Annotated in this window: 56 protein-coding genes and 1 pseudogene (2 of these 57 running past the window's edge); 29 read left to right on the forward strand and 28 right to left on the reverse strand. The window is 56.1% G+C overall.

The genetic code is table 11. The features are described 5' to 3' along the window. From RA27_RS19170 to RA27_RS19225, 13 genes are all read left to right on the forward strand, one after another. A protein-coding gene (locus tag RA27_RS19170) for an AsnC family transcriptional regulator (protein WP_039542888.1) crosses the window boundary here: on the forward strand, window positions 1-436 show its 3' portion. It extends 47 nt beyond the left edge of the window; only the last 436 of its 483 coding nucleotides appear in the window; its start codon lies off the left edge, out of view; the stop codon is at window positions 434-436. Between the two features lie 3 nt (window positions 437-439). Then, the gene (nirJ, locus tag RA27_RS19175) at window positions 440-1,654 is read left to right on the forward strand and encodes a heme d1 biosynthesis radical SAM protein NirJ (RefSeq protein ID WP_039542889.1); all 1,215 of its coding nucleotides are present in this window, start codon (window positions 440-442) and stop codon (window positions 1,652-1,654) included. After that, window positions 1,629-3,182, forward strand: a complete 1,554-nt coding sequence (locus tag RA27_RS19180) for a nitrite reductase (RefSeq protein WP_039542891.1) — start codon at window positions 1,629-1,631, stop codon at window positions 3,180-3,182. The genes nirJ and RA27_RS19180 overlap by 26 nt, the downstream gene beginning before the upstream one ends. Continuing rightward, window positions 3,139-3,402, forward strand: coding sequence for a hypothetical protein (locus tag RA27_RS19185; protein WP_039542892.1), 264 nt, complete (start codon window positions 3,139-3,141; stop codon window positions 3,400-3,402). Before RA27_RS19180 ends, RA27_RS19185 begins: the two co-directional genes overlap by 44 nt. 104 nt (window positions 3,403-3,506) lie before the next feature. Continuing rightward, on the forward strand, window positions 3,507-3,971 hold the full coding sequence (locus RA27_RS19190) for a hypothetical protein (protein WP_039542894.1): 465 nt from the start codon (window positions 3,507-3,509) through the stop codon (window positions 3,969-3,971). Beyond that, on the forward strand, window positions 3,962-6,139 hold the full coding sequence (locus RA27_RS19195; RefSeq protein WP_039542896.1) for a NosR/NirI family protein: 2,178 nt from the start codon (window positions 3,962-3,964) through the stop codon (window positions 6,137-6,139). Before RA27_RS19190 ends, RA27_RS19195 begins: the two co-directional genes overlap by 10 nt. Before the next feature lie 14 nt (window positions 6,140-6,153). Next, on the forward strand, window positions 6,154-8,061 hold the full coding sequence (nosZ, locus tag RA27_RS19200) for a TAT-dependent nitrous-oxide reductase (RefSeq protein WP_039542898.1): 1,908 nt from the start codon (window positions 6,154-6,156) through the stop codon (window positions 8,059-8,061). A 1-nt stretch (window position 8,062) separates the two neighbouring features. Beyond that, complete coding sequence (locus tag RA27_RS19205) at window positions 8,063-9,319, forward strand: nitrous oxide reductase family maturation protein NosD (RefSeq protein WP_039542899.1); 1,257 nt, start codon at window positions 8,063-8,065, stop codon at window positions 9,317-9,319. Further along, window positions 9,309-10,202, forward strand: a complete 894-nt coding sequence (locus RA27_RS19210) for an ABC transporter ATP-binding protein (protein WP_039542901.1) — start codon at window positions 9,309-9,311, stop codon at window positions 10,200-10,202. Before RA27_RS19205 ends, RA27_RS19210 begins: the two co-directional genes overlap by 11 nt. Next, the gene (locus RA27_RS19215; RefSeq protein ID WP_039542903.1) at window positions 10,199-11,020 is read left to right on the forward strand and encodes an ABC transporter permease subunit; all 822 of its coding nucleotides are present in this window, start codon (window positions 10,199-10,201) and stop codon (window positions 11,018-11,020) included. The genes RA27_RS19210 and RA27_RS19215 overlap by 4 nt, the downstream gene beginning before the upstream one ends. Then, window positions 11,017-11,532 (forward strand): nitrous oxide reductase accessory protein NosL, encoded by a 516-nt coding sequence (locus RA27_RS19220; protein ID WP_039542905.1) that lies wholly within the window; start codon window positions 11,017-11,019, stop codon window positions 11,530-11,532. Before RA27_RS19215 ends, RA27_RS19220 begins: the two co-directional genes overlap by 4 nt. After that, complete coding sequence (locus RA27_RS24760) at window positions 11,529-11,777, forward strand: FAD:protein FMN transferase (protein ID WP_241484112.1); 249 nt, start codon at window positions 11,529-11,531, stop codon at window positions 11,775-11,777. Before RA27_RS19220 ends, RA27_RS24760 begins: the two co-directional genes overlap by 4 nt. A 30-nt stretch (window positions 11,778-11,807) precedes the next feature. Next, window positions 11,808-12,443 (forward strand): FAD:protein FMN transferase, encoded by a 636-nt coding sequence (locus tag RA27_RS19225; protein ID WP_255353539.1) that lies wholly within the window; start codon window positions 11,808-11,810, stop codon window positions 12,441-12,443. 644 nt (window positions 12,444-13,087) lie between these two features. On the opposite strand, the gene RA27_RS24460 is transcribed toward RA27_RS19225, so the two are convergent. Further along, window positions 13,088-13,264, reverse strand: coding sequence for a hypothetical protein (locus RA27_RS24460; protein WP_193746547.1), 177 nt, complete (start codon window positions 13,262-13,264; stop codon window positions 13,088-13,090). A 160-nt stretch (window positions 13,265-13,424) separates the two neighbouring features. On the opposite strand from RA27_RS24460, the pseudogene RA27_RS24765 reads away from it, so the two are divergent. The 3 genes and pseudogenes from RA27_RS24765 to RA27_RS19240 all read left to right on the forward strand — a co-directional run. Continuing rightward, a pseudogene (locus RA27_RS24765) lies at window positions 13,425-13,684 on the forward strand (integrase); the annotation flags it as partial. A 321-nt stretch (window positions 13,685-14,005) separates the two neighbouring features. Beyond that, on the forward strand, window positions 14,006-14,845 hold the full coding sequence (locus RA27_RS19235) for a DMT family transporter (RefSeq protein ID WP_206540010.1): 840 nt from the start codon (window positions 14,006-14,008) through the stop codon (window positions 14,843-14,845). 50 nt (window positions 14,846-14,895) lie between these two features. Further along, window positions 14,896-15,195: a glutathione S-transferase N-terminal domain-containing protein gene (locus tag RA27_RS19240; protein WP_052265389.1), complete on the forward strand. Its 300-nt coding sequence runs from the start codon at window positions 14,896-14,898 to the stop codon at window positions 15,193-15,195. 382 nt (window positions 15,196-15,577) lie between these two features. Here the strand turns inward: RA27_RS19240 and RA27_RS19245 are convergent, their stop codons facing one another. The 6 genes from RA27_RS19245 to RA27_RS19265 form a co-directional block, all read right to left on the reverse strand. Then, entirely contained in the window at window positions 15,578-16,168 is a 591-nt protein-coding gene (locus RA27_RS19245; RefSeq protein ID WP_039542909.1) for a TetR/AcrR family transcriptional regulator, read from the reverse strand. Window positions 16,169-16,677: 509 nt separating this feature from the next. After that, window positions 16,678-17,793, reverse strand: a complete 1,116-nt coding sequence (locus tag RA27_RS19250) for a mechanosensitive ion channel family protein (protein WP_082025198.1) — start codon at window positions 17,791-17,793, stop codon at window positions 16,678-16,680. A gap of 298 nt (window positions 17,794-18,091) precedes the next feature. Further along, on the reverse strand, window positions 18,092-18,250 hold the full coding sequence (locus RA27_RS24465; RefSeq protein WP_193746548.1) for a hypothetical protein: 159 nt from the start codon (window positions 18,248-18,250) through the stop codon (window positions 18,092-18,094). A 148-nt stretch (window positions 18,251-18,398) separates the two neighbouring features. Beyond that, window positions 18,399-18,527, reverse strand: a complete 129-nt coding sequence (locus tag RA27_RS24910; RefSeq protein WP_255353540.1) for a hypothetical protein — start codon at window positions 18,525-18,527, stop codon at window positions 18,399-18,401. Window positions 18,528-18,615: 88 nt separating this feature from the next. Next, window positions 18,616-19,011, reverse strand: coding sequence for a VOC family protein (locus RA27_RS19260; RefSeq protein ID WP_039542911.1), 396 nt, complete (start codon window positions 19,009-19,011; stop codon window positions 18,616-18,618). 47 nt (window positions 19,012-19,058) lie between these two features. Then, window positions 19,059-19,547, reverse strand: coding sequence for a MarR family transcriptional regulator (locus RA27_RS19265; protein WP_039542913.1), 489 nt, complete (start codon window positions 19,545-19,547; stop codon window positions 19,059-19,061). 80 nt (window positions 19,548-19,627) lie between these two features. Between RA27_RS19265 and RA27_RS19270 the strand changes: the two genes are divergently transcribed. From RA27_RS19270 to RA27_RS19285, 3 genes are read left to right on the forward strand one after another with little or no spacing between them, the layout of a single operon-like run. After that, on the forward strand, window positions 19,628-19,996 hold the full coding sequence (locus RA27_RS19270; RefSeq protein ID WP_039543209.1) for an antibiotic biosynthesis monooxygenase family protein: 369 nt from the start codon (window positions 19,628-19,630) through the stop codon (window positions 19,994-19,996). A gap of 38 nt (window positions 19,997-20,034) precedes the next feature. Further along, the gene (locus RA27_RS23810) at window positions 20,035-21,120 is read left to right on the forward strand and encodes a CDGSH iron-sulfur domain-containing protein (protein WP_082025199.1); all 1,086 of its coding nucleotides are present in this window, start codon (window positions 20,035-20,037) and stop codon (window positions 21,118-21,120) included. After that, on the forward strand, window positions 21,120-21,566 hold the full coding sequence (locus tag RA27_RS19285; protein WP_039542915.1) for a DUF1772 domain-containing protein: 447 nt from the start codon (window positions 21,120-21,122) through the stop codon (window positions 21,564-21,566). The genes RA27_RS23810 and RA27_RS19285 overlap by 1 nt, the downstream gene beginning before the upstream one ends. A gap of 145 nt (window positions 21,567-21,711) precedes the next feature. Here the strand turns inward: RA27_RS19285 and RA27_RS19290 are convergent, their stop codons facing one another. The 5 genes from RA27_RS19290 to RA27_RS19305 form a co-directional block, all read right to left on the reverse strand. After that, window positions 21,712-22,731 (reverse strand): hypothetical protein, encoded by a 1,020-nt coding sequence (locus RA27_RS19290; protein WP_052265393.1) that lies wholly within the window; start codon window positions 22,729-22,731, stop codon window positions 21,712-21,714. Further along, window positions 22,728-22,904, reverse strand: coding sequence for a hypothetical protein (locus RA27_RS24470; RefSeq protein WP_193746549.1), 177 nt, complete (start codon window positions 22,902-22,904; stop codon window positions 22,728-22,730). The genes RA27_RS19290 and RA27_RS24470 overlap by 4 nt, the downstream gene beginning before the upstream one ends. Before the next feature lie 99 nt (window positions 22,905-23,003). Further along, the gene (locus RA27_RS19295; RefSeq protein WP_206540008.1) at window positions 23,004-24,068 is read right to left on the reverse strand and encodes an ArsO family NAD(P)H-dependent flavin-containing monooxygenase; all 1,065 of its coding nucleotides are present in this window, start codon (window positions 24,066-24,068) and stop codon (window positions 23,004-23,006) included. Window positions 24,069-24,082: 14 nt separating this feature from the next. Next, window positions 24,083-25,123: a PLP-dependent cysteine synthase family protein gene (locus RA27_RS19300; RefSeq protein ID WP_039542917.1), complete on the reverse strand. Its 1,041-nt coding sequence runs from the start codon at window positions 25,121-25,123 to the stop codon at window positions 24,083-24,085. A gap of 122 nt (window positions 25,124-25,245) precedes the next feature. Beyond that, window positions 25,246-26,175, reverse strand: a complete 930-nt coding sequence (locus tag RA27_RS19305) for a permease (RefSeq protein ID WP_039542918.1) — start codon at window positions 26,173-26,175, stop codon at window positions 25,246-25,248. A gap of 106 nt (window positions 26,176-26,281) precedes the next feature. On the opposite strand from RA27_RS19305, the gene RA27_RS19310 reads away from it, so the two are divergent. Continuing rightward, window positions 26,282-26,599: a helix-turn-helix domain-containing protein gene (locus RA27_RS19310; protein ID WP_039542919.1), complete on the forward strand. Its 318-nt coding sequence runs from the start codon at window positions 26,282-26,284 to the stop codon at window positions 26,597-26,599. Between the two features lie 129 nt (window positions 26,600-26,728). On the opposite strand, the gene RA27_RS19315 is transcribed toward RA27_RS19310, so the two are convergent. After that, the gene (locus RA27_RS19315; RefSeq protein WP_052265394.1) at window positions 26,729-27,229 is read right to left on the reverse strand and encodes a LuxR C-terminal-related transcriptional regulator; all 501 of its coding nucleotides are present in this window, start codon (window positions 27,227-27,229) and stop codon (window positions 26,729-26,731) included. A gap of 280 nt (window positions 27,230-27,509) precedes the next feature. Between RA27_RS19315 and RA27_RS19320 the strand changes: the two genes are divergently transcribed. Continuing rightward, on the forward strand, window positions 27,510-29,363 hold the full coding sequence (locus tag RA27_RS19320; RefSeq protein WP_052265395.1) for an NAD(P)/FAD-dependent oxidoreductase: 1,854 nt from the start codon (window positions 27,510-27,512) through the stop codon (window positions 29,361-29,363). A gap of 302 nt (window positions 29,364-29,665) precedes the next feature. Here RA27_RS19320 and RA27_RS23295 read toward each other — a convergent pair whose 3' ends face one another. After that, complete coding sequence (locus RA27_RS23295; RefSeq protein WP_052265396.1) at window positions 29,666-33,292, reverse strand: Calx-beta domain-containing protein; 3,627 nt, start codon at window positions 33,290-33,292, stop codon at window positions 29,666-29,668. Beyond that, on the reverse strand, window positions 33,289-35,346 hold the full coding sequence (locus RA27_RS19330; protein ID WP_039542921.1) for a calcium-binding protein: 2,058 nt from the start codon (window positions 35,344-35,346) through the stop codon (window positions 33,289-33,291). The genes RA27_RS23295 and RA27_RS19330 overlap by 4 nt, the downstream gene beginning before the upstream one ends. Between RA27_RS19330 and RA27_RS19335 the strand changes: the two genes are divergently transcribed. Continuing rightward, a complete protein-coding gene (locus RA27_RS19335) occupies window positions 35,311-36,645 on the forward strand; it encodes a hypothetical protein (protein ID WP_152610749.1) in 1,335 nt (444 codons plus the stop codon). The two genes, RA27_RS19330 and RA27_RS19335, sit on opposite strands and share 36 nt — an antisense overlap. A gap of 129 nt (window positions 36,646-36,774) precedes the next feature. Here the strand turns inward: RA27_RS19335 and RA27_RS24475 are convergent, their stop codons facing one another. Next, window positions 36,775-37,212, reverse strand: a complete 438-nt coding sequence (locus RA27_RS24475) for a hypothetical protein (RefSeq protein ID WP_193746550.1) — start codon at window positions 37,210-37,212, stop codon at window positions 36,775-36,777. 360 nt (window positions 37,213-37,572) lie between these two features. Between RA27_RS24475 and RA27_RS19340 the strand changes: the two genes are divergently transcribed. Then, window positions 37,573-38,496, forward strand: a complete 924-nt coding sequence (locus tag RA27_RS19340) for a site-specific DNA-methyltransferase (protein ID WP_206540009.1) — start codon at window positions 37,573-37,575, stop codon at window positions 38,494-38,496. On the opposite strand, the gene RA27_RS19345 is transcribed toward RA27_RS19340, so the two are convergent. The 4 genes from RA27_RS19345 to RA27_RS19360 all read right to left on the reverse strand — a co-directional run bounded on the left by RA27_RS19345 (window position 38,493) and on the right by RA27_RS19360 (window position 41,233). Further along, window positions 38,493-39,164 carry a hypothetical protein gene (locus RA27_RS19345; protein WP_039542923.1) on the reverse strand — a complete coding sequence of 224 codons (672 nt, stop codon included), beginning with the start codon at window positions 39,162-39,164 and terminating at the stop codon, window positions 38,493-38,495. The two genes, RA27_RS19340 and RA27_RS19345, sit on opposite strands and share 4 nt — an antisense overlap. Window positions 39,165-39,420: 256 nt before the next feature. After that, a complete protein-coding gene (locus tag RA27_RS19350) occupies window positions 39,421-39,858 on the reverse strand; it encodes a nuclear transport factor 2 family protein (RefSeq protein WP_082025202.1) in 438 nt (145 codons plus the stop codon). A gap of 12 nt (window positions 39,859-39,870) precedes the next feature. After that, entirely contained in the window at window positions 39,871-40,290 is a 420-nt protein-coding gene (locus RA27_RS19355) for a nuclear transport factor 2 family protein (protein ID WP_039542924.1), read from the reverse strand. A 49-nt stretch (window positions 40,291-40,339) separates the two neighbouring features. Beyond that, window positions 40,340-41,233, reverse strand: coding sequence for an alpha/beta hydrolase (locus RA27_RS19360; RefSeq protein ID WP_052265397.1), 894 nt, complete (start codon window positions 41,231-41,233; stop codon window positions 40,340-40,342). Between the two features lie 109 nt (window positions 41,234-41,342). Here RA27_RS19360 and RA27_RS19365 point away from each other — a divergent pair, with 109 nt between their 5' ends. Then, the gene (locus tag RA27_RS19365; RefSeq protein ID WP_039542928.1) at window positions 41,343-42,236 is read left to right on the forward strand and encodes a LysR family transcriptional regulator; all 894 of its coding nucleotides are present in this window, start codon (window positions 41,343-41,345) and stop codon (window positions 42,234-42,236) included. Window positions 42,237-42,298: 62 nt separating this feature from the next. Here the strand turns inward: RA27_RS19365 and RA27_RS19370 are convergent, their stop codons facing one another. Further along, window positions 42,299-42,706: a DUF2000 family protein gene (locus RA27_RS19370; protein WP_039542929.1), complete on the reverse strand. Its 408-nt coding sequence runs from the start codon at window positions 42,704-42,706 to the stop codon at window positions 42,299-42,301. Between the two features lie 14 nt (window positions 42,707-42,720). Then, window positions 42,721-43,308, reverse strand: a complete 588-nt coding sequence (locus tag RA27_RS19375) for a LysE family translocator (protein WP_082025203.1) — start codon at window positions 43,306-43,308, stop codon at window positions 42,721-42,723. 131 nt (window positions 43,309-43,439) lie between these two features. Here RA27_RS19375 and RA27_RS19380 point away from each other — a divergent pair, with 131 nt between their 5' ends. From RA27_RS19380 to RA27_RS19395, 4 genes are all read left to right on the forward strand, one after another. Beyond that, the gene (locus RA27_RS19380; protein WP_052265398.1) at window positions 43,440-43,922 is read left to right on the forward strand and encodes an Lrp/AsnC family transcriptional regulator; all 483 of its coding nucleotides are present in this window, start codon (window positions 43,440-43,442) and stop codon (window positions 43,920-43,922) included. A gap of 381 nt (window positions 43,923-44,303) precedes the next feature. Then, window positions 44,304-44,645 carry a Rid family hydrolase gene (locus tag RA27_RS19385; protein ID WP_039542934.1) on the forward strand — a complete coding sequence of 114 codons (342 nt, stop codon included), beginning with the start codon at window positions 44,304-44,306 and terminating at the stop codon, window positions 44,643-44,645. A gap of 407 nt (window positions 44,646-45,052) precedes the next feature. Next, window positions 45,053-48,199 (forward strand): adenylate/guanylate cyclase domain-containing protein, encoded by a 3,147-nt coding sequence (locus RA27_RS19390; protein WP_039542936.1) that lies wholly within the window; start codon window positions 45,053-45,055, stop codon window positions 48,197-48,199. Between the two features lie 38 nt (window positions 48,200-48,237). Beyond that, window positions 48,238-49,296, forward strand: a complete 1,059-nt coding sequence (locus tag RA27_RS19395; protein ID WP_152610750.1) for a hypothetical protein — start codon at window positions 48,238-48,240, stop codon at window positions 49,294-49,296. A gap of 580 nt (window positions 49,297-49,876) precedes the next feature. Here the strand turns inward: RA27_RS19395 and iolG are convergent. Genes iolG through iolD form a run of 6 tightly spaced genes read right to left on the reverse strand, consistent with a single transcriptional unit; the run spans window position 49,877 to window position 56,246 of the window. Beyond that, window positions 49,877-50,866, reverse strand: coding sequence for an inositol 2-dehydrogenase (gene iolG / locus RA27_RS19400; protein ID WP_039542939.1), 990 nt, complete (start codon window positions 50,864-50,866; stop codon window positions 49,877-49,879). 1 nt (window position 50,867) lies between these two features. Next, window positions 50,868-51,698, reverse strand: coding sequence for a class II fructose-bisphosphate aldolase (locus RA27_RS19405; RefSeq protein ID WP_039542941.1), 831 nt, complete (start codon window positions 51,696-51,698; stop codon window positions 50,868-50,870). Then, window positions 51,695-52,552 (reverse strand): 5-deoxy-glucuronate isomerase, encoded by an 858-nt coding sequence (locus RA27_RS19410; protein ID WP_039542944.1) that lies wholly within the window; start codon window positions 52,550-52,552, stop codon window positions 51,695-51,697. The genes RA27_RS19405 and RA27_RS19410 overlap by 4 nt, the downstream gene beginning before the upstream one ends. 12 nt (window positions 52,553-52,564) lie before the next feature. Next, the gene (iolC, locus tag RA27_RS19415; RefSeq protein WP_039542946.1) at window positions 52,565-53,542 is read right to left on the reverse strand and encodes a 5-dehydro-2-deoxygluconokinase; all 978 of its coding nucleotides are present in this window, start codon (window positions 53,540-53,542) and stop codon (window positions 52,565-52,567) included. Then, window positions 53,539-54,378, reverse strand: a complete 840-nt coding sequence (locus tag RA27_RS19420; protein ID WP_039542948.1) for a phytanoyl-CoA dioxygenase family protein — start codon at window positions 54,376-54,378, stop codon at window positions 53,539-53,541. The genes iolC and RA27_RS19420 overlap by 4 nt, the downstream gene beginning before the upstream one ends. Further along, complete coding sequence (gene iolD, locus RA27_RS19425) at window positions 54,378-56,246, reverse strand: 3D-(3,5/4)-trihydroxycyclohexane-1,2-dione acylhydrolase (decyclizing) (RefSeq protein WP_039542950.1); 1,869 nt, start codon at window positions 56,244-56,246, stop codon at window positions 54,378-54,380. Before iolD ends, RA27_RS19420 begins: the two co-directional genes overlap by 1 nt. A 129-nt stretch (window positions 56,247-56,375) precedes the next feature. Here iolD and RA27_RS19430 point away from each other — a divergent pair, with 129 nt between their 5' ends. After that, window positions 56,376-57,167: the 5' portion of a Gfo/Idh/MocA family oxidoreductase gene (locus tag RA27_RS19430; RefSeq protein ID WP_039543222.1), read on the forward strand. 312 nt of this gene lie beyond the right edge of the window; 792 of the gene's 1,104 nt are visible here — the first part of the coding sequence; it begins with the start codon at window positions 56,376-56,378; the stop codon falls past the right edge of the window.

The following is a 57,167-nucleotide window of genomic DNA, read 5'->3' on the forward strand; positions in this document are numbered from 1 at the left end:
TCTGCCGCTTGTGCCTGCACCTTATGCCGCCGTTGCGGAAACGCTTGGGCTGGACGAGGATGCCCTGCTGTTTCGGCTGGCCGAGCTGAAATCGCGCGGCGTAATTCGCCGCATCGCCGCCGCTCCGAACCACTACAAGCTGGGGATGACGGCAAACGGGATGACCGTTTGGGACGTGGAGGACAGCCAGATCGCGGAATTGGGCACACGGATCGGGGCGCTGCCCTTTGTCACCCACTGCTACGAACGTCCCCGCGCCCTGCCAGATTGGCCCTATAACCTGTTCGCCATGGTCCACGGCTCTGACCGGGACGAAGTCGAGGAAAAACGCGCCGAGATCACCGCAATTCTGGGCGAGACCTGCCGGGCCAAGGACATCCTCTATTCCACGCGCATCCTGAAGAAAACCGGGTTGCGCCTGAAAACGAAAGGCTGAGACATGTTCCGCCTGACCGAATACATGCACCAACTCGTCAAACCGACGCCGGTGCGCAAACGCCGGCCCGGCCCGGTAAAGCCGGTGGTGATCTGGAACCTGACGCGGCGCTGCAATCTGAAATGCCGCCATTGCTACACCGTTTCGGCGGATGTCGCGTTCCCCGGTGAGCTCAGTCACGAGCAAGCCATGGTAACCCTTGAGGATCTGGGCCAATTTCGCGTCCCGGCCCTGATCCTCTCGGGTGGGGAACCACTGGATCGGTTCGATTTCTTCGACATCGCCAAACGCGCCCGCGAGTTGGTGCCGATGCTGGCACTGTCGACCAACGGCACGCGGATTTACGACGAAACCGCCGACATGATTGCCGACGTGGGCTTCAACTATGTTGGCATCTCGCTGGACGGGATCGGGGCCACAAATGACTGGTTCCGCGGCGTCGAAGGCGCTTTTGCCGACGCCCTGCGCGGTGTTCGCGAATGTAAGAAACGCGGCATCAAAGTGGGTCTGCGGTTCTGTCTGACCGAGGGCACACAACACCACCTGCCTGACCTGCTGCAGCTGTGTGATGATGAGGGGGTCGACAAGTTCTACCTGTCCCATCTCGTCTATGCCGGGCGCGGCGACAAGAATCGGGGTGAAGATGCCGAGCATCTGCGTACCCGTAAGGGTTTGGATTTGTTGCTGGAACGCGCGTGGGAGGCTGCGTCTGGCGGTCGTTCTCTGGATATCGTGACCGGTAACAACGACGCCGATGCCGGATATTTCCTGAACTGGGTGCGGGCGCATTTTAATGATGCCAAAGCCGCGCATGTGCGGGAGCATCTGGCCGCGTGGGGTGGGAATTCCAGCGGGTTGGGTGTGGCCAATATCGACAACCTGGGGCGGGTGCATCCCGACACTTATTGGTCCGATTACACCGTGGGCAACGTAAAGACCCAATCGTTCTCGGACCTCTGGACCAGCGATGACCCGATGCTTGCCATGCTACGCACCCGTCCGCGTCCTTTGAAAGGGCGTTGCGGAGCGTGCCAGCTGAAAGACGTCTGCGGTGGCAACACCCGCATCCGCGCTCTGCAACTGACCGGAGACCCTTGGGCCGAAGATCCTGCCTGTTATCTGTCAAACCAAGAAATCGGCGTTACGGACGCAGGCGAGCGTCTGCAGGTCACGCCGTTCCGGGGGAAAAGCCATGATCCGGCGCATCAGTTCTTTTGACACTCTGAAAATCGGAACATTCTGTTCGTTGATGCTGGCTGGCACGGCATGGGCCGATGCCCCGTCGGACTACGCCGAGCATTGTGCGTCGTGTCACGGCGAGAACCGCCTCGGTGGAGTCGGCCCGGCACTGATCCCCGAAACGCTGAAACGGATGCGCGGCCCCCGCGTGGCTGCCGTTATTGCTGAGGGGCGCACAGCCACGCAGATGCCTGCGTTTTCGCACGAACTCGACGCCCTGCAGATCGAGGAACTGGCGGGCTGGCTGAAATCTCCGCTGGAGACCAACCCCGAATGGGATGAGGCTGATATCATGGCCAGCCGCACGCTGGACGAGGATTATGCGCCGGTCGACGCGCCTGTCTGGGACAGCGATCCGATGAACATCACATTGGTGGTTGAGACCGGCGATCACCATGTCAGCGTTCTGGATGGCGATACGTTCGAGGTTCTGGACCGGTTCGAAACGCCGTTCGCGGTTCATGGCGGCCCGAAATTCAGCCCGGATGGACGGTACGTCTTCATCATGTCCCGCGATGGTTGGGTGCAGAAATACGACATTTGGGCGTTGCAGCAGGTGGGTCGGGTGCGCGCTGGTCTCAACAGCCGCAACATTGCCATGTCGGGCGACGGGAAATGGGTGGCTGTCGCAAACTATCTGCCGAACTCTCTGACGCTGCTGTCGACCGAGGATCTGTCGGTGGCAAAGGTCATTGAGATCAAAAGCAAAAAGGGCAACCCCAGCCGGGTCTCAGCAGTCTACCAGGCACCACCGCGCGAAAGCTTCGTTCTGGCGCTGAAGGATGTGCCTGAGATTTGGGAGGTCTTTTACGGAGCCAACCCACCGCAGTCCGGGCTGGGGCATGATTTCCGCATCGAGGGTCAGTTCAAGAACCCCGACCCCTTCCCCGTGCGAAAGATCACGACGCCCGACTATCTGGACGATTTCTTTTTCGACCAGAGCTATGAATACGTGATGGGCGCGTCTCGTGATGGCAAGGGCGGGCAGGTGATCGATCTGGTGATCGGTCAGAAAGTAGCCGACCTGGATCTTCCGGGGATGCCTCACTTAGGTTCGGGGATTACCTGGAAACATGGCGACAGCACCGTGATGGCCACACCGCATCTGACCGATGGCGCGGTGTCGGTGATCGACATGGACAGCTGGGAAACGGTCAAACGGATCGAGACCGAAGGCCCCGGGTTCTTCATGCGCAGCCATGAGAATTCACCTTATGTCTGGGCCGATGTGTTCTTTGGGCCAAACAAGGATGCCATGCACGTGATCGACAAGCAAAGCCTTGAAATTGTTAAAACTTTGCGCCCGGCACCGGGCAAGACCGTGGCACATGTTGAGTTCACCAAGGATGGTAGCTACGCATTGGTTTCGATCTGGGAAGATGACGGCGCGGTAATCGTCTATGACGCGCAAACGCTGGAAGAGGTCCGCCGCCTGCCGATGCGCAAACCATCTGGGAAGTATAATGTCTGGAACAAAATCACCTTCTCGGAAGGCACCAGCCACTGAGGGCAGATGGCCGGTCTGGAAACTGGCCATTCTGCTTTATCCGGCCACGGCGCTGACCGTAGCCATCAACCTGTTTCTGGCCGGGCTGATCCTGCACAGCGCCGGGTTTGGCGCCATTGGCCCGATCCCCGCAATCCTGTGGTCGATCCCCTTGGGCGTACCTGCGGCGTGGCTGGCCGGGCGCTGGGTGCGTGGGTTGATGGACGAGGCAGATAGCTGATTTTAAACACAAAAATCAGAATTTCACGGCACCTGACCTAAGTCAAGTATAGCCCAACCCGAATCCCCTAAAACGCAGGCATAGCTTCCCGAGTCGGAGTCTCCATGCCTGCCCTCGTCCCTTTGCACAATCTCTCTGCCCGCGCATTCCGCGCGGCGGCTGGGTTGGCGGGCATCTTCCTTTTGGTGTTGCAGACCGTCGCACCGGCGCTGGCGAGTCCCGGTGAAAGTGTCTGGGTGGAGATCTGTTCGGAAGGCGGCGCGGTCTGGGTCGAAGTTGACCTTGAAGAAGGCGGTGAAGACCCGACCGCGGCCTGTCCGAAATGCGCCGATTGCGCACTGTGCGCCGTCACCAGCGCGGCACCTGTGCCCGAGCTGACGCAAGTGCCGCAAATCGGAATCTTCCATGTTGTACAGGTTCTAAACAGCAAATCTTCCGTGTTGTACAACTCGGATCGACTGTGGCCTGAAACCCGGGGACCCCCGTGCCCGACCCAAGAAACAACTGAACGCGCCCTGCGCGCGTCCATGGCGTCCACCCTAACTATCGGAGGTGCGCCGTGGTCGTAAGTCGCGCAATCCATTTTCTGCTGGCCCTTGTTCTGTCCTGCCTGATGGCGATCAGCGCCCATGCCGACAGCCTTGCCAGCTTCCTGCCCGAGATTGATCCCGCCGATCTGGCCCCCGGTGCCGATGCCTTTGGGCCGGTCCGCGATGACGTTCCGGTCGCCCCCGTCCTGAAGGGCGGTGAGACCGTGGCCTGGGCCTTCCTGACTTCCGATTTCGTGGGCACCACCGGATATTCCGGCAAACCCATCCATGTGGTTGCGGCCATCGATGGCGACGCGGTGTTGACCGGGGTGCAGCTGGTCAAACACTCGGAACCCATCGTTCTGATCGGCATCCCCAATTCGCGCATGGTTGAACTGACCGAAGGCTATGCCGGGCTTGATCTGAAGATCGAAGCCGAGACCGGTGGTGAGGGGCATGACCTCGACATCATCTCGGGCGCGACGGTCACGATCATGGTGATCGACGACAGCCTTGTGCGCGGTGGTATCAAAGTGGCGCGCGCGCTGGGGCTGGGCGGATTGTCTCCGCTACAGGCAGACGGGCCGAAACGCGAAGTCGATATGGCACAGGATGCCGTTTACGACTGGACAACGCTTTCGGGTGACGGCTCGGTACGGCGGCTGACACTGGATATCGGTCAGGTCAACGCGGCGTTTGAGGCCACTGGCGATCAGCGCGCCATCAAGCGGCCCGAGCCGGGCGAACCCGATGACACCTTCATCGACATGCACATGGCGCTGGTCTCGGTGCCGTCGATCGGCAAGTCGCTGCTGGGCGAGGCCGAGTATCAGAACATGGTGAACTGGCTGGATGAAGGCGAGCAGGCCATTCTGGTTCTGGGGCGCGGCGCTTACAGCTTCAAGGGATCGGGATATGTCCGGGGCGGTATTTTCGACCGGATTCAACTGATACAGGGCGACAGCTCGGTTCGGTTTTTCGACAAACAGCAGCGCCGTTTGGGTACGGTTGCCGCGCCGGATGCACCCAGTTTCACAGAGCTGGATATCTTCAAGATTCCCGCCGATGCCGAGTTCGACCCGGCCGAGCCGTTCCGCCTGCAACTTCTGGTGCAGCGCGCCGTGGGTGCAGTCGAGAAAACCTTTCTGACCTTCGATCTGGGCTACAAACTGCCCGAACAATATCTGCTGCCGGTCGCGGCCCCTGTCGTGGTGGATGACGCAACCGGTGAAGCCGCCGCCAAAGCCGCGCTGTGGAAACGTATCTGGAAGGATCGCACGGTCGAGATTGCTGGTCTGGGCGTCATGCTATTGGTGCTGACTGCGACCTTCTTCTTTCAGTTCCACGCCACGATGAACGCCCGGGTCTTCTACTGGTTCCGCATCGGATATCTGACCCTGACCCTGTTCTTCATAGGCTGGTACGCCAATGCGCAGCTGAGCGTCGTGAACCTGATGGCGCTGGCGGGCAGCCTGCGGACCGGATTCAGCTGGGATGCCTTCCTGCTGGACCCGCTGGTCTTCATCCAATGGTTCGCCGTCGCTGCCGCGCTGCTGTTCTGGGGGCGCGGGGCCTATTGCGGCTGGCTGTGCCCGTTTGGCGCGCTGCAGGAGCTGACCAACAAGATTGCGCGGGCCTTACGAGTCCCGCAATGGACATTGCCCTGGGGTCTGAATGAGCGCCTCTGGCCCGCGAAATACATGGTTTTCCTAGGCCTTTTCGGGCTCAGCTTTGTCTCGATCCCGCTGGCCGAGAAATATGCCGAGGTTGAACCGTTCAAGACCGCGATCATCCTGAAATTCATGCGCGACTGGCCCTTCGTGGTCTTTGCGCTGGCCCTGCTGGGGATTGGGCTGTTCGTGGAACGGTTCTATTGCCGCTACCTCTGCCCTCTGGGCGGCGCGCTGGCGATCCCTGCCCGTATCCGCATGTTCGACTGGCTGCGCCGCTACAAGGAATGCGGCAGCCCCTGTCAGACCTGCGCCAATGAATGCCCCGTTCAGGCCATCCACCCAACCGGTGAGATCAATCCGAACGAGTGCGTCACCTGCCTGCATTGTCAGGTGCTTTACCAGTCCGAGGACAAATGTCCCGTCGTTATCCGCCAGCTCAAGCGGCGGGCCAAGACAGGGTCGGTCAACCTCAAGACCCCCCTCGGGCAACCACCGGCGAACCATCCGAACGCCAAACCGCAAACCGTTTCCTAAAAGGAGGAACGATCATGTCGGAACATGACAAGAAACTGAACATCACCCGCCGCGGGATGCTGGGTGCAACCGCCACCGGCGCGGTGATCGCCGGGACGGGTCTGGGCTCGACCCTGATGACCGCGCGCGAAGCCAGCGCTGCCGCGAAAATACATCTGGAGCCCGGCGAGCTGGACGAATATTACGGCTTCTGGTCCTCGGGCCAGACCGGCGAGCTGCGCATTCTGGGTGTGCCCTCGATGCGTGAGCTGATGCGGGTGCCGGTGTTCAACCGCTGCTCAGCCACAGGCTGGGGTCAGACCAATGAATCTCTGAAGATCATGACCGAGGGTCTGCTGCCGGAAACCAAGGAATATCTGGCCGCGAACGGTCAGGTCACCTATCTGAACGGCGACCTGCACCACCCGCATATGTCCTTTACCGATGGCACCTATGATGGCCGCTATCTGTTCATGAACGACAAGGCCAACACCCGCGTGGCCCGCGTGCGCTGTGACGTGATGAAATGCGACAAGATCATCGAGATTCCGAACGCGATGGACATCCACGGGCTGCGTCCGCAGAAATATCCGCGCACCGGCTATATCTTTGCCAATGGCGAACACGAGGCCCCGCTGGTCAATGACGGCCAGATCCTCGACGATCCGTCGCAATACGTGAACATCTTTACCGCGATCGACGGTGACACCATGGAGGTGGCGTGGCAGGTGATCGTCTCGGGCAACCTCGACAACACCGATTGCGACTATCAGGGCAAATACGCGTTCTCGACCTCGTACAACTCGGAAATGGGCATGAATCTGGCCGAGATGACCGAGAACGAGCTGGACCATGTGGTCGTGTTCAACATCAAGGCCATCGAAGAGGCCGTTGCCGCCGGGAACTATCAGGAGCTGAACGGCGTCAAGGTCGTGGACGGCCGCAAGGGGGTCGAGGGCGACCTGACGCGCTATATCCCGATCCCGAACTCGCCGCATGGTGTGAACGCCGCGCCTGACAAGAAACACATCATGATCAACGGCAAGCTGTCGCCGACCGTTTCGGTGATCGATGTGGAAAAGGTCGACGCGCTGTTCTCGGACAACGCCGATCCGCGCTCGGCGGTGGTTGCCGAGCCGCAGCTGGGTCTTGGCCCGCTTCACACCGCGTTCGACAACCGGGGCAATGCCTATACCACCCTGTTCCTGGACAGCCAGGTGGTGAAATGGGACATCGCCAAAGCCATTGAGGCTTATGCCGGTTCCGATGTTGACCCGATCCTTGACAAGGTGGATGTGCAATATCAGCCGGGCCACAACTCGACCTCTATGGGGGAAACCGCCGAGGCCGATGGCAAGTGGTTGATTTCGATGAACAAGTTCTCGAAAGACCGCTTCCTGAATGTGGGTCCGCTGAAGCCTGAAAACGAGCAGTTGATCGACATCTCGGGCGACAAGATGAAGGTGGTGCATGACGGGCCGACCTTTGCCGAACCGCACGACTCGATCATCGTGCATCGGTCCAAGGTGAACCCGGTCAATGTCTGGGACCGCAACGACCCGATGTGGGAGGATGCCCGCAAACAGGCCGAGGCCGATGGCGTCGATCTGGAATACGGTGCGGATGAACCGATCCGGGATGGCAACAAGGTACGGGTCTACATGACCTCCATCGCGCCGGTGTTCAGCATGGAGAAGTTCACCGTCAAGCAAGGCGATGAAGTCACCGTATATGTCACCAATCTGGACGATGTGGACGACGTGACCCACGGATTCTGTCTGGCCAACTTTGGTCTGGCGATGGAGGTTGCACCGCAGGCGACCGCCTCGATCACTTTCATTGCCGACCGTCCGGGCGTACACTGGTATTACTGCCAGTGGTTCTGCCACGCGCTGCACATGGAGATGCGCGGCCGGATGTTCGTTGAGCCTCGGAGCGCGTAAAATGCGTTGGCCCCTGCTCATACCGCTCCTGCTCGGCTCGCCCCTTTGGGCGGCGGATTGGGATGTGCCCAACCGGGCAGGGGCCATTAACGAGATACTGGCGCAGGCGGCGGATGGGGACACCCTCCGCCTGAGCCCCGGCGTTTACACCGAAACGCTGGTTCTGGACCGGCCCGTTACCCTCGACGGGCTGGGACAGGCCACTATCGACGGACAAGGAAACGGTAGCGTCATCACCGTGACTGGGCCGGGCGTGACGGTGCGCGGGCTGACGGTGATTGGCTCGGGCTCAAGCCATGACGGGATCGACAGCGGCATCCAACTGACCAAAACGGCATACGCGCCGGTGGTCGAGGATAACGTGCTGCTGGGCAACCTCTATGGCGTCGACATTCACGGGGCCAAGGACAGCATCGTGCGAGGCAACCGGATCGAAGGGCGGCAGGACCGGCGGATGAACGACCGCGGCAATGGCGTTTATGTCTGGAACGCGCCGGGTGCAGTGGTTGATGGCAATGACATCCAGTACGGGCGCGACGGGATCTTTGTGAACTCGTCCAAGAAGAACACCTTCACCAACAACCTGTTCCGCGATCTGCGTTTTGCTGTGCATTACATGTACGCTGATAATTCTATTGTCAGCGACAACGTCTCGATCGGCAACGATCTGGGCTATGCGGTGATGTTCACGACCAATGTGACCGTGGCCAACAACGTCTCGATTGATGACCGCGAACACGGCGTGATGCTGAACTACGCCAACAAAAGCACCATCACCGGCAATGTGGTGATCGGGGCCGAGGAAAAATGCACCTTCCTCTATAACTCGAACAAGAACGAATTCACCGACAACTGGTTCCAGGGATGCGGCATCGGCATCCACTTTACCGCCGGGTCTGAGCGCAACCGCATCGTTGGCAATTCATTCATCGGGAACCGGACGCAAGTGAAATATGTCTCGACCAAGTGGGTCGAGTGGTCCGAAGACGGGCGCGGCAACTACTGGTCCGATTTTGCCGCCTATGATGTGGATGGCAACGGCATTGCCGATGCCCCTTATCGCCCCAATGACAGTATGGACCATGTGCTGTGGACCCAACCCGCAGCCAAATTGTTGCTCGGCTCCCCCGCCGTGCAGCTGGTGCGCTGGTCGCAATCCGCCTTCCCGGCGCTGTTGCCGGGCGGCGTGATGGACAGCAACCCATTAATGCAAGCCCCTGAACCCCCAGCTATGAAAAAGGTGCCTCATGACGGATAAGGCCCTGTCAATCGACCATGTTCTCAAGGACCGTGGAAAAACCCGCGTTCTTGACGATATCACACTGTTTCTTGACCCCGGCCAGCGCGTCGCTCTGCTGGGCCATAACGGCGCGGGCAAGTCGACCCTGATCAAATCCATCCTCGGCTTGACGCCGATCCATGGCGGAGCCATTCGGATCGGGGATGCCACTCCCGGCAGCGCGCAGGCGCGGCGCGAGACGGCCTACCTGCCCGAAGCGGTGTCATTCCACCCGGCACTGACAGGCCGCGAGCAACTGACCCTGTTTGCCCAGCTTTCAGGCGCGAAGGCGGATGTACCCGGTCTGTTAGAGCGGGTCGGCCTGAGCGACGCTTTGGACCGCCGGATCGGAGCCTATTCCAAGGGGATGCGGCAACGTCTGGGTCTGGCGCAGGTGCTGCTCGGCCAGCCGAAAGTGGCGTTGCTGGATGAACCCACATCGGGCTTGGACCCAATCTCGCGGCAGGATTTGTATGCCATCATCGATGAGCTGGCCGGGCAAGGCACCGCCGTTCTGATCGCCAGTCACGCGCTGACCGAGGTTGAGGCCCGCACCGACCGCATCGCCATCATGCGCAAAGGTCGTATGGTGGCCGACGACACGCTGACCAACCTGTCGGCGCTGGCCGGTCTGCCGATCCGCCTGAAGGTACGCGCTAGCGCCAATCCTGATGTGCTGGCTGCTGAACTGGGCGGTAGCCGGATCAACGGGGCATCCGTTGAATTGCTCTGCACGCCCGAAGACAAGATGGAGGCGCTGCGCCAGATCGCCGGGTTGGGCGACGCGGTAGCGGATGTGGAAATGACACCGCCCAAGCTGGAAGACCTTTATCGCCACTACGCACAGGAGGATTTGCAATGACCCGCTTCCTCGCCATCACCCGCACCGAAATGCTGATCCTGCGCCGCAACCGCTGGCTGCTGGTCGCCACGCTGATCATGGTGCTGTTCGCCTTGGCGCTGACCTTTGCGGGCAGCGCGCCAACCGGCACGCTGGGGGTCGACATGCTGACCGTTTCGGTGGCCTCGATGACCACGCTGTCGGTCTATCTTGCGCCGCTGCTGGCGCTGATGATCGCCTTTGACGCCATCGCTGGCGACGTGGATCGCGGCAGCCTGTCCCTGCTGCTGTCTTACCCGGCAGGACGCGGAGAAATCCTGTTGGGCAAGTTCACCGCCCATCTGGCCGCGCTGGCCTTTGCCATGACCATCGGGTTCGGCACCGCCGGCGCAGTGGCTGCCTTCTTTGGCGGCGCGGGACCAGAGAGCTTGATGGCTCTGGCGCGTCTGATCCTCACATCCATCCTGCTGGGCGCTGTCTTTCTGGCGCTGGGATACCTGCTGTCCGCCCTGGCTAAGGGCGCCACGGCGGCAGCGGGGATGTCGGCCGGGCTCTGGCTGGTCTTTGTCGTCCTCTATGATCTGGGCCTGTTGGGGGCCGTCGTCATGGACAAGGGCGGCACCTTCACCCAATCCGTCTTTCCTTGGGTGATGGTGGCCAACCCGGCCGACGCGTTCCGTCTGTGGAACATTGCCGCAACCGAAGGCGTCGCGATAGCCTCCGGAATGACCGGGGCTGCGCAAGCTCTGCCGGTCTGGGCTGCGCCCGTTTCACTGCTGATCTGGCCGGTGATAGGCTTTGCCCTCGCCCGGGTCGCATTCTGGAGGGTCGAGCCATGAAGCGCCTCGCCCTGATCGCATTGGTCGCGCTGGCGGCCTGCAAAGAAGAGGTCGCCGAGGCCCCCGATCCGGTCGACCTGACCCAGGATGCGCTGAGCTATTTCTGCCAGATGAACATCGCCGAACATGGCGGGCCCAAAGGTCAGATTCATCTGGAGGGATATCCCGCACCGCTGTTCTTCGCACAGGTGCGCGACATGCTGGCCTATCTCAAAAGCCCCGAACGGGATGCCGACATCACCGCCGTTTATGTCAGCGACATGGGCATTGCGCCCAGCTGGCGGCAACCGGGCATCTCCAACTGGATCGCCGCCGATGGCGCGACCTTTGTCGTCGGCGCCGATGTGGCGGGCGGTATGGGTGCGCGCGAGGTTGTTCCCTTTGCCGATCCCGCCGATGCCCAAGCTTTCATTCTCAGATATGGCGGTTCTGCCCTGCCTCTGTCCGAGGTCCCCGATACCGAGGTCCTCGGCCCCGTCGATCTGGACCTGATCCTGGAGACCCCCGCATGACCCTTCTGTCCCGCCGTCGTTTCCTGACCATTTCAGCCGCCTGCGCTGCCGTCCCGGCACGGGTCGCGCACGCCGCTGCGCATTGGTCGGGCATCGCCCTGGGCGCGCCTGCCAGCCTGCGTCTGGAAGGTTTGTCCGACACCGAAGCCGCGCCCATATTCGCCGCCGTCGAAGCCGAGTTGAACCGGCTGGAGGATATCTTCAGCCTGTACCGTCCCGACTCGGAAATCAGCCGCCTGAACTAGGCCGGTGTTCTGACCGCACCGGCCCCCGATTTGCTGAACGTGCTGAGCCTGTGTTCTGCCCTCCACGATGCCTCGGGCGGAGCGTTTGATCCCACGGTACAGCCGCTCTGGCTGGCATTGGCAAACGACGCGTCGCAAGCTGAGATAGAGCGGGCGAGACAGGCAATCGGATGGAATGAGGTCAGCGTCGGAACAGATGCGATCCGCCTGCCGCATCCCGGGCGCTCGGCGATCACCCTGAACGGGGTCGCACAAGGGGCAATCACCGACCGGATCGCCGCGTTGCTGCGATCTTTCGATCTGCGCGATGTGCTGGTCGATATGGGCGAGGTCGCGGCCCTTGGTCGGCGCAGCACCGGAGAGCTCTGGCGCGTCGGGCTGGCAGGGTCGGATGGAACGGTCGTCAAACGGATCAGAGTGCAGGACCGCGCGATCGCAACCTCGGCCCCTGAAGGCACCAGGTTGCGTGGCGATCAGGGGCACATCCTGAGCCCGCAGGGCCACGCTCCAACATATCAGGCCGTATCCATATCCGCACCTCAGGCCGCGTTGGCCGACGGGCTGTCCACCGCCCTGTGCCTGACCCCGGCTGGCGCGATAGACAAGATTATCTCGCGTTTCCGTAACGCACAGATCGAGATGCTGATCTCAATGACCACAGATTGACTGTCTTTCAGTCAGCTATGCGCTTGGCCCGGCAACCGCTGAATCCAAGCAACGATGTTTGGCACCGATGCGTAAATTCTCTGATGTATTGATTGCTCTTCCGTTTTGGGATGATTCATGCGCGCATTCCAGAAAGCGGTCAGCGCACAAGCTTCAAACGGAAATCACGCGAGAGCGTGTATCAGTCTCGCTTCGTCACATTCATATGACCGATATCAATACGCTGGCGGCTCCGGCAAAGCCCGCCAAAGCAACTATACTTGCAAGAAATATGCAGACAACTTCCAATGCACTGAACTTCATTTTGGTCCTCACCAGAATGGTCCGCCGGGCTTAGAACAATTTTAATGAGGCGCAAAGAGCGTGGAGCTTAACGTAGCGGAAACCTGCTGCGCACGCGGCACATATTCGCTCAGTTCCAAGGCTCAAATGAACGTGACAGCCGATTTGGGTATATTAGAAGCTTGACCTGTAGACTTACTGCATCACCGTGAATGTGAGTAACGAAAGCACGCGAGAAGCAGTGTAGCGACCGTCGGGCGATGAAAGTCCGCAATCTGCGGGTGGGGACTTGCACGGAAGGTGTACTTGGCCGGCCAAACGGACTCCACAAGCAGGTAGTCCTGCCCAAGGCCGATGGCCTATTAAGGAGAAGCAGGCGCACTTGGGTTCGCCTGCTGTACGGTAAACACTGCGGCGGCAAAGACGATGAGCTCCAAAAGTACGATCAGAAAGCGGGTGAAGGCGCGTGCAGCCGAGACTATTAGGTTTTTCAGTTTATTGCTGCCCATAGCGGTTCCTCGACTAACGAAATCGGCCACCAGAGTTTCCTCTGGCAGCCGGGGAGTTAGTAAGCTGCCGCAAGACCGCCGCGTTGGCCTTTAGGCCGGAGCCCTGGACATACGCCAGTGCCTGACCGACCATAGAGTTCGAGGAGGTATCGTTGCGGTCGATACCGACCGCTGACGGCGGGGTCGCCAAAGCAGGTTTCACGACCGCCCACATATCTGAACGCGCCAATACGGCTGGTGCGAGATTGGTTGGCCGCCATCGGGCTGGAACCCAGCGGATACGGCACTCATTCGTTCCGCCGGACCAAGGCGGCGGAGATTTACCGCAAAACCGGAAATCTCAGAGCAGTTCACCTCCTGCTAGGATACACAAAGGTTGACAGCACCGCCATATATCTTGGGGTCGAACTCGAAGATGCACCGAGCATTGCTAAGCAAATCGACATTTGAACCACGTTGGCGGACGGCATCTGCCGTTCGCCAATCCGGACCGGACTTAAGGTTGCGCTGCAGAAGTTGACCGGACTGTGTCCATTCTTCCGGATGCTGCGGACCTTTTGAACGGCTGCAGTTGTGGTCACACTTTCTGCAAATCTCCATATCATACTATTGAGTATGATTATTGTTGACTGATATGTCGAATCCCCATAGTCATACTAGAAAGTATGATTATGGGGCCGCTTATAGTTGGTTCCCTTTGCAACACCGAAGGGTTTGACAATGCCTGAAACAACAATCGCCCAACCAAATCGAAGCCACCGGCTAAAGGGGATGGTAATTGCGCTCGTCGGAGCCGCTCTGATGAGTCTGGATCCGGTTTTTATCCGGTTTTCCGGGGTCAACGAGCTTGAAACAACGTTCCTTTTTGGCCTGTTTACAGCAATCTCCATGTCCGTCGTGATCCGGTTGAATGACAAACGCGGTCTGCTCAAAGTCCTACTTGAAAGCGGATGGCCCCTGCTGGTGGCGGGTGTTCTGATGCTAGGCAGCAGCACTGGTCTGGTGTTTGCCATCAAGAATACTTCTGTCGTTAACACATTCCTGATTCTCAGTTCCTTGCCAGCCGTCGCCGCACTGTTCAGCTGGATTTTCCTGCGTGAAAAAGTTTCCAAGCAAACCATGTTTGCGATTGTCGGCGTTATTCTTGGCATAGGTGTGGTCGTGTCTGGCTCTGGTGCCGATGGTACCAGCAGCTTGTACGGTGACATGCTTGCCATGTTTTCGGTTGCTGTTCTTGCGCTGATGCTGACCCTGCTTCGCAAATTTCCAGACGTCAGCCGTATAGGCGTTGTGGGTTTTGGCGGATTCCTCGTCGCCGTCGTGATGATATTCTTCACTGAGCCGTCTACGTTCAGCCTGAACACTTGGCTGATCATGGGTGCAATGGGTCTGTTCACAGCACCGTTTGGCCGAGTCCTGTCGATGGTCGCTACGCGCTATGCTACGGCTGCGGAAGTGTCGATGACGCTGATGCTTGAAACCGTTCTGGCACCGATCTGGGCCTATATCTTCTTTACCGAAGTTCCTGGTGCAAACAGCTTGATTGGCGGAGCTATCCTTCTGATTACGATCATTGGGTACACCCTGCATTTGACTAAGGAAGAAAGCTAAGGACGGAGGCGAAAGCCCCGCTTCCCAACATAGCTCACAAAGAGGCAACAATGACGAAGACTAAAACCGTGGGCTATGATCTTTACCCATTCCACCAGCCATCTAAAATCACGCTCAACGAAAAAAGTGCCGCTTTTACGGTCACCTATATCGAGCCAGATGATAATCCCGGGTGGGTAGTTAAGGTCTCATCCCGAGGGGCAACACCGTTCTTGCTGGTGGATGGTGAAGCGCTTCTCGAATCTGTTGCTTTGAACGAATTCGTGAATGGGGTGACCGAGGGCGACCTTCACCTTGAAGACGCGCTCCAGAAGGCCCAAAAACCGCATGTGGGTCAGCCACAGCCATGAACTACTCGATCATGTCTTCGAGTTGGAGACTGCGGATGACCACGCAGTTTATGAGGACGAAAAAGGAAAACTAAGGACCACGCTCCTTGCTTTGAACAAGGAGATTGGCGGAAATCCCTTCGTTGATGGTAGTGAGTTTTGTTTGATCGACTGAGCCTTTGCCCCGTTCTTAGGACCATCGCTATATTGGATAATCAGTTTTCAACCGGTCTGCTCGATGGGCTCGCAAATGTTGAAAGATGGTCGAGTAACATCCTCAACAGGCCATCAGTTCTGGTGTCAGTCGTTGATGGCTTCGATAAAAATCTGGTGCGAAGATTGTAGCTAGTGGGGCACTTCTGAGCCGACGATATAGAAGCGCGGCGGCTTGAACGGTGAAAGTTCAGAGTTCTTTCAGGTTGGCGAGCAACAACTGCGTTGCGGTCTCCGCGAGCCGGACGACTTGTTGGTCGTCCGGTTTACCTCTTCCAAATAGGACGTCATCTCGGAACGCTGACAGCACCGAAAAAAATATAAGCATTGCTTCGTCGGGGTTAGTCGCAGAGAGACGGTCTTTTAGGAAGCTCGATAGGGCCGCATGTGTTTCGTCTGGAGCGGCCAAGAAGAATGTCTCAACTATTTCGGGCGACTTGGCGCTTTCGGCGACGAGCAGTCGGAAAATATGTAGCGGTTCGTCCTCAATATGCCACCGGATAAATCCCTGAGCGAAGCCAACCAGTGCCTCGTGCGTGTCAGGATGCTCAAGGTTGCGGAGGAAATCTGCATGGCTTGATTGTCCAAGAAAACGGATGGTCGCTTCAAAAAGCTCTATCTTAGAAGGGAAATAGCGGTACACAGTCTGTTTGGTGACTTCAGCGAGTGACGCAATTCTATCCATGTTAGCCGCTTCATAGCCTGCCGACAAAAATTCATCGCGCGCTGCGTTCAATATTGAAAGGCGTTTCGCTGCTCTCTTGTCATCCATTTTACCCATGTCGAAGTGCCTACTCCAAAAACCATCCCAATCAGGATGAGACTTTTGTCTTAAGTTCGCATGAGATTATACATACTGAATAGTATGATCAACGGAAAGGCAGATGGCAGACTTAAGATTTATCTGCAACGTCGAGACACCTTACACAAGGTTGGAGGATTGCCCGAACAATGTTCGGCCGGACGGACCTGAGTGCGAGATTGTACTTGAGCCAAAGTTCGCGCAGGGGATTTCTGGTCCGCGCGAGGGTCAATCGGTCTTGGTTCGAAGGTATGGACCGCACGCCAGTGACACAAATGCGGTGTAAGAGCGACCATTCGTGCCGGCCTCAGCGAGATTTCATCGGGCAATGAGCAATACTCGAACAGATCGCGAATTCGCTGCGTCGTCACCTATGTCCGGATTCGATGGTCATGCGGCGGATCAATGCCGCTGGTAGGAGCCGAAGAACTTTTCCATCTTCAGCGCACCAAAGGAGATCTCTCCGGGCATCCAAGCTATGAATTCGCTCACTCCGACGGATTGATAATCTCCGGTGGGTCGACCTGCTGCAGGTAGACCGATCTTGCTGGGAACGCGAAACCCGATCCGGCCCCTTTCACGATGGGGATCATGGCAAGGGCGAAGTCCTCTTTGATGGCCAGCCAATCGGCCCAGACGGTGGTTTTGGTGAAGCAGTAGATCATCAGGTTGATCGAGCTTTCCCCAAACGAGTCGATGCGTACGAACAGCGACGCTTCTGGTGGCTGACAGATGCGCCGGTCATTCTGCAGCCAATGTTCCACGCCTTCACGGATTTCTTTCAGTTGGTCCGGTGCCGTGCCGTACTCCAGCCCCACCATCCAGTTGATCCGGCGGTACGTCATCCGTGAGAAGTTGGTCATTGCGTTGTCTGCCAGCAGCGAATTTGGCACATAGACCGGGCTCAGATCGAAGCGTCTGATCCGCGTCGATCGGAAGTCGATGCGCTCAACGGTTCCCTCGACAACACCATCCACCTTGATCCACTCGCCGGGCCTGAACCGCTTTTCAGTCATAATCAGAACGCCGGAAATCAGGTTGCTGAACAGATCCTTTGCCGCCAGACCCACGGCAATTCCGAACACCCCAAGACTGCCGATCAGCGGTGCAATCGGGACGTTCCACATCTCCAGGATAATCGCAGCTCCACAAGCGGTAATCAGTGCCTGAATACTGCGTCTGAGCCATTCCTTTGGCGCATCGTCAAGCACCATATTCATTCGGCGTAAAGCTGGGTCGACATTTCCGCCAAGGCGCGCAAGCGCCCAGAAGATCATCGCGACGAGAAGAGATTTCAGAACCAACCCAGCGACGTCAGATGCTTGCCCCTTCAGGTGCAGCACATGTGCCGCAAAATACACCCCAAGTATAATTGGAGTCGCCCTCAAAGGAGGCATCACAGCGCGGGCCACCGGGCCAGTGCGCGCATGGGTGTCGCCTATGTGATGGCGGGATATTCGGCGTAACACCGGCCGGACCAGTGCACTAATGACTAAGGTCAAAGCAACGATGAGACAGGCCTGAAGATACTCCAGAAACGTGATGCCTAAATAGGATTTAGCCAGGAATGTGTTCAGGTCAGAGATCAGAGTTTGCTGGTCCAATATCGTGTTCGCTCTTTTTGTAGCCTTGAATCACCGTGCTCGTTTGTTGGCATACCAGCGTGCGCCTGGTAACGCACTGGTGCCGCGCAGTAATGCACTGATCCAAACGGCATTCATTGCCAGTTGCAGGATCGGGTTCGCGTATTCATGGTCGATTTTGTCCACGAGCAGAAGCGCAAAAGTGCGGTTGCCAGCTCGCGCGGGCCGAACCATCCGAAAAACCGTCGTATTATTCCGCTTGCGTCGGTCCCAAGCAACGATAGCCATACCGCCAATGGCCTGACAAGGAAAAGCGATATCAGGATGATCGCCAGCGATTGCAGGCCAAATGCGGCAGTGCCTCGGGCACAAGAACCAGCCCCATGGCGAAGAATGCGATCCACGCTAGCCCTTTGCCTTCCGCTTCGGTGAATTCGAACAAAAAGGCGCAACGCCCTTTGAGAACGCTTCCAAACAACAGGCCTCCGAGAAATGTGGCAATGAACCCGTTGTCGCCGATGGCGCTTGCGCAAAGATAGCATAGGCCGCCGCTGCAAGCGTGCCAACGCCTTCCAATACCTGCGAGGTGAGTTGTCTGTTACGCGCTGCGCTCATCAGCGCTGCGGCTATCGCACCAACCGCAACGCCGAAGCCGAGAAACAGCATAGCGCAGTCAGGATCGTCCGATCCAGCCTGTCGGCCAGCATGGCATAGGCGAATATGAGAACGGAAAGGAGGGGTATTCCAATGGTCAAGCTGAGCCTCCTTCCTAATGCCGATTCACAGCCACGCTATAAACACATCGCCCAGGCCGCAAATTGCCCGGTTGCGAAACGCGCACGCTTATCCGGCGTCTTTCATCTCGATAAGCTGAATAAGGTTCCCACAGGTGTCATCAAAAACCGCCATCAGAACCGGCCCCGCATCCATCGGCTCGCGCACAAACACGACCCCCAGATCGACCAGCCTTTTCCACTCGGCATCAAGATTTTGCACCTGAAACGAGTGCGCCGGAATGCCGTCAGTCACGAGGGCGTCCTTAAATGGCTTAACCGCTGGATGATCGCTTGGCTCAAGCAGCAATTCGGTGCCGTCAGGGTCTTGCTCTGACACTACCGTCAACCAGCGGTTTTCGCCCAGGGGGATGTTGTTTTTAACCCGGAACCCAAGGATGTCAGTATAGAATGTCTCTGCCTTGTCTTGGTCGTCGACAAAGATTGTCGTCACGTAAATCTTCATACTCTGTGTCCCTTTGCACCGTCGCGGTTCACACAACAGATCGCGCGTCAAGAGTGGCCTGTGCCATCGTCCTGCACCATCAACCCGTTTTCAAGCCGCGATTTGAGGCGGCCAATGACCTTCTTGGTGATTTCGACGTCGCCCGGCGACAGCCCTTCCGAGAGCCCATTCACCCACGGGATTTGTAGCGCCATTGCTGCCTGGAACAGATCTTGCCCCTTCGCGGTCAAGATCACCAGATGCGCCCGTTTATGGTGCGGGTTGGGCTCAAACGCGACAATCCCGTCTTTCTTCAACTCATTGACAATACGCTGCACACCCTGGCGGTGAACCCCCATGGTGCGTGCGTGCCACGCCACGGATTCAGGGCGTTCCGCATAAGCGATGGCTCCAAGCACCTGCCAGCGGGCACTGGTCAGCCCAAGCTCGGCCACAAGCCGATCACCGGCCAAAAGCAATCGCCCGTTCAGTCGAAACACATCCAGAATAAGCGTGGTCACGGCTTCACCCGCCTCCGTCCATTGACCGTTTGGCACATCATCTCCATTTATGTTGACAACATATTGTCGTCATGACAATTATGCACCGATTGGATTCGTCTTTCAAGGAGCAAAAAATGGTCACCGTCAAACCTCTCGATCCCGAATTTCCGATCCAGCAGCAGCTTGGCATCGATGCCGGGCCCGTGGTTCTGGTGAATCTGTTCACCGTTGATCCGGGCGATCAGGGCGCGCTGGAAGAAGCCTGGCGCAGCGATGCGCTTTGGATGAAGAAGCAGCCGGGTTACATCAGCACACAGCTGCACAAAGCCATTGGCGAAAGCAGCATGTATCTGAACTACGCCATCTGGGATTCCGTTGCTGACTTCCGCGCGGCATTCGCAAATCCGGAGTTTCAGAACGAGCTCAGCCATTACCCGTCAAGCGCTGTCACCGCACCGCATCTCTTTGAAAAGGTTGCGATTGCAAACTTCTGCACAGCCTGAACGCGCCGAAACACTTAGCGAACCCAAGGGGCATAGCCATGAAGACACGTATCCACGCCATTGCGGGCGGCATCGGCTTTCTGATGATCCTGATGTTCTGGACATCCACGATCATCACCGAGCTTTTCACCAGTCATGAGACCATTGCTGCAACAAAAGCAATGATCCTGCGGGGGATGTGGATACTCATCCCGGCCATGGCGATTGCCGGGGCCTCAGGCATGGCCATGGGTCGAAAGCGGACGGACCCGCTGGCGATGGCAAAGAAGAAACGTATGCCGCTCATTGCGGCGAATGGCATCCTGATCCTTGTCCCCTGTGCCTTTTTCCTGGCTGGAAGAGCCGCCGCCGGCCAATTTGATGGAGTGTTCTACGCGGTGCAGGGCTTGGAGCTGATCGCGGGCGCTGCCAACCTGACCATGATGGGCCTCAACATCCGCGACGGCCTGACCATGACCGGTAGAATCGGGACGGGTGCGGTCGCTGCCGCTACAGCACCTACCGACAAACATACCCCTGTGATCGAGGAACGTCCTTCTGGTCCTCTCGTGGCCAAGGCCATTCCACGCCTTACGGGTGCCAATGGCGCGATGGAGGCGCAACCGGTCATGGCGCTGTGCCGGTGTGGAGCATCCAGGAACAAACCGTTTTGCGACGGCACACACAGTGAGATTGGTTTCACCTCCGACCCATCACCGGACCGCACACCGGACAAGGTGCGGGTCTACGAGGGTGAGAACATCAACATCCACTACAACCGCTTGCTCTGCTCGCACGCTGCCGAATGCGGGGCGCGTCTGAAACCCGTCTTCGACAGCAGTCGGAAACCCTGGATTGAGCCGGATAATGCCACCCCGAAAGAGATCAAGGATGTCATCCGTGCCTGCCCTTCAGGTGCTCTTTCGTTCAGCGAACCCGGAGGAACTGTGCAACAACTGGTTGACGGCGAACCGGGCATCACGATTGAACCAAACGGTCCTTATCGAGTGACCGAAATCCCGCTCGCTTCGGGCGTCCACGCGGAAGGTGCATCGCCTGACAAGTATGTTCTGTGCCGCTGCGGTGCCTCAAAAAACAAGCCTTTCTGCGACGGGTCTCATGCCGACATAGGGTGGTCAGACTGATGCTGAAGTCGATGTTCAACATATTGGCAATCTGTGGCTCTGCCGGATTTGCAGGGGTAATGCTGTGCATCGGCGTCACCCTGGGTGGTTACTGGCGGAGCTTGCCGTCTTCGGACTTTCTAAGCTGGTTCGCTGCGAACAATCACTTTATCTCAAACACGATCCCAATCATCGTCGCGCCAACCCTGATTGGTCTTGTGGGATCGATTTGGATCGCTTGGGGCACGCCCAACGCATCGCTGTGGATCGCCAGCGGTGTGTGTATGGCGATCGTTATTATCCTGACCGGCGCCTATTTTGTTCCAGCGAACAGTGCTTTTGCAGGCGGTGCGATGCCTGTCGACGAGGTTGCTGGCAAGCTCGCGCAATGGATAAAGGTTCACTATGCTCGGATCGCATTTGCGATGATTGCAGCGGCACTTGGGGTTATAGCGGTCGCGAAATAGCTCAGACTACTGGATCAAACAGACGTTGGCTTTAACCTGGCCAACGCCCGTTGCCACAATCGGGATCAGGGCTAATGCCTGAACCACCCGACCTGAAATAATGTGAATGTCCACCCGAAGGTCTTGAGAAGGGTGGTCCATTTTTTCACATTTTCGGCCCTGTTCGCACATTCGTTTGACGATGAATTGCCAACCAGCACACACCGATCAGCGCAAGTGCAAGACAAACCTGCCCAACGATGTCGATCGGCTCAGTCTTGATGCCCATTGCTGACTTGCCGTCCACAACAAACCGCCACAGCCCAAACCACGTATAGGTCAGAACGGCGCCGGTCGCGGCGGCAACGATGTGTGTGGCGTTCCAGCTTGCTTGTCTCGACCAGAAAGAGAGGAAGAAGAGCGCAATCACGTCGATACCCAGAAAAACCGCGAGCCCGATAGATGAGTTGATTTTGTGATCAGGTGCATAGTGGAACCAAATCATGAAGGCAGACGAAAGCGCGAACGCAAATACAATCACCATCCAGGTTTTTGATCCATGGTCATCGGTGTTGCTGGGTTCGGCGAAGCCAGGTTTACGCACAATGCGAAATGCCAGAAACGTCAGGATCAGGATAAGAACCACAACCGAGCCGTATTGCAACGGCGACGATACAAACTTGTATCGTTCAATAGTCGATGCAGTTGTCCCGGCCAGTCCCAGCAAGGCAAGCAACCCGGTCCCGGCCAGCAGCGGTCGATTCAGCCACGGTTCGCGCGCCCGCTCTCCGGCAAACCCTTCGGCAATGGCGATCGGGGTGCTGATGCTCCAGACCGTGTGCAGAGTCAGAATGAAAGCAGCATAGTTGAACGACGTTCCGAGGGCTTCCACGTAGCCATATTTCAACAGGTCCGCACCGGCGAAATGAGGGTTGAAGAGTGTCTGATTGACCAATCCTTCGTAGATGAGCCCGCAAACAAGCGCCATCACCAGCATACTGACCCATCCGCGTCCAGAACGTCGAACCAGTTCACGAACAAACAACGCCAGTGCGCCGTACAAAGGGATAAAAATTCCAAGGTAGGCAAATTGCCTGACATTGAAATCACCCAGAAGAAATTCGGCGATCAGCGGTGAAATGATCAGCAAAAGCAGCGCCGGTGCAAATCGTTGCAAGATGCTCATTTCCGGCTCCTCAGAGTGATAAGCGCGAAGGTTGCAATCGTAACGATCACGAACAGCTTTGTCGCGGCGCTTGTGGAACTTTCAACCGAACTGCCCAGTAACGAGGAGATGAGGATGAACAATCCACCGGAAAGCAGACCCGCGGCGATAGATGTGATGATACGACGAAGCATGAGAATCCTGTTACATTTTCTGGGTTTGACTGAATCAAAGTGAGATTCGTGACTTTTGCAAGTGGCGGTAGGCATAGATCGTAGCGTTGAACGGAGTCGCTATGCTTCCGTCTCAAGGGCCTTCTGTATTTCACGGGCGGTCGTTCGGGCCGTCTTTTGCACGCCAAAGATCGTGGCCGAGGCGTAGCCGGTCCAGCCTCCATAGCCGACGAGCCAAAGATTGGGATCTTCGACACAGCGCGTCCCTTCTGTTTTGATGCGGCCATCGACGGTCATGCCGAGTTCTGAAAGGTGATCAAGGTTCGCTCGGAATCCAGTGCACCAGATCATCGCATCAAATGGCGTTTTGCTCCCATCATTCCAGATCACGCCCCGGTCATAGAACTCCTGAAAAGGCCGGACGGAATGCAGAACATCGCGTGTTCTGGCCTCTCGCACAGATTCAACCATCACCACATTGTTCAGAGAGACCTTTTCAGCTCCGTCCTGATCGAGCTCACCTGTTTCTGCGGTTTGCAGAAATTTCTGCGTGGCTTTGTCAAACAGATACCGACCGTCAACTTCATCGGGCATGAAATGAGGTTCGGACAGCGTCACCCAGGTTGTATCAGCCACTTTGGAAACCTCAGCCAGAACCTGCGCTCCCGAGTTCCCGGCACCAACTATCGCTACACGCTGATCCTTGAAGGGATCATTGGTTCGATAATCGACCGAGTGCAATTGCGGGCCATGAAACAAATCCCGGCCGGCATAATCCGGAATGAACGGGTTTTGAGCGGTGCCGGTCGCGCTCACCACGGTTTTTGCGTGGTAAACACCCTTGTCGGTGTCAATGTCATAGGCAGCTCCATTCCGGCGAACAGAGTTCACCCTTACAGGGCGCTCGATCTGAAACCCGTAGCGTTTTTCATATTTCGAGAGGTAGTCAATGAACTCGTTCTTGTGCGGGTATTCCTGATCGCCTTTGGGCATCTGCCAGCCGGGAATCGAGCTATATTCGGTCGGCGAAAACAGGCGCAAACTGTCCCAGGTGCGCTGCCACGCTCCACCGGGCTTGGGCTGATCATCCAAAATGATGAAGTTCACCCCAGCACGACGCAGATGGTAGGCCGTTGCAAGGCCAGCCTGGCCTCCGCCAATGATGATTGTATCAAAGATAGTCACTTTTAATTCCATCCTCAGCACCAGCGGTTCAGTTGATCGGAGTAGGGCGTGATGTCACCCAAGTTCTCCGCCACCCAATCGGGATTGTAGTAAGTGTCGAGATATCGGGTTCCGCTATCGCAAAGCAGGGTGACGATTGAGGCATCCTGTTTTTGCCTCATCAGTTGTTCGGCAAGTTGTAGCGCACCCCACAGGTTCGTACCGGTCGAGGCCCCGGCTTTACGACCGATCAGCCGTTCGAGCCAGTGGATGGTAGCGACGCTGGCGAGATCCGGCACCTGCATCATTTTATCGATCACATCTGGCTGAAACGACTTTTCGACCCGTGGTCGTCCGATGCCTTCGATCCGGCTGGATGCCTGTATCGTAAGATCCGGGTCCTTCCGGGTATAGCCATCGTAGAAAACGGAATTTTCCGGATCGACCACCACCAGCTGAGTATCGTGGCCTTGATAACGGATATAGCGACCAAGCGTTGCAGACGTGCCCCCGGTACCGGCGCTCATGACAATAGAATGCGGAATCGGATGAGGCTCCAGTTTCATCTGCGCGAAGATGCTTTCGGCGATGTTGTTGTTGCCGCGCCAGTCGGTTGCGCGCTCGGCGTATTTGAACTGATCCATGAAATAGCCGCCGGTTTCCGCCGCGAGCTTCACTGCGGCACCATGCATATCGGTGGCCTTATCAACAAAGTGGCACTTGCCACTATAGAGCGCGATTTCGTCGATTTTCCGTTGAGCGGTGCTGCGTGGCATCACTGCGATGAAGGGCAGCCCAATCATCTGGGCAAAATAGGCCTCAGACACCGCAGTGCTGCCCGATGAGGCCTCGATGATCGTTGTCGTATCCGTCAATTTTCCATTGCAAAGAGCATAAAGAAACAATGAGCGGGCCAGACGGTGTTTCAGGCTACCAGTCGGGTGGGTGCTTTCGTCCTTGAGGTAGATGTCGACATGTTTGAGCCTTGGAATAGAGAGCTTGAACAAATGCGTGTCTGCAGAGCGCTGGCTGTCAGCCTCGATCTTTCTAAGCGATTCCGAAATCCAGTTTGACATTTCAAAGCCTTTCTCATGTGCTTCGCCATCTATCCCAGTGACGGTCTTGGTTCGATTGACCAGTTCGTCATCTGTTCGACGCTAGGAATTCCCGGAGGCAGAACCTCCGGGACCTTTGTCTGTCATGCACCCAAAGGTGTCAGGGCGTAAAGGAAGCCTGCGCTGACGGCCATGGTAAGGATGACCACAAGGAAGGCGATGATCATCGGCATCTTGAAGATCGAGCGCAGCAGGATCACTTCGGTCAGGCTGGCCCCGGCAGAACCGATGATCAGGGCCATAACCGCGCCAAGCGACATTCCTTTTGCAACCAATGCGGCGCTCAGCGGGATCACCGCTTCGGCCCGGATGTAGAGCGGGATGCCAATGACCGCTGCGATGGGGATCGAAAGCAGATTATCCTGACCTGCATATTCGCTGACCAGATCAGTAGGCATGAAACCATAGATCATTGAGCCGATGGCTATGCCGATCAGAAGGTAGGGCAGTACGCCCTTGAAGTCCTTCCACGTCGATTTCCAGATTCTGACCCACTTGTTCTCAACCGGTGCGGAAGCACCTGAGCAGGATGAGGCGCAGCTGGTGGTCTCAGGTATGACATAGGCTTCTTCCTTAACGTGTTTTTCGAATCCAATCATGTCCAGCACGACACCCGCCACGACCGACACCATGAGTGCGATCAGGAAGTAAACCAGAGTGACCTTGATGCCGAAAGTGATGGCAAACAGGCCGATGATGACCGGGTTCAGCAACGGACTGGAGAACAGGAAGGTCAGCATTGGGCCAAACCCGGCTCTGGCGCGCAGAAGACCTTTGAGAAAGGGAATCGTCGAGCAGGAGCAGAATGGGGTGATCGCGCCCATCAGGGCCGCCACGATATAACCCTTACCTTTCCGCGCGCTGAGAATGGCCTGAATCTTGGCGGGCGGAATGTATTCCTGCAGCACGCCAACGCCGTAGCTGATGAGCAGGAACAGAAGGGTCAATTCCGTCGCAAGGAACAGGAACATTCCAGCGGCATCTTGAATGCTTGTAGGCAGTGTAATCGACATTGTCGATCTCCATTACGATATTACCAATAAAGCAGTAATATGGAATCAACCCCCTTGCGTCAAGACATTACCGGTATTATCGTAATGAAAGTGAAGGAGACGCGCTATGGATGTAGATGATGCAGCGTTGGTTCTGAAAGAACTCGGCCACCCGCACAGGCTAAGAATTTTCAAGCGCTTGGTGAAGTCGGGCTTTGATGGCCTGCCTGTCGGAACCCTAAGAGATGAGCTTGATATCCCAAACTCTTCCATGACCCATCATGTAGCGAGCCTCGTGAAAGCTGGATTGATCATACAGGAACGCGACGGGCGAACGCTGCGCTGCGTCCCACAATATCCCCGGTTGTGGAACGTCATTTCATTCCTTGAAAGCGAATGCTGTTTGGAGTGTGAGAGCACATCCGCTGGCGATGAAATTTTGTGAGCTAGGCGTCAGGCAGCGGGAAGTAGCGCTCGATTCTACGGCATCTCTTACATCTTATTTGTTCAAGTTAGGCGTGGCGGAGGGCTTTGAACCCAAGTGTCCAGAAAAGTCTTACCGCGCATTTCTAATTCAGCCTGTGTCAATTCCATGTACGACAGAGTTTCCCCCGGTGAGGTCTTCGACCAGCGCACTCAACAACTGGGATTTATTGCCATACCCTGATTTCCGGTAGACTTGGGCTGCCTGCGCCTTGACCGTTCCCTCGGCAGTGTCACGAATATTGGCGATTTCGCTGTGGGAGCAACCCTTGAGGATCAGGATGAATACCTCTTTTTCTGCAGCGGAAAGCGCCCAGTTCCGGGCATAATCGTCAAGCGTTGCGCTGATCGCAGCGGTTGATGCCTTAAGTCGCGCATCCATGTTGTGCATTTTTCGACGCATCAGCAACAACTCGTAAGCAAGCACGATACCGGCAAGCGCGTTCAAATAGGCCCATGGATATTCCCAGAACTCATTTGCCGCATCCCGCCAAGCGCCACCAGCAGCCCAGGCAAGTTCACCAAGCAGATCAAGAAGCGCATATAGCGCCAGATAGGAGGCGGCAATGATGAAGCGACGGCGCACTTGCATGAGCGTTCTCCTCCGTGTGAGACATAAACCAAGGTCATATCTCATATAAACCAAAGAGGAAGCCTGCCGCCATATCACCATGCCATCCTGATGGAATCCACATTAATAATGGATATATATCAATTGCTTATATTGTTTTTTGTGCGCGCTGACCGATATCGGGACCGGGTTTGACACAGGCGTCACCTTGAATAGTTCCGTGGTGCAAAGCAACGCAGGAATGTGCACTGGATATCTCTGCGCGTCCCAAATGTGGTTTACGGGCAGAAGGAGCCTTGAGATGACTGAAGACAAACTTGGCATGACTGCACCGATCAGCCGCCGCCAATTCATCAATGGGGTGGCCGTGTCGATTGGGGCTGCAGCCACAACACCCTGGCTGGCAAAACCCGGCATGGCGGCAAGCGGGAATGCCGCTTATCCGCCTGCTCTGACCGGGATGCGCGGTTCACATCCGGGCTCGTTCGAGGTCATGCACCGGATTGGCCGCGACGGCGAAGATGCACCCCAAACGGACAAGATCAGCGGCAAATACGATCTGGTCGTGGTGGGGGCGGGTCTGAGCGGTCTTGCGGCGGCGCGCAAGTACCAGCGCGACCATCCGCAGGCACGTATTCTGATCCTGGATAACCATGACGACTTTGGTGGCCACGCCAAGCGGAATGAGTTTACGGTCAACGGTCATTTCCTGATTGGCTATGGTGGAAGCCAGACCCTTGAAAACCCGCAGGAGTTTGAAAGCGAGGTGATGGATTGCCTCAGGGATATCGGTATCGATATTGACCGGTTTGAAACGGCCTATGATCGAGGGTTCTACGAACGACTGGGTATGCAAACCCGGATGTTCGCCGAACAGATAGGTACCGAAAAAGACGTTCATTTTCCCTTTACCGTGGCGAGTGGAGGCGGACGCCGCGAGAAACCAACCCCCGCGCAGATCGACGCCTTGCCGTTGACAGCCGAAGATCGGGCGAAACTCAAAGAACTCATGCTGTCACCGCCGGATTATCTGAATGATGTCTCTGACAAGCAGGAGATTCTCGAAGGGACGCCCTATACCGACTACTTGCGCGACTATTGTGGCCTGTCGGAAACCCTGATCAGCCTCTTTCGCCAGTCCACCAACGGAGGGTTTGCTGTTGCCCCTGATCTGGTGCCAGCGGGCGCAGCCTGGCTTTATAGCGGGCTGCCAGGCTTTGCCGGGCTGAAACTGGGCATAGCTGGTTGGTTCATCGACCGGCCCGAGGATTCCGAAGGCGAACCCGAGACTTATATCCACCACTTCCCGGATGGGAATGCCTCGGTTGCCCGGCTTCTGGTGCGCAAGATGATCCCCGGATGTGCCCCAGGCAACACAATGGATGATATCGTTCTGGCGCGGTTTGACTACGACAAGTTGGACTTGCCCGAAAATAAAGTGCGGCTGCGTCTGGATAGCACTATGGTGAACGTCCGGCCCGGAGATGAGGACAATCCGGCGAAAGTCACTTATGTGCACGGCGGTGAAACCTATGCGGTAGAGGCGCGCCATTGCATCATGGCCTGCTACAATATGGCGATCCCCTATCTGATCCCGGAAATGGAAGAGGCACAGGCTGAGGCGCTCGCCTCCAATGTCAAAGCCCCGCTGGTCTACACCAATGTTGCCCTGACCAACTGGCGCGCCTTTCACAAGCTGGGTGCCAGTGCGCTTTATTGCCCGGATGGGTTTCACGCCGAACTCATGCTGGATTTCCCCGTCTCGATGGGGGGATACGAGTTCTCGCGCAACCCGGATGAACCCATAGTCCTGCACATGGAGTACTGTCCTGCCCTATACGGAGAGGATCTGGATATGGTCGATCGCTTCCGGATGGGTCGCTATGAACTTCTGGAGCTGACTTTCGAAGAAATCGAAAGACGCACGCGCGAGCAATTGAACCGCATACTTGGACCCTACGGGTTTGATGCGGCCAGCGATATTGCCGCGATCACGGTCAACCGCTGGCCCCATGGCTATGCAGGTGGTCAGCATCACGGGGTGGCGAGACAAACCATCGGCAACGTGGCAATCGCAAACTCCGATGCCTCCGGCCAGGCAATGGCCGAAGCTGCGATATTAATGGCGTATCGGGCGGTCGATGAGCTGTCTTAGTGCTTGCAACCCGGTAGTACTCTGGCAGGCCCAGCCAGTTGCCGAGAACGCAATTCAATAACCCGCGCAGAGGATTTCTTACCTGTCAGCACCGCGGCGCACAAACGAGATTGCGGACAATGATCCGTTTTGGGGCAACTAGTGAACTGCATTGCTACCTGCCATTGGTACTTGGACCGATCACCCAAAAACGGGCAAATCAAACTTCCTCTCGCATCTAGAGTAATTTTAGACGCGAGAGGATCGGATCAAGTGCAATTCGCAGAAAATAGGCAGCTTGTGTTTCCTCTATTCAAGGCAAGTCAGGCGAGCGCAAAGTTGAATTCATCTGCTTGCAGGCGTGTAAATTCGATAGCGTCCACACTGAACTCTGTATTTCCTTCGGCCGCGATGTAAACCTCGTCAAAGGTTTCGCCATCAGCAAGCTCATAGGTCAGTCTGCCATCCACAATCTGGGCTACTGTGGCATCGACCAATTCACCGTCGTCGAAGAACTGTAGTTTCACCTGGTCGCCGCGGCGGACTGAGGCAAATTCGAACTCGACGTCGATTGCGTCACCAAAGCCACCGCTGCCATCAAGTGCGAATCTCAGCGTCTCTTCGTCATCCACCCGGCGGGCTTCCGGGCGCCAGAAGCGATCACCGAACAGTGAATAGACACCTAGCCCAACGCCAGCAGTGGTGATGAAATCAAAGCCCCACTTCTCGCCATCATCAGACGAAATGGTAAGGCCCCCACCTTTCACAGTGATCTCATCCTGAATATACCCCAAGCGCTGTGAAGATTGTTTCTCATCATCTACCGAATAGATCAGTTTGTCGCGCCAGCGGCCTTCGACGATCTCATAACGTGTTTCGACGGTTTCCATCGCTGGGGCCATCACGTCATCATCCAGAATGTCGACGGTGGTTGAACCGTTGATAATCGCCGCATCACCCGAAATCAGGTCGAAGCTGAAGGTGACATCCTCGTTGGATTCAACATCAGTATCACCCAGAACTCCAATTTCGACAATGCCCGCCGACTGACCAGCAGCCAAGGTCAGTTGCCCCGGCATCGCCCCCGTCAGATCCTCTGCATCGGCGCTGCCACCGAAGCTATAGGCAATCTCGACTTCTTCGCTCAGATCTCCGGTGCGATAGATTGTGAATACCAGGCTTTGAACGCCATCCTGCCCTTCGACAATTTCGGTTTCCGAGGCCAGAACACCAAGCGCCGAGGTTATCTCGGGCGCGTCTGTAACTTCGGCCATAGCGCTGGGTGCCGCGACCGTTTGAGCCGAGGCTATAGCAGTCTCTACGTCGCCTGTTGCGATCGCGTCAAAGATCGCGGCTTCGCGTAGTATCGGATCGTCGATACCGGCCACCGCCTCTTCGATTATCGCGCGCAGTTCGTCCGGGATTGCGTCCATGGACAACTCACCAACCGGGAAGCTGAGATCGGTAAAGTTGTCTGTGCTTTCTCCGGGCGCGTAGGTGAACAGAGATGTAGCATCGCTGATCCGCCACGCATCGGCATAGACACCATACAGATCATCAAAGCTGATCGGCTGTGTCAGCACTGTGCCGTCAGGCAGCGCCAGATCGTTCGAGCTGTCGCCATCACCGTTGCCCAGCAATCCGCGAACCTCTCGACCTTCTGCAAGGAAAACAGAAGCGTTCAGGAAGCCTTCGAATAAATCGACGCGCAATTGCTCACCAGTGGCATAAACAACAGTGATCGCCTCACCATCAAAGTAGACTTCACCATCTCCGACCGAAAGGCCACCAACCGCATCACCGGGGTCGACCGATACTCCGTCGATTGTCAGCAATGCTGGCGTACCGGCTTCGATCATCACCGCGACACCGCCAAGCCGCGTCGCAATAGCCTCGGTCTGGCTTGCGATGTCACTGCCGGGAACTGCCTGATAGCGAACCTGAACAAGCAGATCAGCGCCGGATGTGGCCTCGATCAGGGTAAATTCGCCGACGGCCTGGAAATCGTATCCGAGACCATCGAGCGTCACGATATGCGGGTCGCCGTAAGACCACGCACCTGCGCCAGCCGGGACTTCGCCGGGAACGCCGTCGTCATTGCGAATGCTGCCGGTTGCTTCGCGCACGCCGATATCGAGACCTGCAGGCCAACTTGCGTCGGTCTGGATCGCCGCGATCACATTGTCATGCAATTCGGCAACATCGTCGGCAACGATTTCGACATCAAAGGTGACGCTGCTGGCCCCTGCCGGGATCGTTACCGTGCCCGATTGCGGCAGTCCGCCGACAAGATCATCCGCCTCGGCACCCAGCACCCCTTCAGCGGTGCGGATGGTGTAAGGTACGGTGATTTCATCCGAGGTATCGCCGGTACGCGAGACGGTGAAGGTCAGAATGCCGCTGTCTTCTTGTGCATTCTCACCCGTGATGTCGACCGTCGCGGGCTCATCATCATTCAGAATGCGCACGAATGTCTGGCTTCCGGCAAGCTCGGCAGGAACCGCCCCGTCAGAACCGGGATTCGAGAGGGTCAGAGACAGAGCCTCTTCCCCTTCAATCGCCGTGTCCCCGGCAACCTGAATCGTGAAGGTCGCCTCGCGCTGACCCGGTAGGAAGGTAACGGTTTGCGGTACTCCTAGCGGTGTCACCACATCCGACCCATCGGCCGGTGTTACACCGCTACCCGCCAGTGTTACGTCCACCGTTGCAGTTGAGAATATGTCGCCGCTGCGGCGAAGGGTCATTGTCCCTTCGCTTATTCCAGGGTCACCTTCCGTGATCGCCAGCCCAAAGCTGCCCGCACTGTCAACAGAAATCACTGCCGGCTGCGGCCCGCCAACAGGACCGCCTTCGGAGTTGACAGGACCGGAATACCCGTTGCTCAGGGTCATCGTGGCGTCGGCTGCACCGTCTCCGTCAATATCAATACGCAGTTCGTCACCAACAATCGTCGCATCGGCACCGATCAAATTGAAGTCGTCGTCGTAGACAGCAATGCGATCTTCGAAGGCAAAGTCGGTGATTAAGTCACCGTCAAGCTCAGCAATGCGCCCACCGATCAGGTCGGACCCAGCGCCGCCGGTAACGGTATCAATACCGAAGCCCGCGAATATCTCGTCATCGCCGCCACGCCCATCGATACTGTCGGCCCCGTCGAGCCCGATCAGAACATTCGCTTCGTCGCTGCCGTCAAGCGTATCGTCCTGATCTGTCGAGATCACTTGCTCAATGCTGGTGAAGGTTTCGTCATTGCCGAACCCATCCGTTGCGGTACCGGCTGCAAGGTCAACGGTCACACCGGCCAGCCCCCCGCGATTGTCGTCGAAGGTAAAGCTCAGCCGATCCTGACCCGTGCCGCCTGTATAACTGTCGACTCCATCAAGACCCTGATAAATGGCGATTTCCTGATCGCCGCCGATGAAGGTATCGTCGCCGCTTGTGCCCCGCGCAGCTTCGATATTCACGAACGTGTCGGTCCCGGCAAAATCGCCTGTCGCGGTTCCGGTCGAAAAATCAACGGTGACAGACGTTTCATCGTCAGTGTCGTAGATCAGCCAGTCGCGATCACCACCGCGGCCATCGATAAAGTCGTCTCCGGGTGAAGTAAAAAACTCCTGCCGCTCGTCTGCATCATCGCCCAGCAGAGTGTCGTCACCATTGCCGCCACCGATGTTGCGGATATTGGTGAACGTATCGACGTCACCACCCGCCAGTTCGGTTGTTCCCAGTGCGGTGTCGATTGTCAGAGATTCTCCGGCACCGAAATACTTGATACTGAAGAAGCCTTCTGTTCCCCCGATGATCGTGTCTGATCCTAGACCCGGGTTTGCGCTGCCGCCAACACCGAAGAAAGTGATCTCGTCATTGCCGTCGCCGCCTTCGGCAAAATCATCGTCTCCGCGTGCAAAAATTATATCGTTGCCACTATCACCGCTGAGCGAGTTGTTCACGCCGCCGAAACGTCAATCGTATCGCCGCCATCGAAACCGCTTAGTCTGTTGCGATTGCCGTCCCCGACAATCGTGTCGTCAAATCGCGACCCGCGAATCCGTTCGATATTGGAATAAGTATCTGTATCGCCATAGGTATCCGTTCCGAATCCGGCTGCCAGGCTTACGTCGATTCCAATTTCAAGCGAGCCCAGTTCAGCAGCGTCGCGGCGATAGTCGACTTCGTCGTTGTCACCCGCGCCACCATCGAAATCATCATCACCACCAAAGCCGCGGAACCTCTGCCTTCCTTCTGCGCCGATAAACGTATCATCGTTATTTGTTCCCCGGACACGTTCGATGTCGGAAAAGGTATCCGTTCCACCTTCATAGTCGATCACAGTGCCTTCTTGTTCACCTGTAAAGGTTGCAATAATTCCGCCGGTCGTTCCGCTTTCGATGCTCGTGAAAATATATGACAGCTCGTCAAAGTCATCCGACGGACCGATATCGCCACCCGAGACAGTATCGTTACCAGTGCCCGGCTGCAGGAAATCGTCACCCGCGCCGCCGTCGATTATGTCATCGCCATCGCCGCCGGATAGATCATCGTTGCCATCGCCACCGGTTATGTCGTCGTTGCCATCGTTCCCGTCGATATTGTCATTGCCGCCACGTCCCTCAAGGGTATCGTCGCCATCCATGCCCCTAAGGCGGTTATCCTCATCGTCACCAAAAATGGTATCGCCAAACCGAGTTCCATTGACCTCTTCGACAGATGTCAGCGAGTCTGTGTCACCCCAGCCGTCGATAGCTGTTCCCGCAGCCAGATCAACGCTGACTCCCTGAAAGATTGCACCGGCACTGTCGCCGCCATCGTCCTCATAATCAATGGCGTCAAAGCCGACCGAACCGATATAGGTATCGTTGCCTGAACCGGCACCGAAGAAATGACCTTCCGCATCGGCATCTTGCGACGCAACGACAAGGTCGTCGCCTGCGCGATCGAAGGAGTATGATCCGCCTGCGCCGACATAGATGATGTCATCCCATTCCGAACCGTGAAACGCTTCGACATCTACCAGGGTATCCGTACCAAATCCGCGCTTGTCGGTGGTAAAGGCGGCTACACCGTCTTGTTCTGTGTCGGTGTTGTTGATCGTGACGCCCGACGTAAATCCCCAGAAATCATAGAATACGACATCCAGCCCGTCCCCACCATCAACCGTGTCATCGCCATAGCCAGGGGCGAAACTGTCATCACCAGCACCGCCTCGCAGAATATCGTTTCCAGTGACTTCAAAATCGTCGCCTTCAAGGTAGTCGTTCCCATCGCTCCCGTCGATTGTATCGTTGCCGGCGCCGCCCTGCAGAAAATCATCCCCGCCACGGCCATCAATCGTGTCATCACCATCATTGCCCGAGAGGTTATTGTTCCCATCATCTCCCAGAATTATATCACCGAACCGGGTTCCACTGACATCTTCGATCGACGTCAGCGAGTCGGTATCTCCCCAGCCATCAATCGCCGTGCCAGCGGCCAGATCGACTTGCGCTCCCTGCGTGGTTGCCCCACTGCCATCAAAACCATCGCTGAAATAGTCAACAATATCCTGATTGACGGTTCCGACATACGTGTCGTTCCCACTGCCCGCAGCAAAGAAGTGGGAGCCAGTCGCGTTAGGGTTTTGCGAAGCGATAACGGTATCGTCACCTGCGCGATCAAAGGTGCTGGTCCCGCCCAGACCACCGACATAAATTGTATCGTCGTTGTCGCGGCCATGGAAGTTTTCGACATCAACCAATGTGTCGGTACCGCTTGGTCCCTTGTTGACCGTGAAAGCGAGCACGCTGCCAATCGCGGTGTCAGTGTTGTTTATGAAAACGCCGTTGGGAAAAAACTGGAAATCATAAAATACTGTATCGTTGTCGGCCCCACCGTCCAACACATCATTGCCTGAACTCGCGATTAGCCAGTCGTCGCCAGCGAAACCGAAATATTCATCATCTGTTGCAGTACCACTAAGCAGAAACCCCTCTTGATCGTCTCCCGGCGTCCCGTTGATGATAGGCATAAATTTTCCCCCCAAAAATATGACTGGTTTTGTTTTTCTCGTGTGAAGTTCAACGAGAAAAACAAAAGTCTAAAAGGACGCTCATCAACTGTGAAACACTGCAGAGTTGCGAGTCATCACCCAAATGGGTTTGAAATTCACATATTTTTTGTTGTGTTAGTTATCGCTATGGGTGCCGAAATTGAACTCGAACAAGTTCTAAATACAATTCGAAGGGCCGCCTTGGAGCCCGAGCTTTGGACCAAAGTACAATCCGAAACAGCCGCTTATTTGGGTGCTCCGGTCTCGCAAATTGCTGTCGCAGAACATACAGGTGACAGGAATTTCATAAGTCACACGCTAAATCTGCCGGAATTGGACCAGGCGCTTCCCGAATGGGCACCTCAGTCCGAAATCGTAACCCATGCCGCCTCTAACCGGAACTGGCGATATATTGTGGATTATGACTATATCGACGAAGCGGGCATGGCACGGAGCCCCTTTTATGCATTCAATGACGAATACGACATCCGGTACAGGTTGGTTTTGCGCTTGCTGGACACACCTGACAGGTCTGAAGTTATGCTTTGGGCGTGGCCCCAAAAACTTGGCCACCCGCAATCCGAGCATCTTGAACGCCTAAGTCACATTCAGGAAGCGTTGCGAACATCAGCCTATGTCTGTGACGCACGATATCATTCTGACTCTGAAAACACGGAAATCGAGCAAATTCTTGAAGGTTTCCTGTGTCCGGCGATGGTTGTTGATGGGCAGGGACAGTTGATCGGTGCGAATTCCATTGCTAAGCGTCATCTTGGAATAAATTGGGGATTGACGCTGGAGAACAATGTTCTTGTGCCCCTCATGTTGGAATCCCGCACACCCTTCAAATGTCTGATCGCAGATTGTAGCAAGCAAGCGGCGCATGGCAGGCCAAGTGAAATGGCTTCCAGTCTTATGCTTGAAATGCCGCAGTTGTCAGACAAAATGATAGTTCGCGCGCTGCCGCTTGCAACGCGCCAGCATTTTCTGCACTCCGCACGCCATCAGGTGCTCCTGTTGGCAACTTCGACCTCCCCTTTAGAGTTCTCCATTGAAAGCGTCGCGCACGTTTATGGCTTGACCCTTGCGGAGACGGAAGTCTTGTCACTATTTCTTTCAGCGTCCTCAATACCCGAAATTTCTTCATTGCGCGGTGTGTCAAACGAAACAGTTCGACGACAGATGAAAGCTATCATGTCCAAGGTGGGCGTATCTCGGCAAGCGGAACTGGTACTAGCGATTACGTCAATCTCAAATGGTTTTTCGATAGCGCCATGAGACGTTTGTTGGTGGACGGATTCATTGTTTAAAAAATGTTGTGGATTTGTTGCTTGATGAAGCGCAAAGGTTTTTTAGTCAGCTTGCATTGATTGTGACCTGCTCCCCTGAAATGTCCTCGACTTGAGGTTAGTCTGTTCTCCAACTGAGGAGACAGACGATAAAGAGAAGCCGTTTCAGGCAGCTCTGCATCGCTATCCTGATTGTTTTGCTGATCCATGAATCAATGTGCCTTTCGTGATTCAAGCGTGCTTTTTGTAAACGGCGGCAGATGCGTTGCGCTTGGTATGAACTTCGCTGGGTATGATGTGTTTGACGATACGGATGGCACCTGTTTTGTCCTTGGCCTTCACGGGAACGGTCCCCATAGCCTTTGTCATCTCGCAGGACTAACGCGCCTTGGTTTTCAAGATGCGTCCGTGCCGCCTCCGGTGTCAGCGTCGGGTCATTGAAAGTTGCCTCACGAACCACGTGGATGCTGGTAAGGTAGGAATGCGCGCCCTTGAACGCTTCGACCGCTGGGGCGACAAACACCGCAGTGTCGTCATCCACGCCGTCGAGGCGCATCACGGTGTCGGGGTGTAAGTCGGCGCTCACTGCCGTGTTAATACCGGTTGCATTTTGTCCTCGGATAATGAGTAGAACTTACGCTTGTCTTTGCGGCGAGGGGTTTTCGCAAATAGGTCCGATAGGATTTTCTATTTCGATCAATTGGTTGCATCAACTCAACATGGTGTTGACGGGCTGACCACACATCAAACGGTCTGGTTGACCACGACCTTACCATGTGGTCAGAAGAGATAGGTTGGCATCTCCACCGCCCCGGCAGGCGCAACAGAACGGAGGGCGTTGCAAATTTGGGTCTAGGCCCACGGCGCGCTCACTGCTACCATCAGATCAAAACGTGAACAAAGAGCGGAGCGAGCAGTGCATCAGCGAACCAAGGATCTATTTTCGAACGGTGAAGAAGCTGTTGTGCCCACACAATGCAAGGAGCACGCAACGAAGCTGCCCGACTTCAATATTGCAGAATTCGTTGAGGGGGATGGTGAGCCGTTCTTCGTGTCATCGCACGGCGCTTTGTTCGACGGGGACTGCACTGCCTTTCTGCGGCGGATCAAGAGCGAGGCTATCGACACTGTATTCGCTGATCCTCCGTTCAATCTCGACAAAAAATATGGTGCAAAGTCGAACGATAAGTTGCCCGAGGCGAAGTATGTAGCATGGTGCAAGGAATGGTTGGACGAGTGCATACGTGTGCTAAAGCCAGGTGGCTCACTGTTCGTCTATAACTTGCCTCGCTGGAACATTGTTCTGGGCGCATTCCTGATGGAACAGGGTATGATGTTTCGCCACGACATAACGGTTGAAATTAAGTCATCGCTACCCATCGCCGGCCGCCTGTATCCAGCTCACTATTCGCTGTTGTACTTCACGAAAGGTAAGCCCAAGACCTTCCGCAAGATCCGTACCCCCATTGAAACGTGTCGTCACTGCGGTGGCGAAATAAAGGACTACGGCGGCCACCGCCACGCAATGAATCCGCTAGGCGTGAACCTGAAGGATGTTTGGACCGATATTCCCCCCGTTCGGCATTGGAAATTCAAGTCAAAGGATAGGCCCGCCAATGCACTCTCCACCAAGCTACTTGACCGTGTGGTGGAAATTAGCACGCTTGAAGGTGACATCGTGGTCGACCCCTTTGGTGGATCGGGAACCACGTTTGCGGTGTGCGAAAAGAAGAACCGATATTGGATCGGCAGCGAGCTCGACTTTTCTCAGCAGATCAAGGAGCGGCTGCTAGACAGGGAGATCGCACACCACGCAAACACGGATCACGTGGAAGGCTAGCCCTTGTTTACGAGGGCGGCGAGCATCGCCTCTTTTGCACGCCCATCCTTGCCCTTCGGTATTCGGGGCACATCAGTGCTTTCGCCGTCCTGCTCGATGACCACGAGTTCAAGGACACCTTCTGCGACACTGAGGTTTTCCCAAAGCGGGATATAGGGGCGGATTTCTTCGATGTTCCCAACCCGGTCGGTGAGATACTGCGCCAACTGCATGTTAGGAATGATCAACACGCCTGCGACGCACTTCTGCGTGACCAAACCGAGAGCCATTTTGTTGATTGCACGGTGGGACGAACTGACGTTGCCAGTCTCCCATTCCACGACAACCAAACCCTGATCGAACTGCTTAGCCGCGTCAATGTCACCCGGGCGCGCGCCCTTCTTTCGGCCTTTGGCCGTCGTGCCAGTCTTGGTGGCAACGCCCCACTTGTATTCGAGCGTCCATCCATTGTCTTTCAAGACCTTCATGGGCATAGCCTTGATCGGCACAACGCCATTGCCCTGACCAGACTTTTTGCCGCTTTCGGGATATATAGTGAATGCTCCCGACCCCACGGGCCATTCGGCTTTCGTAATGGCGTCGTGAATCTCATCTCGGATCTGCGCCCATTGAGGGGATGCAGCAAACGCACCTCGGTTTAGGAGAACAACTGTTTCTATAATTTTCATGGGCCTGCCTTTCGTGGCTCGACCTTATGTCGTCACCCTTGTCAAGAGAACGATTCTTTGCTGCGTTGGCATCGCGCTCCAACAACGCACCCGGCGGCGGGTCTTACGCACACCTTGCCGCCCGCGATCACCACATGACATCTTTAGTGAGGCAGCGTATGTAAGCGCCTATATCCTCGGCATTAGCGCGGGATCGCTACGCGGAGGTCGTGAGTTATCGCGGGGGCGGCGAGTAGAGTCAGAATGGCGGCTCGGATCATGCTGCACGCTCCTGTGCCATGGCAGGGAGGTTGCTGTTGCCATCAAGGAATTTGAACGTGAACGTGTTGCCGGAGAGCTTCCATCCGCCGTCATTCACCAAAGTTAGGACATAGCTGCCATAGACGATCCATAGCTCACCGCCTTCAGCCCCCGCGATATGGTGGGTCGCGGTAACATAGGCGCGGACGGTTGCTGAATTGCCGTTCTGCGTGATGTCTAAGGGGCCAAGTTGGTGGTGCGTGTGGTCAAAGCCTGGCAGCATTGCTTGCCAGCCAGTCAGAATATCGGACGGTGCAAGTTCAGCGCCTTCTGGCGCGCCAAAACTGGAATAGTCCAGATAGAACGGGTTGGTCATAAGGGCTTCGGCCTCGTCCCAATCGCGTCCATCCACTGCGGCAAAGAAACGCTGCACGGTGTTGCTGATGTCTTGCATTGTGTCTTTTCCTCACGCTTTAGCCGCCAACTGATCCAATAGGCCAAAGCCCTTGGCTGCCGTCACGGGGTTAAAGATTTCGACATATTCGATGATCTCGCCCGCGTCGTTGAACTTGAAGGTCGCGTAGTAGTCGTTCTCATACCAGCCTGCGTCTTCCTTCAGTTTGATCTTGCCAGTGAAGCGAACGAAGACCCCATTGCCTTCCATGTCGAGCATTTCATGGATCGGGAACGTCATCCCGTCGAAGTTCGGGAAGGTCGGTGCCCAATAGGCTTCAATGGCCTCTCGGCCTTCCGCGCCAGTTGGGAAAACACCGCAGTTGTAGGGATTGATGTGTTTGCCGCCCTCGGCAAACAGAGCGGCAATGGCTTTGGCATCCTCCGTTTCCAGTGCTGCGAAGAACGCATGGACTTTGTCTTTGTTTGTCATGAAGGTATCCTCAGGCAAGGGATCGAGGGCGATGCCCCGGCCTGCTAGTTTATGATTGGAAGAAGTCCGCGACCGCATCGGCTGAGGCTTTCACAGCATCTGCCCGGTCGTAGAAGTCGAACTGTGTTACATCATCGCCCAGCCAGACCTTTTCCAGGGGCGCTTTGGTCCGCGCCTCATAGGCTGCAGCGCCAGCGGGCAAGGCAATTGACGCCGAGCCAACCATCATCATCGGTTTGGACAAGCGATCTGCAGAGGCTTGGCTGTCATAGGTCAACCATGGCTTCCAGGTTGCCACCGCAAACTTGTTGTCATAGGCGGCAATGAGACCCCGGTTTTCTTCGGTATAATACGGCGCGTTGAACATCGGCGCAGTGTTGTCGGTCGTGCTGGCGGCTGTCAGAACTGCGCCATCGTCGGATTCGCTGGCCGCGATCAGACCCTTTGCCGCTTCAGGACCACCGTAGATACCTTCGGCCATTTCCGGATCATGGAGCCACGGGGCTACCAAAGCCAGCTTGTTCAGGCGATCATCATCGGCCACCGCTTCGGCCATATAGCCAGAGGAAGCACAGACGCCGAGGCCAGAAAGGTCAGCAATATCATCCCGACCGGCCATATAGTCCGTCGCTGCTTTGATGTCGGCGGTCTTCACCGCCGGGTCTTCAACGTAGCGAGTTTCACCACCGCTCTCGCCCCAACCGGTGAAGTCAAAGGCCAAAGCTGCCATGCCGCGCGATGCAAGCTCACGAGCATAAGTGCCCGGCATCTGTTCCTTCACGGTGGTCCAGGCGCCTGTGACGATTGCTCCGGGCAGTGCACCAGTTGCGCCTTCGGGCTTGAAAAGCGTGCCTTTGAGTGTGACGCCGTTGCTTTCAAAGCTAACGGCTTCGGACGTAACGCCTGCTTTTGTCGGTGTGTTCTGCAAGTTGATAAGGGTCATTTTGGACACTCCCATTTGCCAAGAATTGATGTTGAAGAAAGAGATAATTGATTCACATTGAGATGATAATATTGTCACTTTGCACAACTAACATGTATTAAATCGAATAATGCGCTTACCTCTTTCAACCCTTGAAATCTTCGATGCCATCGCCCGTGAGGGCTCTTTCAAAGGTGCGGCAAACAGGCTTGGACTTCAGCCATCCACCGTGAGCCATCAGCTAAAGACGCTGGAGGCCCAACTTGGGACTGCGTTGATCATACGAACCACGCGGTCCCTGAGCCTGACCGAAGCCGGGCGGGCTTTGCTGCGCGGTGCCGGGCCAGCTTTTGACCAACTCGCCGACGCCGTAGAAAGCGCCAAGGCAACCGGTCACGAGGCTCGTGGCAAATTGCGGTTGGCGATACCTGAATTTGCCTACAAGCTTCTTGTCGGCCCGGCAGTGAAATCCTTCCGTACAGCTTACCCCGAGATCGAGTTGGAGTTTTCCTTCACTGATGCGTTCTCGGACATACTGGGCGAGGAACTCCATGCCGGATTCCGTCTTGGCGACCGCATCACCCAAGACATGGTGGCAATTCGTCTGACTCAACCTTTGAAACTCGGTGTCTTCGCCAGCCCTGCCTATTTGGAACACTATGGCACACCCGGACATCCGGGCGATCTCTTGAACCACGAGTGTATCCGCTATCGGTTTCAAACATCAGGCAACCTCGCCCCATGGACCTTTGTGAACGACGGAACAGACTACGATGTAGAGGTGGGTGGACATCTGACGGTGAACACCCTGCCTGCAATGGTTGATTTGGCGCAGCAGGGCCAAGGTATGATCTGGACTTTCAAGAATTATTGCAGAGAGGAAATCGAAGCCGGTCGGCTTACATCTTTACTTGAAGCACATCTTGGCGAAACACCTGGGCTCTATATCTACTTTCCACGCGAGTATCGAACGATGATTCCGCTTAGATTGTTCATTGAACATCTTTCGAAAGTTCGTGAATAGCAGCTAAGCAGTGATTGGCCGCTAAGCCGACCGGGAATTATCGCAAACGCGATCAGAACAAGTCATCCATGCATCTTCGCTCCCTTGGTGATCTTGTCTACGATCTTCTTGTCAGCGCGCAGTGCGATGCCAACAGTATTGGCCTCGTCGGGTCCATGTTCCGCAAAAACCGACCGATTGGCGTCGTCGTGCCCTGTGGCAAACATTTCCTCAATGTATGCCACAGTTTCGACACCTCTGCCGCGAGCCCTATTCCGGATGTTCGTCAGCACATTGGCTGCGCCTGACAAAACGATCACAGGCTGAACACTCATCGGCAGATGCGTGTTGCCGTCACAGTCTTCGTAAGGTTTGCCGATCAGGTCAGGATTGGCCCCGGTGATACCGCTCATCAGAAACGCGGTGACGTTCAATTTTTGCCATGTGGCCAGGTCTTCACGGACGATGATGGCGATCTTAGTATCGAACATGTTTGTGTTCCTTTTCAGATAATCGTGATCATGGATGCGGCGATGCTCAAGCCAAGGGCATAGTTGAAGACCCGTGCGGCCATTGGGTTCTGTAGTAGCTTTCGCAGAGCGGCCCCGCTGGCAAGCCATGGGAAACATCCCAGAATAGCAGCAGAAATGAACACCGCGCTGAGCGTGCCCGCCTGTAAAAAGGCAGACCCGTCTGCGGCCATGAACGCCCCGACAATCGACACCGAAACAATCCATGCCTTGGGGTTCAGCCATTGAAGCAGGAACGCAGGCACAAAGCCTAAGGCCTGTGCGTTGTCCGGTTTTGATGCGTCTGCAACAGGTGCGGTTGCAATCATCCATGCCAGCCAGAGGATCGCTCCCATCCCGACGATGCGTAGCGCAGACAAGACCATGTCGTGCTCCAGAATGGTCGTGCCAAGACCGAACCCAACGATGAACAGAACGAGGCCAGTGCCCACTGCCGTTCCCAGAAGGGCCGGCACGCCGCGCAGAATACCCATCCGTGCGCCAACCGTCGTAAGTAAAACATGCGATGGCCCCGGCGTGACTGACGCTATGAACGCGAAGGCGAGGAAAGTTGAGAGTTCCATCTCGCATCTCCTTTCTTATTTTGTAAAAATTTACATATTGCCGAATATAGTTCTGTGTTACGGCTTAATTGACGTTTATCATCCGACTACTGTCAGTGCCATCGAAGCGATTTCGGGAAGAAGGGGTCAAAATGGAAATCGACCGAACAGATCAACGGATTTTGGCGCTTTTGTCGAAGAATGCACGGATGACCAATAAGGAACTGTCCTATGAGGTCGGCCTGTCAGCCTCGAGCGTACATGAACGGCTGAAGCGGCTGCAGGAAAGCGACTTGATTGCGGGAACCTACACGGACATCCGTTTGGATCGGTTGGGACTATCATTAAAAGCGCTTCTTTTCATCCAGATGGCCGAACATCAGAAGACGGAACTTGATCGGTTTCTCAGAGAAATCTTGAAAATCCCAGAGGTGCGCGCGGGTCGAATGATCGGCGGGCGCTTCGACGCCATTGTCGAAGTTGTGACGCGGGATACGTCTCATCTGCATAGGCTGGTTGTAGAGCGGTTTTCCTCTCGCGAGGAGATCAGCCGCATTGAAACATCAATCGTCTTTGAAAGTGTTGAGCAGCGGGATCTGGCAGACACGCTTGAATTGGCCCACCAACGCTCTTGAGAAGTAGAGCACCAAGCAAAACCTTGGAGCAGCCGCAGCGAACTAGCGCTTCGTCTAGGATTTTTTTGATGCGAGCCAAGTGTTTAGGTTGGGCTTGGCGAGACCGTACTTGAAGTCATTGCCGGAACCACACTCAAAGTGTTTTCGAATTATACAACGCACATTGTGTATTGGCCTCGGTGAAGTTCTCGATCTGCCTGACGCGCCTACTTCATCAGCAAGAGTATCAATTTTCGATGTACAGTTTCGACGGAGGTTCCGCACGATCGCTTCTCGTCGGGGTCGAATGTTCATGAAGAACTCGTAACACAAAAGGTGTCAATTTTTGGCACCGTTTTGATCTACACCGGTTGAAGCATCGCAACTAAAGGAAAAGGCAACATGGAGCGGACAGCGCTAAACCCTTGGGAAGGATCGATTAAGCTAGGCTACAATCAAGCCGAAGCGATTGAGGACGCAACGCGTGCGGTCATCTGCGCAGGGCAGACCGCCTTGGCCCTAGACAATCTCGAAGCCCTTCTCAAAAACACCGGCATGGATCTGAGCAATGTCATCAAACTGAGTTTATATGCCACCGACGTTGATGACGCGCTGAAGAACCTCGATCTGCTGGGGGTGCGTTTTGGCCCGCATGGAGTCGCCCCGCCGATGACCTTACTGGGTGTCACACGCCTCGCCGTCCCCGGACTGCTGTTTGAGATTGAAGCAACCGCAGCGGAATAGGATAAATGATAGCGGCCATATGGTTTCGGGCTGATTGTACATTGAGCCCTGACCTTAGTGCGACCTCGACGGCTTGCTGTGGTGCTGACGTAAAACGCAAAGCACTTCAGCCTTCAATTCAAAACCGCTCGTTGTACGTTGCCAACACTGCCTTATCAAATCAACCTTAACCGCCCCAAGGGACCAAGCGTTAGAAAATTGATCTGGTGGACGCAATTTCCTTATCAGGATAGGATAAGCGGAGTGGGGCGTGCTATTATATTGATCAATTCGTTACGTGTGCTGTCTGATCAAACCGATTTCCAAACGGCCGTATGGTAGATTTCGGCGAAAAACTAATCGTTCTGCCAGACGCCAGTTGAATAGAAAATAATATTCTTTGAGACAATTTCGACCGGGGAAACAAGATGGCGGGCATCAGGACATGGTTAGAAAGTATCTCGCTCGAGAAATACTATGATGCCTTCGCCGCCAACTCGATTGATCTGGACCTTGTTGCCACACTCACCGAAAACGATCTGATCGAGCTTGGCCTCAATCTGGGTGACCGAAAACGCATGATGCTTGCGATCGAAGATTTGCACACGCATCAATACGCCAATTCAGGTGGTGAGTTCGATCGAACGGCAAAGCCCGATATCCTTCGTGCGATAAGACCCGGCACCTCGGATCACATTCCCGAGCGTCGCTACCTGACACTTGTCTTCATCGATCTGGTCGGCTCCACATGGCTCTCAAGCCAACTTGATCTGGAAGAATACCGTGCGGTTCTCCACGACTATCAGGCCTTGTGTTTTGAGATTATTCGCGGACATCAGGGGCACATCGCCCAGTTTATCGGAGACGGTGTCGTCGCTTATTTCGGATATCCGACGGTCGAGGAAAACGACGCTGAACGGGCAGTTGCCGCAGGATTGGAAATTTGTGGCTCGATCGAAAAGATCAAACATGGGGACGGGCAGACCATCGGGGTTCGCGTCGGTGTTTCTTCCGGTGAAGCCGTGGTGGACGGTCACTCCACTTTGGGTGGATTGGTATTTGGCGAAGTTCCGAATTTGGCTGCCCGCGTTCAGGAGTTGGCCGATCCGGGAACCGTTGCTATCAGCGAACACACCAAACTGCTTATCGGCAAGAACTTCGTCTGCGAGTGGAAGGGAAAACAAGAGCTTAAGGGGTTCGAGAAGCCTGTTGGCATTTGGCAGGTGCTAAGTTCGGAAGTGCCGGAACTGCGTTTTCGAGCCCGTCAGAGAACTGCCGATGCACCATTTGTCAACCGAGTTGACGAAATAGAGACCATCATGAAGCACTGGCGCGCAGCGCGACGCGGTAACGGCCAAGCCGTAATGCTGTGTGGCGAGGCAGGGATCGGAAAATCGCGCCTTGTAGAAGCCGCGACACGTGGTTTTGGCACCCGTCAGTGCCTGCAACTTAGCTTTCAGTGTTCGCCCAACCATGAACGCAGTGCGCACTTTCCCGTTGTAAGCTGTATTAGCCATATGGCTGATTTCCGCAGGTCTGATAGCGTTGACCAGAAACTCAAAAAACTGAGGCAGTTATTCGCGGAGTGGTCAGAAGTTTCCGAAAAAAATCTGCCTCTCTTTGCGAATGCTATGTCGCTGCCAATAGCCGGCGACGACGAGTTGCCCAGGCTGCCATCTGATCGTCTGAAGACGCAATTTCAGGATGCGATGGTGCAAACCGTGGTGGAACTCTCCCGGCGTCGCCCGGTGCTGTTGTTGTTTGAAGACCTGCACTGGATCGACCCGTCAACTGAAGAAATCGTCGAGTTGCTCATCGAGCGCCTCAGATCAAGGCCCGTTTTGATCGTCTGCACGTTTCGCCCGACCTATCGCCCACCCTGGACCGACAAGAGCGGCGTGGTTTCTTTGCAGATTTCACGGCTCGACCGGGATCATGTGCATCAAATGCTCGATGAGTTGTTGCAGTCTGAGCAAGTCACGCAGGAAATGAAAGATCAGATTGCCACCAGAACTGATGGTGTACCCCTGTTTGCCGAAGAAATGGCGCGGATGGTCGATAACCGATTTGCCGAACCAGGCGACCCGTCGACCCACCAGAACAAATTGGCTTTGCCATCCACGCTCAAGGAACTGTTCTGGGCAATGATCGACAAGTTGGACTCAGCGCGCGAGATTGTCCCGATCTGCGCCGCTATTGGACGTAACATCCTGCCGGCGATGGTTAGTACAGTCAGCAATCATTCGATAGAAGCGACCCTGAGTATGCTGGACGAGTTGGTTGAGGCACATATACTCGTGCGGCGCGGCGTTCGCTCCGAAGGCACATATTCGTTTCGTCACGCGCTGATACGGGAAGCGGCTTATGATCTGATGCTGCCCAGCCGCGCACGGGCTGTGCACAGCCGCATCGCGGATGTCATGGCAACGTCTTTCAGTGATTTGGTCGGACAGAACCCCGAGTTGCTGGCGCAGCATTATGGCCGTGCGGACTTGCCGCGACAGGCTCGGGATGCCTGGAGACAGGCGGCCGTCGTTTCAAATGATCGTTTTGCTAACGAAGAGACGATACACCACCTCAACAAAGCCCTGTCCGAGAACGCAAAGATCGAGCCCAACCCGGACGGCGACCAACAAGAAATCGCCTTGCGCAAGATGCTGAATGTTGCCCTCAGTACCCGGGCCTTTGGATCGAAAGAAGTTCTTGAGAATTTAGATCGCTTTCGCCATCTGCTTGACCGGTCCGCGGCCAGTTCTGAAGACGCGTTTCTGGCGGTGCATGTTCAGTTTGGCGCACAGCTCACACTGGGCGATCCTCTCGGCGCACGAGTCCTCTGTGACTATCTGGACGAAGTTGCCCAGCGGGCTGAAAGCTCTACGATGGCAGCGCTTGCAGCGCACAACACCGGGATGAGCAATTTCATGCTGGGTAATCTGGATACAGCAATTGCTGCATTTGATCGCGCGATCGCCCTGCGAGAGCAAGCTGGGTCGGATGATTTATTCAATTATCATGAGGCCGACATACATTTCGTCGATCTTGCAATGCGGTGCTGGGCCAAAGCACTGAAAGTCGGAGAAAGTGATGAGCTTCGAGATGAAATAGCAAAGCTGTCCGCTTTGATTGGAAACGAATCTCATGATTTCACAAGGTGTTATGGTCTCAACATTCTGGCCACCGCCTATCAGGTACTTGACGATACAGAAGCCCTTTTGGAGTTGGTCAACTGCGCCATTGAGATCAGTCAGGAACGGGAATTTCACTATTGGGCCGCGTGGGGCCGAATATTGAGAGGTTGGGCGCAAGCGTCGGATGGTCACCACGCAGACGGGATTGATGAGATCAGCGCAGGCATTGAAGACTACCTTCAGACCGGATCAACCCAGATAGTGCTTTATGCCCAGACGTTACTCGCGGACGCACATTTTTTGGCGGGCGAAATATCTGAAGGTCTGAAGGTCATCGAGCACGTCAGATCGGGTGAAAAGTCATGGAGCGTCCGATATCAGCGTCGCTTCACAGATCATGTTGAAACAAAACTGCTTGGTGCTCGGCCTGAAGACACTTTGAAGTGAACAGGGAGCTCTGACAACGCGGGGTTTTCAGAGCCAATGTGTCAAAATTAGCTCTCGGGCAAGGCAAGCTGATGCCACAGCGGTTAACGAGAGGCGGCCTGATATTTGCAAAAATAGAAAATTTATACAATAATACCCCATATTGTTTCCAATATAGCATCAAGTTCTTGGGGGAAGTTATGTTTAGAAAGAGTGCTTTAGGCGTTTCGATTATTAGTGCGGCCTTGTCGCTTGCATTCCAAAAGCCACTTCTGGCGCAGGAAATTTGGTCCGAAGACGGAACCGTGGTGTTCGAAGACGGAGTCCCGCGCTTCTCTGGCGGCACCGAACTGTTTACATTTCAGTATCACCCAATTGTCGACGAGAGCGATCCCGAGAACCTGCTATTCTCTACGCCACCTGAAATAGTGCCATTGAATCCCGTTGAAATTTTCAAGGAATACGAAGGCGCTCGTGTTCTGGAGGCGCCTGGGATGTCTGAATTGATAAGCCAGTCCTTGGAAGGTGGGTTTGCGGCTTCGTTCTCTGACATGGTTTTAACAGAGCTAGCAGTCCTGCAGAAGAACTGCGTCGTCGACGGCGCTCCGATAGGTAACGCAACTATCATTCCCGTCTACAGTGATATACGTCTTCACACCAACCCGGTTAGAACCAATGCAGTGCTGAATGTATATTCGCATAAGAAGCTGGAATGTGATGAAGGCGGTGTAGTCGTTTCCATCCCGCTGAAAAGGAGATGGGTTATTGCGATTGAATCTGGTTTGGAACAGGGAGAAATCGACAAGACAATAGGTGGGGTCAAGATGACCTACAAGATGTTTGCGAAGGGTAAATCGGTCAGATTGTTGGCCTACTATTCCAACCTCACCCTGACAGGAGAGAGATGGCAAAGTGATATGCAACTGATCTCTGGATTCGATGAGTTTGGAAATGTCGATCCAAGGAACAAATACTATAATCCGAACGCAAACAGTTGCCTTGATATCGATTTCAAAAACAAACCAGCGAATGATGTCGATATCGTATCTATAGCTCCAGGCGATATGAGGTTCTGCGCGCGTGGATGTATTCCTGGAGATGTCAGCGCCACCAAGTAATTTGCCGCGCTGCAGCGAACTAGTCGTAGGATGCACTGATCTCTGCAGCGTGGTATGCTCATTGGTTCGGAACACGGAACGGTTGCGTAGTTTAAGAAGGCCGGGATCTCGCGGGCTGGTCAAAAAATCTAAGGTCGTGGTGTCGTCTGCCAAAGGTTCCCCAGAGCGAGTCCGACCGGCAGAAACCTTGCCGCTGAGTGCAGTAAACTCGAGAATTCGATTATCATACGCTGGGGTTCTTTATGAACTCAGAGAGCTTCTTTGATACTGGTATCAAGGACGGTTCGGTTGCGTTGACCATCTTTCTGGTGTTCCCAAAGTTTATTGTTTGAGCGCGCGGCGCGCGTGTAATTAAAGGCACAAGTCCTTGCAGGCTTCGTGTCGGGCCCTCGCATCATTCCAATGTCAAAAACAAATGGTCGGCTTGGAAAACGAGTGACAACCATAAAAAATTAATCTTCCAGACACATTCCAGACATCTCATGCAGATACCAAACAACTACGGCGCGCCTAGAAGACGTCTGACGATTTCCTGAGGGGGTACGAGTTTGGCGCGTCGTACCTTTCTGCCGGGCGGCTCTCAATCTACCGTGAGCGCTTTGCCCTGGGTAAGAGAATCCGCAGCCGCATCAGCTAAAACCTGTGCCCGCAAACCGTCGACGATGCCGGGGTACAGAGGTTTGGATTCCGCGACTGCGGCGACGAAATGCGCCATCTCAGCGCGGTAGGCGGCCTCATAGCGCTCCAGAAAGAAGTGCTGTGCCGGGGCTTTGCGGAACCCGGCAGGCGTGGCGAGCTCGACCGTGTTTTCCAGCATGTTCTCGGCACGCAACATACCTGTTTCTCCATGCACCTCGATACGCTGGTCATAACCATAGCTGGCGCGGCGAGAGTTCGATATCTGGCAGATTTTGCCGCTGGCTGTGGTCAGCGTAACCGCAGCGGTATCGACGTCCCCTGCCTTGCCGATCTCGGGATCGACCAGCGATGAGCCAACCGCGTAGACGCTGACCGGCTCCTCGCCCAGTAAAAAGCGGGCCATGTCCAGATCGTGGATCATCATATCGCGGAACAACCCGCCCGAGCTTTCGATATAGCTGATCGGTGGCGGGGAGGGATCGCGCGACAGGATCGTGACAATCTCGACGTTTCCGATCTCTCCATTGACGATGCGGGACCGGATGTTGGCGAAGTTTGGGTCAAAGCGCCGGTTGAAGGCGGTCATGAAAGGCACGCCCGTGGCTTCGACTAATTTGATGCAGTCGCGGATGCGGTCGGCGGACATGTCGACCGGTTTCTCGCAGAAGATCGCTTTGCCTGCGTTGGCCGCTTTGTGGATCAGGTCGTAGTGGGTGTCGGTCGGTGTGCCGATGACAACAGCATCGACATCCGCACTTTCGATCAGGTCGTCCGCCGACAGGACCTGCGCGCCGGTTTTGTCGGCCAGCATCTGAGCCGGTTCTGCAAACGCGTCTGCCACCGCGCTGACCCGTGCGCCATCAATCTGCCCGATCGAACGCGCATGGACCTGCCCGATCCGCCCGCATCCAAGTAGCCCGATATTCAGCATGTCATGCCCCTTTGAATGCTTTCAGTACCCGGCGCGTCGCCTCGACAACCGGTTCGTGTGTCTCTTTCAGTATTTGAACGCGGTCGAACCTGTCCGGGTCTGCATTCACAGCCGCGCGCAAGGCGGTCCCAAAAGCCATCCGCAGCTCGGTCCCGATGTTGAATTTGCAGATTTTCGACCCGCGTGCCAGCGCAGAGCGCTGTGCAACCGGCACACCGGAACCGCCATGGATCACCAGCGGCACCTCGGTTACGGTTTCAATGGCTCGGATACGGGCCTCGTCCAGACCGCCTTCCTTGTTCTGCTGCAGATGGACGTTGCCGACCGAGATCGCCATCGCGTCGACGCCGGTCTCACGGGCGAATTGTGCGGCCTCATCCGGATCGGTGCCGTCCGAGCCCTCGCCACCGGAATAGCCTACAAAGCCGATTTCTCCTTCGCAGGAAACACCGGCAGCATGGGCCATTTCGGCAATCGCGGCGGTCTCGGCGATGTTCTGCGCCAAAGGTTTGCGCGAGCCGTCGAACATGACTGAGGTGAAGCCACTGTCGATGGCGATGCGGCAGTCTTCATGGGTATAGCCATGGTCCAGATGGGCCACGACCGGCACGCTGGCCCCCTCGGCCAGATGGCGGAACATCTTGCCCAGAACCGGCAGCGGCGTGTGTTCGCGGCAGGACGGCCCGGCCTGCAGAATGATGGGCACGCCTTCGGCTTCGGCGGCGGCCACATAGGCGCGCATATCTTCCCAGCCCAGCGTGACCAAACCGGCCACGGCATGGCCGTCACGCAGCGCGGGTTGCAGCACGTCCGATAATGTCACAAGGCTCATTTGAACTTGGCCACCATGTCCATGATGCCCGGGATCGTGTGCAATTGGGCTGCATGGGTCGGTTGGAAATACTGCTTCAGCGAGCGCTGGCTCAGGCCGCCGAGGATGGTGAAATAGTACATCTCGTACCCCGGCAAAACCGCGCAAGGGTGATAGCCTTTGTCGATCATGATCGTTGAGCCATCCATGATGTGATAGGCATCGCCCGGTTTGTTATCCTCGCGCTGCAGCATTTGAATGCCCGAGCCATAGTTGGGCCGGAAGCGGAAGTTGTAGGTCTCGTCATGGCGGGTCTCGATCATCTCGCCATCGTCACCTTTGCGGTCGGTGTCATGTTTGTGGCTAGGGAATCCGGACCAGCCGCCCTGACCCACGGTGTAAAGTTCAGACACCAGCAAGCGGCCCACCTTGTCGTGGTGGTTTGCGCCAAGAATGTGCTTGATCTTGCGGTGTGTTTTGGTGTCGTCCGAGCCATACTGCACCAGATCCAACTCGGGCACGCGGACATCAAAAGGCTCAAGCACGCGGTCGAATTTCGCGCCTGCGATGAAGGTTTCGGTCTCGTCCGTCACGCAGGTGATGCGGACCTTGGCGCCAACGGGGACGTAAACGCCTTCGGGGTCGCCATCCCAGACGTCGATCGTGCGGTTGCCGAGGTTGGTATAGATCGCGCCGTCTACATCCACATCAACGGTACCAGTCGCAGGCACGATGCAGGTCTCATAGCCCGGCACGGCGTATTCGAACACTTCGCCCTTTTTCAGTTTGACGATGTTGAAATAGTTCAGCGGCACCAGATCATTGTCGGCGTCGACGATGGGTTTGTTCTGGTTGTCATGGGGCGCGATATGCATCTGCGTCTCCTTTCAGGTATCCGTGGGGCCCGGGTGTCGGGCCAGAAATTCGTCCAGTTCGGGCGTTGTCGGCATGGCCCCGGCACAACCGGGTTTCGACACGACAATGGAGGCGCAAGCCGAGCCGCGCAGCACCGCGTCACGCAAGTCATGCCCTGCGGCGATCGAGGCGAGAAGACCGGCCAAGAAGCTATCGCCTGCGCCATTGGGCTTCACGGCGGTCACCGGATAGATGCCGGTGCGGATCTCTTGCCCGTCGGTCAGGGTGATGGCCCCTTGGTGGCCCATCTTGTAGATCACCATTTTGCCTTTTGCAGCCAGTTCGCGGGCCTTGTCCAACCCCTTTTCGATGCCGCCCGCCATAAATCCGAACTCTTCGTCATTGCCGACGATCAGATCACTTTCGTTGCCTGCTCGGGTCAGAACCTCTGAGGCCACTTCGGGCGATGGCCAGCTATAGGGGCGATAATCGATGTCGAAGATTACCGGCAATCCTGCAGCGCGTGCATTTTCAAACGCGCGAAACGTAGCCGAGCGTGAAGGCTCTGCCGCAAATACTGTGCCTGCCGTGATCAGGGCAGAAAACGAGGTATAATCCACCGCATCCATGTCAGCTTCGGTCACCTGAAAATCGGCGGCACCATTGCGGTAGATGACGTTCTGGAAATCCTCGATGCAACTTTCGTAGACCGCCAAGGACGTGCGCGCCTCGCCGCCCACAGCACGGACATATCGCGTTTCAACGCCATAATCCCGCAGCCGGTTCACGCAGAACCGCCCCACAGCGTCATCCGAGACCGAGGTGACCAGCGCCGCTTGCGATCCCAGTTTCACCAACCCGGCGCAGATATTGGCGCTCGATCCGCCCAGATCTGCACGGAACTCTTTTGCATCCTCGCTTTTGGTTCCGATGGGATCGGCAAACATGTCCATTCCGGCCCGTCCGAACACCGCAAAGCGGTTGCCTTTTATGCCTTCGATCAGAGTCACGTGCGCCCCTCAGTATTGCCTGCCCGGGCGGCATCAAGCACCTCGGGGTAGGGATAGTTCAGACCCAGCAATTGCCGCATGTCGGGGCTTGCTTGATCTAGGAAATTGTGCGGCAACGCGGCGGGCATATCTTCCATCGGTTTGACCCATTTGGGCAGGTACTGGATCAGGATCGCGCTGCGGTCGTGATCCGCTTTGTTCGGCATCGCGCAATGCCATGTCACGCCATAGAACAGCGCGACATCACCGGGTTCGCCGGTCATCTGCTCGTATCTGTCATAGAACTTGTCTTCAGGCGTGGGATACCGCAGCTCTTTCTGCGACCCGGGCACATAGCCGGTCGCGCCGCTTTCCTTGGTGAACGGGTCCAGCAGAACCGAGACCTGTGCATTCATCGGAAATGACCCATTCAGACCGACGGGATGCGTTTCTGGACTGTGAAAGTCCCAATAGGGATAATCCACATGCGGCTCCTGACCCGGTCCGCCCGGCAGGATGCGGTTGGCGGCGATTGAGCCCATGATGAACTCGGTCCCCAGAAATTTACGCAGGATTTTCATCAGAACCGGATGCGCGGCCATGCGGGAAAACACGTCACCTTTCGCCAACAGGTTCCAGACCCGGCGTTGCAGGTTCAGCTTACCATCTTCTTCTGCAGCGCCTTGAAAATGGGTTACCTTCTCTGCCGCCGCCTCGGAATGCTCCATGACGATCGCACGGGCCTCGGCAATTTCCTCGGGCGTGAACAGGCCTGATATGGCAACCGCTCCGCCGCCATTCAGCAACTCATCGACGATGATGTCAGGATCGGCTGCCTCTGCTGTAAATCGTTTCATCAGATACCCTTACGCTGTTTTTCGCGGGTGGATTCCCATTCAACATGGGCATCGCGCACGCGCGCATCGGCCGAGGTATGGGGGGTTCCAACTTCCCACCATGTGTGGCCTTCGGTGGTCCAGCCCTCGTAGGCGTCCACATCCATGACGATCACATAAGTCTTGTCGCTGGCCTTGGCACGCTTGAATGCTTCGGCCAGTTCTGCCGGGTTCGCGACTTTTTCGCTGGAGGCTCCCATCGAGGCCGCGTGGGTCGTGAAATCAACGCCGAAGGCTTCGGGGATGGTTGGGCAATCTTCCAGCAGGTTGTTGAAGCTTTCGTTGCCTGTGTTGTTCTGAAGCTTGTTGATGACTGCAAAGCCGCCATTGTCCAGCACCAGAACAATCATCTTTTTATGGCTCAGGACCGAGGAATAGATGTCGGAGTTCAGCATCATGTACGAGCCGTCACCGCAGAACGTAATCGTGTCCTTGTCCGACTCACGCTCGGATTGGGCAATGCGCGCGCCCCAGGCGCCTGCGATCTCATATCCCATGCAGGAAAAGCCAAATTCGACATCGACCGTGCCAATATCCAGAGTGCGCCAGTTGGCGGTGACCTCGGCGGGCAAACCACCGGCAGCAGCGACCACGCGGTCGCGCGGGTCGCACAGCTCGTTTACAACGCCAATGGCTTGAGCGTAGGAATTCGGACGGTTTCCGTAAGAGACATTCTCGGCCACATAGGCATCCCATTTGCGCCGTTCTTCCTGTGCCAGCGAGACCCATTCGGCAGGAGCGGTATAGTCAACCGCCTGTGTCAGAGCCTGAATCGACAGCTTGGCATCCCCAACAACGGGCAAGGACATGTGCTTGCCCGCATCATGCCGCGCAGCGTTGATCGAGATGAACTGAGCGTCCTTGGCAAAGGCCGTCCATGATCCTGTCGTGAAATCCTGCAGCCGGGTTCCGATGGCAACGATCACATCGGCCTGTTCCGCAATCGCGTTGGCGCTGTCTGATCCGGTTACGCCGAGCGGGCCAATGTTCAGCGGATGGGTCGCCAGCATATTCGCGCGGCCAGCGATGGTTTCGACCACCGGAATCTGGTGCTTTTCAGCAAATTCGGTCAGCTCGGCAACGGCTTGCGAATATTGCACGCCGCCACCCGCGATGATCATCGGGCGTTTCGCGCTTGCCAACGCGGTAGCGGCATCGGCGATTTCATCCGCATCCGGAGATTGGCGGCGAATGCGATGCACTTTTTTCTCGAAGAACTTCACCGGGTAGTCATAGGTCCAACCCTGCACGTCTTGCGGCAACCCGAGGAAAGCAGGCCCGCAATCGCCCGGGTCCAGCATTGTCGCAATGGCGGCGGGCAGCGATTGAATAACTTGCGCCGGATGCGTGATGCGATCCCAATAGCGGCTGACCGGCTTGAAGGCGTCATTCACGCCAAAGGTCGGGTCATAGTAGTTCTCCATCTGCTGCAGAACCGGGTCAGGCAAGCGGGTGATGAAGGTATCCCCGCAGAGCATCAGCATTGGCAGGCGGTTGGCATGGGCCAGCCCGGCGGCAGTCAGCAGATTCGCAGTACCGGGCCCGGCGCTGGCGGTACAGAACATGAATCGCTGACGCAGCCACTGCTTAGCATATCCTGCGGCCGCGAATCCCATGCTCTGTTCATTCTGCCCACGATACAGCGGCAACTCATCCCGAACGGTATTCAGAGCCTCGCCCAGACAGGTCACGTTGCCATGGCCGAAAATCCCGAAACCTCCGCCACATAAACGATATTCCTGCCCGTCGATCTCGATGAACTGGTTCGACAGCCAGCGAATGATCGCCTGCGCCGTTGTCAGGTAAACGGTGTCATGTTGCGCGGACATGTCTGCGGGCTCCTTTAGGAAAATTGAGGTGCAATGCCGAATGCAGCTTGCGAGAGTCCTATTCTCACGATACAAGTTTTGCAACCGGTTGCAAATGGTTTTCAGGAAAAAGCGGAGGAGGGCGTCGGAATGGCAGAAATCGGCATTGGCATTCTGGGCGGCGGATATATGGGCAAGGCCCATGCGGTCGCCATGTCTTCGGTTGGGGCAGTGTTTAACACCGCTTTGCGCCCGCGACTGGAAATGGTGTGCGCGTCATCCCCGGAAAGCGCCGAGCGGTATCGCCAAGCGTATGGATTCGCCCGCGCGACCGATGATTGGCGCGAGTTGGTGAACGATCCGAAGGTCGAAGCCATCGTGATTGCTACCCCTCAGGAGACGCATCGCGAGATCGCGCTGGCGGCGTTCGCCCTGGGCAAACCAGTGCTGTGCGAAAAGCCGTTGGGGTCATCGCTGGAGGATGGGGCTGCGATGGCGGCTGCTGCCGACGCCTCGGGCAAGACTAACATGGTCGGGTTCAACTATATTCGCACGCCCGCCAGCCAATTTGCCCGCCAGTTGATCGCCGATGGCAAAATCGGCGACATCACGTGGTTTCGGGGCGAGCATACGGAAGATTTCTACGCCCACCCGCAAGCGCCTGCCACCTGGCGCACAACCGGAATGTCGAACGGAACGATGGGCGATCTGGCCCCGCATATGATTAACGCAGCGTTGGCCCTGATCGGACCAATCGAGCGCGTGATGGCCGAGGTGGAGACCGTGCACACAAGCCGTCCCGGTGGGGAGGTGGACAATGACGATCACGCTCAGATGATGGTGCGATTCGCCAATGGTGCGATGGGATCGATGTATTTCAGCCGCATCGCGACCGGACGTAAGATGGGCTATGCCTATGAGATCAACGGCACCGAAGGCGCG

Source organism: Ruegeria sp. ANG-R, from assembly GCF_000813985.1.
GTDB lineage: Bacteria > Pseudomonadota > Alphaproteobacteria > Rhodobacterales > Rhodobacteraceae > Ruegeria.

What these genes read in the sequence shown, in the direction of transcription:
- nirJ (WP_039542889.1), top strand. Translation starts at nt 440, where the DNA reads ATGTTCCGCCTGACCGAATACATGCACCAACTCGTCAAACCGACGCCG.
- RA27_RS19180 (WP_039542891.1), top strand. Translation starts at nt 1,629, where the DNA reads ATGATCCGGCGCATCAGTTCTTTTGACACTCTGAAAATCGGAACATTC.
- RA27_RS19185 (WP_039542892.1), top strand. Translation starts at nt 3,139, where the DNA reads ATGTCTGGAACAAAATCACCTTCTCGGAAGGCACCAGCCACTGAGGGC.
- RA27_RS19190 (WP_039542894.1), top strand. Translation starts at nt 3,507, where the DNA reads ATGCCTGCCCTCGTCCCTTTGCACAATCTCTCTGCCCGCGCATTCCGC.
- nosZ (WP_039542898.1), top strand. Translation starts at nt 6,154, where the DNA reads ATGTCGGAACATGACAAGAAACTGAACATCACCCGCCGCGGGATGCTG.
- RA27_RS19205 (WP_039542899.1), top strand. Translation starts at nt 8,063, where the DNA reads ATGCGTTGGCCCCTGCTCATACCGCTCCTGCTCGGCTCGCCCCTTTGG.
- RA27_RS19210 (WP_039542901.1), top strand. Translation starts at nt 9,309, where the DNA reads ATGACGGATAAGGCCCTGTCAATCGACCATGTTCTCAAGGACCGTGGA.
- RA27_RS19215 (WP_039542903.1), top strand. Translation starts at nt 10,199, where the DNA reads ATGACCCGCTTCCTCGCCATCACCCGCACCGAAATGCTGATCCTGCGC.
- RA27_RS19220 (WP_039542905.1), top strand. Translation starts at nt 11,017, where the DNA reads ATGAAGCGCCTCGCCCTGATCGCATTGGTCGCGCTGGCGGCCTGCAAA.
- RA27_RS24760 (WP_241484112.1), top strand. Translation starts at nt 11,529, where the DNA reads ATGACCCTTCTGTCCCGCCGTCGTTTCCTGACCATTTCAGCCGCCTGC.
- RA27_RS19235 (WP_206540010.1), top strand. Translation starts at nt 14,006, where the DNA reads ATGGTAATTGCGCTCGTCGGAGCCGCTCTGATGAGTCTGGATCCGGTT.
- RA27_RS19240 (WP_052265389.1), top strand. Translation starts at nt 14,896, where the DNA reads ATGACGAAGACTAAAACCGTGGGCTATGATCTTTACCCATTCCACCAG.
- RA27_RS19245 (WP_039542909.1), bottom strand. Translation starts at nt 16,168, where the DNA reads ATGGGTAAAATGGATGACAAGAGAGCAGCGAAACGCCTTTCAATATTG.
- RA27_RS19260 (WP_039542911.1), bottom strand. Translation starts at nt 19,011, where the DNA reads ATGAAGATTTACGTGACGACAATCTTTGTCGACGACCAAGACAAGGCA.
- RA27_RS19270 (WP_039543209.1), top strand. Translation starts at nt 19,628, where the DNA reads ATGGTCACCGTCAAACCTCTCGATCCCGAATTTCCGATCCAGCAGCAG.
- RA27_RS23810 (WP_082025199.1), top strand. Translation starts at nt 20,035, where the DNA reads ATGAAGACACGTATCCACGCCATTGCGGGCGGCATCGGCTTTCTGATG.
- RA27_RS19285 (WP_039542915.1), top strand. Translation starts at nt 21,120, where the DNA reads ATGCTGAAGTCGATGTTCAACATATTGGCAATCTGTGGCTCTGCCGGA.
- RA27_RS19290 (WP_052265393.1), bottom strand. Translation starts at nt 22,731, where the DNA reads ATGAGCATCTTGCAACGATTTGCACCGGCGCTGCTTTTGCTGATCATT.
- RA27_RS24470 (WP_193746549.1), bottom strand. Translation starts at nt 22,904, where the DNA reads ATGCTTCGTCGTATCATCACATCTATCGCCGCGGGTCTGCTTTCCGGT.
- RA27_RS19300 (WP_039542917.1), bottom strand. Translation starts at nt 25,123, where the DNA reads ATGTCAAACTGGATTTCGGAATCGCTTAGAAAGATCGAGGCTGACAGC.
- RA27_RS19305 (WP_039542918.1), bottom strand. Translation starts at nt 26,175, where the DNA reads ATGTCGATTACACTGCCTACAAGCATTCAAGATGCCGCTGGAATGTTC.
- RA27_RS19310 (WP_039542919.1), top strand. Translation starts at nt 26,282, where the DNA reads ATGGATGTAGATGATGCAGCGTTGGTTCTGAAAGAACTCGGCCACCCG.
- RA27_RS19315 (WP_052265394.1), bottom strand. Translation starts at nt 27,229, where the DNA reads ATGCAAGTGCGCCGTCGCTTCATCATTGCCGCCTCCTATCTGGCGCTA.
- RA27_RS19320 (WP_052265395.1), top strand. Translation starts at nt 27,510, where the DNA reads ATGACTGAAGACAAACTTGGCATGACTGCACCGATCAGCCGCCGCCAA.
- RA27_RS19330 (WP_039542921.1), bottom strand. Translation starts at nt 35,346, where the DNA reads ATGCCTATCATCAACGGGACGCCGGGAGACGATCAAGAGGGGTTTCTG.
- RA27_RS24475 (WP_193746550.1), bottom strand. Translation starts at nt 37,212, where the DNA reads ATGCGCCTCGACGGCGTGGATGACGACACTGCGGTGTTTGTCGCCCCA.
- RA27_RS19345 (WP_039542923.1), bottom strand. Translation starts at nt 39,164, where the DNA reads ATGAAAATTATAGAAACAGTTGTTCTCCTAAACCGAGGTGCGTTTGCT.
- RA27_RS19350 (WP_082025202.1), bottom strand. Translation starts at nt 39,858, where the DNA reads ATGCAAGACATCAGCAACACCGTGCAGCGTTTCTTTGCCGCAGTGGAT.
- RA27_RS19355 (WP_039542924.1), bottom strand. Translation starts at nt 40,290, where the DNA reads ATGACAAACAAAGACAAAGTCCATGCGTTCTTCGCAGCACTGGAAACG.
- RA27_RS19360 (WP_052265397.1), bottom strand. Translation starts at nt 41,233, where the DNA reads ATGACCCTTATCAACTTGCAGAACACACCGACAAAAGCAGGCGTTACG.
- RA27_RS19365 (WP_039542928.1), top strand. Translation starts at nt 41,343, where the DNA reads ATGCGCTTACCTCTTTCAACCCTTGAAATCTTCGATGCCATCGCCCGT.
- RA27_RS19370 (WP_039542929.1), bottom strand. Translation starts at nt 42,706, where the DNA reads ATGTTCGATACTAAGATCGCCATCATCGTCCGTGAAGACCTGGCCACA.
- RA27_RS19375 (WP_082025203.1), bottom strand. Translation starts at nt 43,308, where the DNA reads ATGGAACTCTCAACTTTCCTCGCCTTCGCGTTCATAGCGTCAGTCACG.
- RA27_RS19380 (WP_052265398.1), top strand. Translation starts at nt 43,440, where the DNA reads ATGGAAATCGACCGAACAGATCAACGGATTTTGGCGCTTTTGTCGAAG.
- RA27_RS19385 (WP_039542934.1), top strand. Translation starts at nt 44,304, where the DNA reads ATGGAGCGGACAGCGCTAAACCCTTGGGAAGGATCGATTAAGCTAGGC.
- RA27_RS19390 (WP_039542936.1), top strand. Translation starts at nt 45,053, where the DNA reads ATGGCGGGCATCAGGACATGGTTAGAAAGTATCTCGCTCGAGAAATAC.
- iolG (WP_039542939.1), bottom strand. Translation starts at nt 50,866, where the DNA reads ATGCTGAATATCGGGCTACTTGGATGCGGGCGGATCGGGCAGGTCCAT.
- RA27_RS19405 (WP_039542941.1), bottom strand. Translation starts at nt 51,698, where the DNA reads ATGAGCCTTGTGACATTATCGGACGTGCTGCAACCCGCGCTGCGTGAC.
- RA27_RS19410 (WP_039542944.1), bottom strand. Translation starts at nt 52,552, where the DNA reads ATGCATATCGCGCCCCATGACAACCAGAACAAACCCATCGTCGACGCC.
- RA27_RS19420 (WP_039542948.1), bottom strand. Translation starts at nt 54,378, where the DNA reads ATGAAACGATTTACAGCAGAGGCAGCCGATCCTGACATCATCGTCGAT.
- iolD (WP_039542950.1), bottom strand. Translation starts at nt 56,246, where the DNA reads ATGTCCGCGCAACATGACACCGTTTACCTGACAACGGCGCAGGCGATC.